Raw genomic sequence first — 57,121 nt, forward strand, 5'->3', positions numbered from 1 at the left:
ATCCAGCTATGTCATTGAATATCGGGAACCGGGAGAGGGTAACGAGCCAGGAAAACTGGTCGGTGCCTGCCTCACGGACGTGCAGGGCGACGGGCTGTCGATGATCTACAGCTTCTACGACCCGGATATTGAGGTACGATCGGGTCTTGGGAACTACATCATTCTCGATCACATCCGCCGCGCTGCAGAAGAAGGCCTCCCGTATGTCTACCTCGGCTACTGGGTCGAGGGGTCTGCACGCATGCAGTACAAGATCCGCTACCGCCCGCTCGAACGGCTCGGCCCCAGGGGATGGCGCCGTCTCGGAACCGAAGAGCAGGACCGCCTTATCCGCGATGCCGTGCGCTCCGACAGCGCGACCAGCGCCGCCGGGGCCGGCGACAAGGCGCTCGCCGTCAGCCGTTAAATCGCTGCTCAGCACTCGCGGCGCCTGCCTTTCGGCAGTCGCTGTCGTCCTTGCCAGCCAGTCCGCCATCGCGCACGCGCAGGATCGTGATGCGAATGCAGAGCTCGAGGCACTGATCCCGGACGAAGCGATCGACGATCCCGAGACATGGGCGGCCGATGGCGTCCCTCCAGAGGAACCTTCGCCAATCGACGGACCCGACCCGTTTGCGGGCGAGACGATAGATCTGGAACCCGAAAGCCCCGTGGCAGAATTGCCGGGGCTGACCATCGAATGGCCCGATCCGCTCGAGCTGCCGGACGTCGAGCAGATCGAAGATGATGGCTCGGCCGAGTTTTCCGAAGAGAACCCGCTCGAGGCTGGCCCGCTCCTGATCGACCCGGTCGTAGTGAACATGACCGAGCAACTGTCGCTGGCATTCCCGTCGGACCCCGAGGCTTTCCCTCAGGTCGACCTGTTCGTCAGCCAGTTCGAGCTACTCTCTTCGATCGAGGCTTATGACGATACGGAGACCAATGTCGGACAGCTGGGCGCGCGTGCGCGCGAGGACGAGGAAATCCTCAACCGCCTGCTACGCGCCTTTGGATATTACGATGGCGAGATCATCCGCGAGGTCGGGCCGAACCTGATCGAAGGGTCCGACGAGCGCCCGCAGGTACGGTTCAACATCCTGCCGGGAGAACGTTTCCGGTTCGGCGAAATCGACCTTGGCGAACTGGATCAGGCCCCCGATTCGCAGACCCTGCGGCAGGCATTCGAACTGTTCCCTGGCGACTTCGTCGATAGTTACGACATCCTGCGAGAGCGCGGCGATCTCGACTATGCTCTCGGTAATAACGGCTTCGCCTTCGCGGAGATGGACGGGCCGGAACTGCTGATCGATCATGCCCGCACCGAAGGCGACCTGACGATGATCGTGCGGCCCGAGGGGCAGTACAATTTCGGTCGCGTTATTTCGGACAGCCCCGATTTCCTGTCGAGCAAGCATCTGGAAACGATTGCGCGGTTCGAACCGGGCGATCTGTACCAGCGCGACCTGGAGCTCGACCTGCGGCGCGCCATCATCGCGACGGGTCTGGTGTCCTCGGTTACGATCACGCCGGTCGAGGCGGAGCCACCCGCCAATGGCGAACCGGGCGTGGTCGATATGGAAATCGGCCTCACCGAAGCCGAATTGCGCACGATTGCGGGCGCGATCGGCTATGGCACGGAAGAAGGATTCCGCGTGGCTGGCAGCTGGGAGCATCGCAACCTGTTCCCGCCCGAAGGCGCGTTCAAGGTGCGCGGCGTTATCGGCACCGAAGAGCAGCTGATCGGCGTCACCTTCCGCAAGAGCAATTTCGGTGCGCGCGACCGAGTCCTAACGCTCGATGCCTTTGCCAGTTCGCTCGACAACACGGCCTTCGCCGCCAACACGGCTGGTTTTATCGCATCGTACGAGCAGCTTTCGACCCTGCTGTTCCAGAAACCCTTCAGCTGGAGCGTCGGGCTGGAACTGGTCGCATCGGATGAACGGCTGGCGTTCGATATCGACAACAGCCTGGTCAACAGCGCCACGCCGCCACCCCGACAGACCTATTTCGTCGCCGCGCTGCCGACCTATGGCCAGATCGATACGAGCGATGACCTGCTCAACCCGACCGAGGGCTTCCGTGTTTCGCTGCGGACCTCGCCGGAAGTCTCGCACACGCAGGGCATGGAAAGCTTCTACCTGCGAAATCAGGCGGACGCGTCCTACTACCAGCAGATCGGCGATGACGGACCGGTGCTCGCCGGCCGCGTAGCGATTGGATCGATCACCGGAGCGCCGCTGGCAAGCATCGCTCCGTCGCGCCGGTTCTTCGCAGGCGGGGGCGGATCGGTGCGCGGTTACGGCTATCGCGCCATCGGCCCGCGCAATGCCGATGGCGATCCGATCGGTGGACGCTCGCTGGTCGAAGTCTCTGCCGAGGCTCGCATCCCGACCCCGCTCTTCGACGGTGCCGTGCAGGTCGTACCCTTCGTAGATGCCGGTTCAGTCGGGGTGGAGGAGTATCCGGACTTCAGCGATATTCGCGTCGGCGCTGGCGTTGGCGTGCGATACCTGACCGGGTTCGGTCCGCTGCGGCTGGATGTCGCGTTCCCGATCAACCCGCGTCCGACGGACAGCTTCGTCGCCGTTTACGTGTCGCTGGGCCAGGCATTCTGATGTCCGACAAACAGCCCCGCACGGACCCGCCCAAGCAGCCGCCGAGGCCACCGGTTGAGCCTTCGCCGCCTCCGGCTGCGTCCGATTCCGGACCATCGCAGGTGGAGCCGAAGCAGGAGCCCGAAGCGGTACTTCAGCCGCGCAGCAAAAGCGCGGGCGGCAGGATCGCCAAATGGGCCATCGGCCTTCTTTCTGCACTGGTCCTGCTGGTGGCCGCATTCGTCGTCACGCTCAATACGCCGGTTGGCAAGCGCTGGATCGTAGATCAGGTCGCAAACCTTGAGCCTGCAACGGGCCTGCGCATCACCATCGGGCGGATCGAGGGCAATATCTACGGCGGCGCAGTGCTCCACGACGTGTCGCTGGCCGATCCCAAGGGCGTATTCCTCACCGTGCCGCGGTCCGAGGTGGAGTGGCGCCCGCTCGCGTGGCTGACCGATGGCCTCGATATCCGCTCGCTCAAGGCGGAACGCGGTAATCTCAGGCGCTTGCCGGAGCTTAATCCCGGCGATCCGGATGCGCCGATGCTGCCCGGTTTCAATATCCAGCTCGGGCGGGTCGAACTGGTCGACTGGACTCTCGAGCCCGGAATTGCGGGGGACCAGCGCCGCAGGGTCAACCTGGTCGGCAGCGCAGATATTCGCGATGGCAAGGCCATGGTGAAAGCCAATGGCCGGTTCGGAGAGGGCGACCGGCTGGTTGTGGACCTGACCGCCGAACCCGATGGCGATATCTTCGACGCCGACCTGAGGATCGATGCACCCGATGGCGGCGTCATCACCAGCATGGCCGGGATCGAAGGCGATTATGTCGCGCGGCTCGACGGCGATGGCACGTGGTCCAAATGGGCAGGCGACCTGTCGCTCAATCGCGATGGCGAACAGATCGGTCGTTTCCGGTTGACCGCACAGGACGGCACCTATGGTGTCAAGGGGCGCGCCGATACCTCGCCCTTCCTGACCGGGATTCCCCAGCGCGCCTTGGGTGCGGACACGCGGATCAAGGCGACCGGTACCTTCGTCGACCGCGTGATCGACGGCAAATTCGAAGTGCTTGGGCAGGGACTGGGCCTAGTGGCGGAAGGCGCTGCAGATCTGGCCGATAACCGTGCCGACGCGGTGCGTTTCACCGCCGATCTTCGCGATCCGCAGCTGTTCGGCGAGAGCTTCCGCTTCGAAGGCGCGGAGGCGAGCGGAACGCTGGATGGTTCGTTCCGCGACCTGTCTATCCCGTTCCGGCTGACCGCAGACCGGTTTGAAGCGGGTACGACCTCGATCAGCGGCATCGCCCAGCAGGGCACCGCGACTTACGATGGCAGCCGGTGGATCATCCCGGTCGATGCGACGGTCGGGCGGATCGAAACCGGTAATGCGATGGCCGACCCCCGCCTCGTCGATGGCACTGCAACAGGCCAGCTGGTGTTCACGGGGCGGGAGCTGATTTCCGATGCCATCCGGATCAACTTCCCCGATGCGAGCGCGCAACTTGCCCTGCGCGGAGATATCGGCGCCAATCGCTGGCAGGTGCGCGGCCCGGCGGCAGTCAACGGTCTGCTGTTCGAACAGGTCGGGCGGGTCAACGCGGGCGGCACTATCGATTTCGTCTATGACGGCGCGTGGCGGCTGACTGCCGACGTGCGCGGGCAAATCCCGCGCGTCACCAATGATACGCTTGCCAATCTTGCGGGTCCGCTGATCGATTTCTCCGGCGGGGTGTCGCTCGCGCAGAATGCGCCCATCGACTTCCGCCAGGTTCGGCTCGATTCACGCAAGCTCAACCTTCTGATCGACGGGCAGGTCGCTCCGGGCACCACGCGCGTGGCCGGTCGCGGGCGTCAGGCCGATTACGGCCCCTTCACGGTCGAAGCCTCGCTGACCGACAGGGGGCCCGAAGCCGTACTGGTCTTCGCCTCCCCCTTGCCTGCGGCAGGGCTGCGCGATGTGCGTGTGGCGATCAGCCCGATCGGCGAGGGCTTTGCGATAGAGACAGAAGGCGATTCGATGCTCGGCCGTTTCGATGGCGAACTCGGGCTGTTCTCGCCCGCCGGTGGCCCGACGCGGCTGTCGATTCAGACGCTGACCGTCTCGGATACCGAGGTGACCGGCGACATCACGCTGGGCGACGGTGCTGCGAGTGGCGACCTGGCGCTGACCGGCGGTGGCCTCGACGGGACGATCAGCCTCACACCGCGCGATGGCGGGCAGGGCTTCGACGTCAATATCGCCGCGCGCAACGCCACCTTCAGCGGGGCGACCGGATTGCAGATCGCGATTGCCGATATAGAGGCCAGCGGCTTGATCGCGGGCGGCAACACTACGATTCGCGGTCAAGCGGACGGGCAGGGCATTCGGTACGGCACGCTGTTCATTGGTCGGATGACCGCCGACGCGGAGCTGTTTAACGGGCGCGGTACCGTGAACGCGGCAATCGCCGGGCGGCGGGGGCGTGGCTTCGCGCTCCAGCTGGCAGCCGATGTCGCGCCGGATCGGATCGCCGTGGCAGCGCGTGGCAATCTCGCCGGGCGCGAGCTGACCATGCCCCGCCGTGCCGTGCTCACGACAATCGAGGGTGGCGGCTGGGCGCTGCACCGCTCGCAGATCACCTATGGCGATGGATTTATAATCGCAGAGGGGCAGTTCGGCGGCGGCGCAACACGCCTTGCGCTGGATGTCGACGACATTCCGCTATCCGTGGGCGATATCGTGCTGGGCGATGCCGGACTGGGCGGGACGATCTCGGGCAATATAACCTATGCCGCACCCGAAGGAGGCGTGCCGACCGGCGAAGCGCGGGTGAAGGTCGACAGGTTCACCCGCTCCGGCCTGATCCTTGCCTCGCGGCCTGTAGACCTGTCCCTGATTGCGCGGCTCGATGCCAACAGCCTCCAGGCGCGGGCGATTTTGGCCGACAATGGCTCGCAGGGAGGCCGAATCCAGGCGCTGATTTCGGACCTGCCGCGCACCGGCAATATCGTCGAACGTTTGCAGCAGGGCGACCTGTTCGCCCAGCTGCGTTATCGCGGGCCGGCGCAGTCGCTGTGGCGTCTCGCGGCAATCGACCTGTTCGATTTCTCAGGCCCGGTCGCTATTGCCGCCGATGTGCGCGGGTCGCTCGCGCGGCCCAGCGTGCGCGGTTCGCTATCGAGCGACGAGCTGAGGGTGCAGAGCCAGATTTCCGGGACCGATATCCGGGACGCGAGCGTGCGCGGCGATTTTGCGGGGTCGCGCCTCAGGATCAACAGCTTCCGCGGCACGGCGCCCAATGGCGGCGTGGTCAACGGCAGCGGTGTAGTAGACCTCAAGAACCTCGGGTCGGGACGTGGGCCGGAGATCGATCTGCGGGCAGGTGCGCGCAATGCGCAGCTGGTCAACGCGCGGGGACTCACCGCTACGGTCACCGGACCGCTGCGGATCGTATCAAACGGATCGGGTGGCACGATCGCGGGGCGCCTGCTGGTCGAGCGTGCAAGCTGGCGCCTTGGTGTGGCAGCACAGACGACCAAGATCCCCAATATCCCGACACGCGAGATCAACCTGCCGCGCGATCGCTACCTGCCGACCGCGCCGGGTGCCCCATGGCGCTTCCTGATAGACGCGCGTGCCCCCAGCCGGGTCGATGTCGACGGGATGGGCCTCGACAGCGAATGGAGCGCGGACGTGCGCGTGCGGGGCACGACCGAGGAAATGCGGATCGGGGGCGAGGCTAACATTGTTCGCGGCGATTACACTTTCGCTGGCGCTCGTTTCGAGGTGACACGCGGACGGATCGAGTTCGACCAGACGCGCGCGATCGACCCGCGGCTGGATATCCAGGCGGAAACCGACGCGAATGGCATCGATGTCACCGTGAACATCAACGGCAATGCGATGGAACCGGAGATCAACTTCAGCTCGAACCCGGCCTTGCCCGACGAAGAAATCCTCTCGCGCCTGTTGTTCGGCGGATCGATCACCAGCCTCTCGGCAACCGACGCGTTGCAACTGGGTGCCGCAGTAGCCTCCCTGCGCGGTGGTGGCGGGCTCGATCCGATCAACCAGCTGCGCAGTGCCATCGGCCTGGATCGCCTGCGGATCGTATCCGCCGACCCGATCCTGGATCGCGGGACATCGATTGCGCTGGGCAAGAATATCGGACGCCGGTTCTATATCGAACTGATCACCGACGGGCAGGGCTATAGCGCGACCGATGCCGAGTTCCGCATCACCAGTTGGCTATCGCTGCTGGCGACAGTCTCTACCATCGGGCGAAACAGCGTCTCAATCGAGGCAAGCCGCGATTACTGATGCTGCGAATGGCGATGAGGCAGGGCAAAGCAGCCGTTGCATGCACGCAACATAGGAGGGGTGGCGCGGCGGTTCATCCTGTATATCGGTGGACGGGGGCAGAGGCAGGCACCATCTCCCCGCCCAACAAACAGAAATACGGTATCTGACGAACCCATGACTTCGACAACCGAGCCGCTGCTGGTGTGCGATTTGACCCAGAGCTATTCGCCGCGCGGCGGCGGGGGGATCAGCACCTATCTGAAGGAAAAGCGCCGGTATGTGCAGGATTGCACGGACCATCGCCTGCTTCAGATCGTGCCGGGGCCAGAGACCAAGGTGGTCGAGGATGGGCGCCTGATCTGGTGCGAGATTGCTGCCGGCGGGATCGAGAACAGCCCGAATTACCGTTTCATCACCAAGACCGGGCCGGTGCGCGAGGTGCTGGAGAAATACCAGCCCGACATCATCGAATCACTGTGCCCCTGGGTATTGCCGTGGACTGCGATCAATCACCGTCGCCGCCATCCGGGCACCGCGCTGGTCGCTGGATATCGCACCGATTTCCCCGAAGCGCAGGTGTATCGTGTGGCGAGCAAGCTGATGGGTGAGCAGCTGGGGCGTTTCTGGCGCTGGCAGAGCTGCTGTTATGGAGAAATTACCTATCGCGAGTTCGACCGGGTCTATGTGCTTGGCGAGGATTCCATCCCCACGCTCAGCCGGATGAAGGTGCATGATCCCGACCGGCTGAAGCTGGGCGTGCATGGCGACATCTTCCATCCGGGCAAGGCCGATCCCGGCTTTCGCGAGGAGATGGGGCTGGGCCATACCAAGGGTCCGCTGCTGATCTATGCCGGGCGGATCGACTACGAAAAGGGCGCGGACCAGCTGATCGCGATGTTCCGCAAGCTGCCACGCGAGCTCGATGCCGCGCTGGTGATGCTGGGCGATGGCAAGCTGACCGAGGAACTGAAGGTGGAGGCCGAGGGTCTGCCGGTCGCGTTCCCGGGCTTCATGACCGACCGTGCCGGGATGGCGCGTGCGCTCGCATCCTCGGATATCTACGTTTCGGCCATGCCGAGCGAGACGTTCGGCATCTCGATCATCGAAGCGCAGGCCTGCGGACTGCCGGTGATCGGGGTGGATAGCGGTGCCATGCCGAGCCGCGTTTCGCCGGAGAACGGCGTGCTGGTTCCCGTTGGAGACATCGACGCGATGGCGCAGGCGGTGCTCGATATCTGGCCAGACAAGGTCGAGCCAATGGGGCGCGAGGCACGCGACCTGATCGAGCGCGAATATAGCTGGGACCGGACATTCGATCACCTGTTCACGGAAATCTACCCCAAGGCGCTCGCCGCTGCCGAAGCGCGGGTGAAACGCGGCCCGATAGGGTTCAGGCCGGTTTACAAGTTTTTCAACGGCACGGCTTGAAGGCTGGCGTATAAAGAGCGGATTACTTGGGGGTTTAAGTGTCGAAATAGCGACCAGATGTGTTATGATTCAGCTCTAGTCTCTCGTCTTCTTGGTTTTGATCGGTGACATCTATGAGATCAGTAGCATTAAGGGTCGCATTGCCAAGATTAGGTGCGTTTGAAGAGAATGTGAAATTTCGACAATCGGCCCTCAAGCTTTATAGGGCGCGCCATCATGCACATGAGGTCAGCGTCGCTTGGGAAGGGATAGTTGAGCAGCATTTCCAAGCCGCAACCGGCAAAGCAGTTGATTTGCCTTATGCTGTCGATCAGTTTCTTCTCCAACCCCCGATTCCCATCAACATTCCACTCGCAATCGGCGATTGTATCAGAAATCTCAGGTCGGCCCTCGATTACCTAGTCTCCGAGATGGCGCGAGCCGCTGGTTTGTCGGACAATAATACCATTTTCCCTTTCACTTCCGACCTGCCGAACCTGAAATCCAGTTTCAAGGAACCTAGGGCCGGAGACAAACACCGCAAACCCAAGCGAGCCGGTGCGCTCTACGATCTCAGCAGGAAGTATCCCGGCCTTGAGGAACTTATCCTTGAGAGAATCCAACCTTATAGTGCAACAAACGGAGCGCACGCGATTGGCGACACCCTCTGGCGAGTCATAACCTCCGACAACGTCGATAAGCACAGACTGATGACGCCAGTTGTTAGCCGAAACAAGGCGGACAACATCATCACAATCGGCGGAGGTAGGATCAGTGGGGGCGGGACCCTCGTTGGTAACGTATTCTCTTTCCCGCCTGGCACCAAGATCGATGAGAAGTCTGACTTCAGCGTCGACATATCATTCGAAGAGCCAGCGAACCTTGCGGGAAAGCCGGTAACGCGTACCCTTATCGAGGGATGCGAAGCAGTCGCTAAGGTTATTGAGATTTTTCGGGACGAGATTGCGCTCCCCAGTTGATGCGTCAGCTTCTGCCAGCCTCAAACTATCTAGCGATGGCCTGCCGATTGATCCTTTGGCGGCTCACCTAGTCCATCTTAATCTAAGAATTGTAAAGAGTTCTTGACTGACAAGAGCTCTTTACTGTAAAGACCTCTTGTCAGGCCGCGGAGAGTCGTTGGCCGGCAGGAGGAAACGGACTTTGAAGAACCGCGTAAAGCACTATCGCGAAGGCGCAGGCTGGAGCCAGGGCGAATTGGCCCGGCGGCTCGGTGTCTCGCGCCAGACGATCAACGCGGTCGAAACCGACAAATACGATCCGTCCCTCCCGCTGGCGCTGCGCATGGCGAAGTTGTTCGCCGTGTCCGTCCCTGACCTGTTTATCGACGATTGGGAGCCGACCGAATGACCACCGAAACCATCAAGAAGCCGCTCTGGCGCCGCCTCATCCTGCCGCTGATCGGCGGGGGTATTGCAGGATTCCTGGTCGCGTTCGGCTTTCTCAACCTGAGCGAAATGGCCAATGGCGCCGATCTGGGGGACTCGCGCGAAATTGGCGGGCTCGTGGGCGCTCTTTACGCGTTCACAGGGCTTTCTGTGCTGGTCGGTGTGCTGAGCCCGGGGTTTGGCGCAAAGTTCCTGAATGTCGAGGATGCGGACGAACTGCGCGAGCAGCGCAAGATGCTGTCCTACAGCGGCGTCGCGATGATCCTGCTGGGGGGCGCGCTCATGCTGCTGGCGCTGTCGGGCGAGGGCGCATTCCTGCCTGCGCAGACCGGCCTGATCGGCGCGATCGCTCTGATCGTGGTTGCCACCGTCCTCAGCATCGTTTCGCATCGCCATACGGACGAGTTGCAACGCGCGTTGAGCAATGATGCGGTGTCCTCCGCATTCTATATCGTCTTCGTGATCGGGGGCGGCTGGGCGATGCTGGCGCATCTGGACTATGTGGCCGGGCCTGCTCCGCTCGACTGGTTGAGCATGTTCGCCGCGAGCTTGCTGGTTGGCGCATTCTGGCAGACCGCCCGCCGTGGCTTGTTGATGCGGGGGCCGAACTGACGCTATACCTTAACCCGATACGCAAAAGGGCCGCCGGATGCGCTCCGACGGCCCTTTTCCATGTTCTGTGAAGCAGGCGCTTATGCGCTGTAGTACATGTCGAACTCGACCGGGTTGGGGGTCGTTTCCATGCGGAGGACCTCTTCCCACTTCAGCTCGGCATAGGCGTCGATCTGGTCCTTGGTGAAGACATCGCCTTTCAGCAGGAACTCGTGGTCTTCTTCCAGTGCCATCAGCGCTTCGCGAAGCGAACCGCACACGGTGGGCACTTCGGCCAGTTCGGCGGGCGGAAGATCGTACAGGTTCTTGTCCATCGCTTCGCCCGGGTGGATCTTGTTGGTGATCCCGTCGAGGCCGGCCATCAGCAGCGCCGAGTATGCGAGGTAGGGGTTGGCCATCGCATCGGGGAAACGGAATTCCACGCGCTTCGCCTTCTCGCCCGCACCATAGGGGATGCGGCAGGAGGCGGAGCGGTTGCGCGCCGAGTAGGCGAGCAGCACCGGCGCCTCGAAGCCCGGAACCAGCCGCTTGTAGCTGTTGGTGGTCGGGTTGGTGAAGGCGTTCAGCGCGCGAGCGTGCTTGATGACGCCGCCGATGTAGAACAGGCAATTGTCGGACAGGCCGGCATAGCCGGTGCCGGCAAAGGTCGGCTTGCCATCGGCCCAGATCGACATGTGGGTGTGCATGCCCGAGCCGTTATCTTCCTTGATCGGCTTGGGCATGAAGGTTGCCGTCTTGCCGTAGAGGTGGGCGACCTGGTGCACGACGTACTTGTAGATTTGCATCTGGTCGGCGGTTTCGACCAGGGTCGAGAAGGTCAGGCCCAGCTCGTGCTGCGCAGCGGCCACTTCGTGGTGGTGCTTGTCGCAGTTAAGGCCCATCTCGATCATCGTCGAGACCATCTCGCCACGAATATCGACCGCGGAGTCGACCGGTGCGACAGGGAAATAGCCACCCTTGGCGCGCGGACGGTGGGCCATGTTGCCCGATTCATATTCCTTGCCCGAATTGGTCGGCAGCTCGACATCGTCGATCGCGAAGCCCGAACCGGCATAGCCGTCCTCGAAACGCACATCGTCGAACATGAAGAACTCGGCTTCGGGGCCGACGTAGACGGTGTCGCCGATGCCGGTGCTCTTCAGGTAGTTCTCGGCGCGCTTGGCGGTGGAGCGCGGATCGCGCGCATACCAGTCACCCGTATTGGGCTCCACGATATCGCAGAAGATGATCATCATCGGCGTTGCGCTGAACGGATCGATATAGGTCCGCGACAGGTCGGGCCGCAGGATCATGTCTGATTCGTTGATGACCTTCCACCCAGCGATCGACGAACCGTCGAACATCAGGCCGTCTTCCAGCTCGTCTTCGCCCAGCAGCCCCGCCACCATGGTCAGGTGCTGCCACTTGCCCTTGGGATCGGTAAATCGCAGGTCGACCCACTCGATATCCTGTTCCTTGATCTGCTTCAGAACGTCTTTTGCACTGGACATGATATTCCTTTCGGATTGTGGGTGGCGGCTGCCGTTAGCTTGCGGAAATTAAAGGGCGTCGTCGTCGCGCTCACCCGTACGGATGCGCAGCGCGGAATCGATTGTGGAGACGAAGATCTTGCCGTCGCCGATGCGACCGGTCTGGGCGGTGCCGGCGATCGCCTCGACCACACGCTCGGCCAGCGTGTCGGGCACGACGACCTCCAGCTTCACCTTGGGGAGGAAATCGACCACATATTCGGCGCCGCGATAGAGCTCTGTATGGCCCTTCTGTCGCCCGAAGCCTTTCGCTTCGGTCACCGTGATCCCCGATACGCCGACTTCGTGCAGCGCTTCCTTCACCTCGTCGAGCTTGAAGGGTTTGATGATCGCTTCGATCTTTTTCACCGCGACTGGTGTCCTCCGAACGCCTTGGCCGACGCGAGTCGGCAAATTGTCATATGGAGCCTAGTGCAATGTTGCACTGCGATAAAGGGGCAAGTTTTTTGCGCCGGAAAGTCGGTTTTCGTGCCGATTATGACTGGCGCAGACGCAACGAGGAAGTTTCCGGAAAGCCTGCCATCAGGTTGAGGTTCTGGATCGCGGCCCCGCTGGCGCCTTTGCCGAGATTGTCTAGCACCGCGACGAGCCGCGCATTCCCGCCGCCTTCGTTGCCAAAAACGTAGATCTCCATGCCATCCCACGGCGCCTTGCTGCGGTGCAGCAGAAGCTCGCCAGGGTCTGCATCGGGCATCACCCGCACCACGTCGGACGACTGGTAGAATGCATCCAGCGCATCCCTCAGCGCATCGGCATTCGGGTCGGTCGCCATCGCCCCCAGGTGCAGAGGCACTTCGACGATCATCCCGCGAAAAGCCGGCACGACCGACGGAGCGAACAATACGCCGTGCTTCAGCCCGGCATGCTGCTGCATTTCGGGCAGGTGCTTGTGATTGAGCGAAAGCCCATAGGCGCGAAAGGCAATATCGGGTTCGGCATCGAACCGCTCGATCAGCGCCTTGCCGCCGCCCGAATAGCCGCTCACCGCGTTGCAGGTGAACGGCCAGTCGGCAGGCAGTAGCCCTGCGCGCACTAACGGTGCGACCAGGCCGAGAAAGCCGGTGGGGTAGCAGCCCGGATTGCTCACGCGGTTGGCGCTCGCGATCGCCTCGTGCCCGGTTGTCTCGGGGAAACCATAAGTCCAGCCATCGACCACGCGATGCGCCGAAGAGGCATCAACGATCCGTGTCTTGCTGGCCGGATCGACCAGCGCCACGGCCTCGCGCGCAGCATCGTCGGGCAGGCACAGCACCGCGAATGGCGTGCCGTTCAGCGCTTCGCGCCGCGCATTCACATCCTTGCGGAGTGTTTCGCCAAGTACGACAGGTTCGAAATGAGGGTGCGCTTCCAGCCGCGCGACGATTTCCAGACCGGTAGTGCCCGCCGCGCCATCGACGAAGACCTTGGTAGCCATCAGGTAAAGGCGGTCCGCTTGACGTAGCCGGAAGGACCCTCCGGCCCGAGGCAGCCCCACACCCATGAGGTCGTGACATCGAGCGCCTGGAAGGCGGCGCCCGCTTCCAGCGTTTCGATCACGTCATCCTCGCTCTTGGTCGAACGGATCAGGGGCGCCGGATCGCTGCCGATATGCATGATGGTCGGCTCTGCGTAATTGGCGACGAGAAACTGCTTGGCGAGCGCAATGTGCGCCAGATCGCGGCGCAGGGGCAGCGTGCCCTTGTCGGGCCACTGGACTGGGCCGGAAAGGCAGAAAGGACCCTCTAAAGGGGCGGTCGGTTTGGGTTCGGTCACGAATGCAGATCGGTTTTCATGTTCGTTGTCCGCGCGCTTAGCCCGTGGTTGCGCGGCAAACAACCTCCGCGCCCGCGCATGCATAAGCTGCAAGTGGTTTATACCCCATAACGCGCTCGCAACATGTGCCAGCTCGCTCGCAGGCCATAGGCCTCGCCACCTTTCGGACGACCCGGCTTGGGTGTGGGGCGCCATGCATAGGTATCGAAATGGGCCCAATCGATATCGGGCCCAACAAACTTGTCGAGGAACAGGCCCGCCACGCTCGCCCCGGCGAACCCGTTCTTCGGGGCATTGATGCAATCGGCCAGCGGGGAATCGAGCCATTCGGCGTAGCCTTCGGGCAAAGGCAGCCGCCACGGCTCGTCATCATGCGCCTTGCCTGCCGCGATCAGGGCATCGGCCGTATCGTCGCGCCGCGTCATCAGTGCCGGGTATTCGGGGCCCAGCGCCACGCGCGCCGCACCCGTCAGGGTGGCGAAATCGATCATCAGGTCGGGCGATTCCTCGCTCGCCCGGTCAAGCGCATCGGCCAGGATCAGGCGGCCTTCCGCATCGGTATTCGTGATTTCGACCGTTATTCCCTTGCGGCTCTTCACGATATCGCCGGGGCGCAAGGCATTGCCCGAAATCGCATTCTCGACCGAGGGTACCAGCAGGTGCATGCGGACGGGCAGGTTGTGCTGCATCACCAGTCTGGCGAGAGCGATTGCATGCGCTGCGCCGCCCATGTCCTTCTTCATCAGCGCCATGCCTGCGCTCGATTTGATGTCGAGGCCGCCGGAATCGAAGGTCACGCCCTTGCCGACGATGGCCAGCACCGGGTTGTCCGCCTTGCCCCAGGTGAGGTGCATGATGCGCGGCGCGTGGTGGCGTGCCGCAGCACGGCCAACGGCGTGCACGAGCGGATAGTTCTGTTCCAGCTGGTCGCCGCGCGTCACCTCCAGCTTCGCTTCGTGCGCCTTGGCCAGAGCCTCTATTTCCGCTTCGATTCCGGCGGGTCCCATATGCTCGGGCGGGGCGTCGACCAGCCGCCGGACCATATTGACCGCCTCTGCCTCGGCGATCGCAGGCTCGATTGCCTTGGCATCCTTGGTCAGGAGCACGCGCGGGCCTGGCACCTCCGCATCGCTGCGATAGGCGATGTTCTTGTACTGCGCGGTCTGCCAGCCATGCAGGGCGGGGCCGGGCTCCCGGCCTACGAGGCGATAGGTTCCCTCGGGCAGGATTTCAGCCAGCCGCGCCATGCACCAGCTCGACAGGTCATCGGGGTTCGCCACCCCGCCAACCGCGAACCAGGCGGCGCCTTCGCCCGGCTTGGCTGGCACGATGGCGGTTTCGTATCCCTTGCCCGTGAACCTCTGCGCATCCAGCGTGGCGCGCTGCGTATCGCTCAACTGCTTGGCCCAATCGGCAAAGCCCGCTTCGTTTACGAGATGGAGATTGATCGCGTCCTGGCCACGATCTGCCTGTATTAATGCTGTATCGCTCATTATATTGTGCATGGCGATGTAGGCGCGTCGGCTCAACCGGATTCGCGCCAAAGCGAGGGATTTGATCGGAAATGGCAGCACGTTTTGCCACGATTTTGATTGCGATCTGTGCAGGTCTTGCCGCGTGCACCTCGCCCGAAGAGCTTGAAAAGCAAGCGGGTGTGGAGAGTAATGGCTCCGAGCAGGCAGGGGCCGCGGAAGACGCGCTTCCCGATCCCGACGGCGCCGCGCGCGACATTACCGAGCAGACCGATCTTTACGCGTTCTCCTTCTCTTATCCCGAAACGCTGGGCTCCGTCCCGGCGCTGAAGGAACGGCTGGACGAGCAGGCCAATCGCGAGGAGTCGGATCTGCAACGCGCCGCGCGCGAAGCGAGCGAGGATGCCCGCGAAGAGGGTTTCCCCTACAACCGCTACATGGTCACCATCGAGTGGAAGCTGGCCGGGAAAACCGAAAACTGGCTGAGCCTGGTCGAGAACGGATCGACCTATTTCGGCGGGGCCCACGGCAATTACGGGCTCAGCAGTGTCTTGTGGAACAGCGGATCGCAGCGACTGCTCGAACCGATCATGTTGTTTGAATCGCAAGAGGCGCTCGCGGAGGCATTGGGTACGCGCTATTGCGATGCCCTCAATGTCCAGCGCATGGCCCGCCGCGGCGGTGAGGTGACCGACGAGGACGATATGTTCGGTCGCTGTCCGGCGCTGGAGGAGCTGGAACTGGTCCTCCTGTCCAATGGCGAGCGGTTCGATCGCATCATGCTCTATGCTGCGCCCTATGTGGCGGGCCCCTATGCCGAAGGCGATTACGAGGTCGAACTGGGCATCGACGACGCGCTGAGAGAAGCGATCAAGCCGCGTTATCGCGAGGATTTTATCTCCTGATCTCGCTTTTTGGCCGGTTGATGCGTATCTGGGGCGCATGACCGAATATCAGACCATCACTGCCGATACCGACGTCTACCGCGACGGGACCATCAAGCTGCACGGCCCCGACGGGTTCGAAGGCATGCGCAAGGCCGGTCGGCTGGCGGCGCAAATCCTCGACGCGATGCCCGAACTGGTGAAGCCGGGTGTCACGACCGCGAGCATCGATGATGCGGTGCGCGGCATGATGCTGGATGGCGGTGCGGTGCCCGCGACACTGGGCTATCGCGGTTACACGCATAGCTGCTGCATCTCGATCAACCATGTCATCTGCCACGGCATCCCGAGCGAGAAGACGCTGAAGGATGGCGACATCGTCAATATCGACGTGACCCCACTGCTCGACGGCTGGCATGGCGATACGTCGCGCATGTTCTTCGCCGGCGATCCGCCCCTGAAGGCGAGGAAGCTGGTCGAGGTAACGCACGAGGCGCTGATGATCGGGATCGAGGCTGCCGGGAAACCAGGCGCGCGGCTGGGCGATATTGGCGCCGCGATCGAGGCGCATGCGCGCCAGCATCGCTACGGCGTGGTGCGCGAGTTCTGCGGGCACGGGCTGGGGCGACTGTTCCACGACGCGCCCGAAGTGGTGCATGCCGCGCAGGCGGGCACCGGGCCGGAACTGAAGCCGGGCATGTTCTTCACCATCGAGCCGATGCTGAATGCGGGCAAGCCGTGGGCGAAGGTGCTGGCGGACGGATGGACCGCGGTGAGCCGCGATAAGTCCCTGTCGGCGCAGTTCGAACACTCGCTCGGCATCACCGAAGACGGGGTCGAGATCTTCACCCTCAGCCCCACGGGCCGCGACAAGCCGCCTTATTCCTAGTCCCGCGCAGCCCGGATCGCCGCAGCGGAGGCGAAGGGGGCGATTGCACATACGACGAGACTGAACGCGGCGGCGAACAGCGCGCCGGAGATGTCGTCGCGCGCGAGGTGACCCGCGCCGAAGATCACCAGCGGCACGGCCATCGGCGCGAGCAGCAGTCCGGCCAGCGCAGTGCCTCCCCGCAGGCTTGCCAGCAGCGCGGCGACAACCAGCCCGATGGCCGCGAGCCCCGGCGTCCCCGCCAGCAGGCTGACGAACAGCCGCCAGAAGGTCTCGCCGGTGAGCGAGAGCAGCGCGGCGGCGGGCAGGGTGGCGATCAGCATCAGCGGTGCAAAGCTGAGCCAGTGGGCGAACAGCCTTGCGGTCATCGCGACCTCTTCGCTGATCCCGCGCAAGGCAAGCTGGTCGAACACGCCTGCCTCGCGGTCGGCGGCGACCAGCCGGTCGAGCGGGAGGATGCTCGCGAGCAGTGCCGCGACCCACAGCACCCCGCCACCGGTTCGGGCGAGCAGGCTCGGCTCCGGGCCCACCGCGAAGGGAAAAAGGATCGCGACCAGCAGGAAAAAGATCAGCGGCAGGAACGCCGAACCGCGAGCGCCTCCCGGCAGCAGGATCGCGAGATCGCGGCGCAGGAGGATCGCGAAAGCCCTCATGCGGCGTACTCCGCCAGATCGAGTACCTGTGCAGGCAGGTCCACCGACTGGTGCGAGACGAACACGCACAGGCCACCGGCTGCGCAGTGCTCCGCTATCAGGTGCGCCAGCAGCGATTGTGAAGCCGCATCGAGGCCGGCGAACGCCTCGTCCAGCAGCCAGATAGGGCGGTCCCGCAACAGCAAGCGGGCGATCACGGCGCGTTGTTTCTGCCCGGTCGAAAGATACCCGGTCGGGATGTCGGCAAGCGGGGCGATACCCAGTGTATCCAGCGGGTCGTGTACGTTGGCACTGCCATCGAGCCGCGCCCAGAAGCCCAGCGCATCTTCCAGCGTGCGCTCGGTATCGAGTGCGTGCCTGCCGTCGACCAGCCCGACTTCGCCGGTTCGCTCCACCGATCCTGCAAAGGGTTGCGACAACCCCGCGAGGATCCGCAGAAGGCTCGTCTTGCCGACACCATTCGGCCCGCGAACCTGCAGCATGTCCCCCGGGCCGAGATCGAGGTTCAGCTTGGCGAAGAGCAGCCGTTCGCCCTTGCGGCAGGCGAGGTCGATCGCGGAAAGGCGGGCTTGCATGGGGCAGCGGGTTAGGCGAGAGCCCGCCTCACGGCAATATCACCCGAGATGGAGAGACATGCGATGGCGGTCGAGAAACTGAGCGATGCGGAACGCGAAACCTGGTTGGGCGCGCTCGACGGATGGGCAATGGCGAGCGAACGCGATGCGATCGAGCGGACGTTCAGGTTCAAGGACTTCAGCGAGGCGTGGGCCTTCATGAGCCGCGTTGCCTTGCTGGCGGACGCGCAGGATCACCACCCCGAATGGTCCAACGTCTACAATACGGTCGAAATCACGCTCACCACGCATGATGCCGACGGACTTTCGATGCGCGACGTGGAAATGGCGAAGGCCATCAACGCGCTTTAATCTCTGGAGTCAGACCTCCCGCCCCGCCTCCCCACCCGGCCACCAAGGGTCCACCCACGATATGGTGGCCGGGTGGGGAGGCGGGGCGGGTGACGCTCGGGTTCGCCTTGGCGATCCCGAAACTGATTTAGTCGACGCCCAGCGCGGCACGTTTACGTGCCTGCTTGCGCATCTGTCCCGGCATCCAGCGGGAGGCAAAGGCCACGCGCTTGGCTGTCTTGCCCACGGTCGTGTGCAGCTTGTCGCCGTGCACGGCCTCCCACGCGGCCTCGCCGACTTCGTTCACCGGCGTGATCTCCAGCCCGGCAGCCATCACCTGCTCCTTGATCGAGGCATTGCTGCGGTCGTTGGGATTGTGCTGGATCAGCGGCGTGTCGATGAAGCTGGGCATGATCGAGCGCACGTTGATGCCGTGCTGGGACCATTCGGCATCGAGGCTTTCGGTTAGCGCGCGCACGCCGAACTTCGTCGCGGAATATACGCTGGCGCCCGACGTGCCATAAATCCCTGCGGCGCTGGCGGTGTTGAGCAGGCACGATCCCGGCGCAGTTTGTTTGAGATGCGGCAGCGCGGCCTGCGCGCCGAACAGCACACCTTTGAGATTGATGTCGAGGCAGCGCTCTATCTCGGCCACGCTGTTCTGGTCGATCGTACCGCCCAGCGGGATGCCCGCATTATTTGCGATCACGTCGATCCGGCCGCCCGCTGCTCTAGAGAATGCTTCCAGCGAGGCGTCCCACGCATCGCGGTCGCGTACATCGAACTTATAGCCGAAGCTGTTGCCGAGCCCGATCAGGTGCTGGGTTTCGACCATGCCCTTTTCATCGACATCGCCGATCCCGACGAACCAGCCGCCATCGGCAAAGCGCTGGGCAATGGCGCGCCCGATACCCGATGCACCACCCGTCACGAAAATCGCTTTTTTCATTTGCTCGGTCTCATCCAAAAAAGAAGCCGCACCCGCGTAATGCGAGTGCGGCTCCGTGTCACCTGATGGCGAACAGGTGTCAGTCGATTGCGGCGGCCAGTCCCTGGACGAAATCCGCACCTTCGACGATTTCGGCGGTGGATTGCTCCACCGTGTCGCGGATCGGTTCCGCGCGTCCGCCAAGACAGGTCGCGAGGAAATTCTCGGTCACCGCGTTGAAGGCAATGTTGTTGGCGGGTTTGGCAAAGCCGTGCCCTTCGTCCGGGTAGAGGACATAGGTCACCGGGATGCCCTTTTCCGTCATAGCGGCTACGATCTGGTCGCTTTCCGCCTGGTTCACGCGCGGATCGTTGGCGCCCTGGCCGATCAGCAGCGGCCGCACGATCTGGTCGGCCTTGTAGAGCGGAGAGGCGTCCATCAGCAGCTGCTTGCCTTCGGGCGTGTTGGGATTGCCCATCCGCTCGTGAAACTGCGCCACCACCGGCGCCCAATAGGGCGGAATGGTGGAGAGCAGCGTTTCGAGGTTGGACGGGCCGACGATGTCGACTCCGCAGGCGAAGGTTTCGGGCGTGTAGGTCAGGCCCACCAGCGTGGCATAGCCGCCGTAGGAACCGCCCATGATCGCAACCTTGTCTTCGATCGCGATGCCTTCATCGACAGCCCACTTCGTGGCGTCGATCAGGTCGTCGTGCATCGTTTTCGACCATTGCAGGTTGGATGCGTTGATGAAGTCCTTCCCGAAGCCGGTCGAGCCGCGGAAATTGACGCTCATCACCGCATAGCCACGGTTGGCGAGCCACTGGTGATAGCTGTTGTAGCCGTATCCGTCGCGCGCCCACGGGCCGCCGTGGACCAGCAGCACCATCGGCACTGCTTCGTCCGGCTTGCCGTCACCATCGCTGTCGCTGCCGGGCGGCAGGGTGAGGTAGGAGGGCAGGGTGAGCCCATCGCGCGATTTCAGTTCCAGCGTATGCATCGGCTGGAGCGGAGCGCCCACCAGTTCGGGTCGGGTCACGTACAGCTCGGTCAGTGTGCTCGCTTCGCGATCGAACAGGAAGCTCTTGGCGGGTGCGACGACGGGATCGTTGCCCACGATCCATTTGGTGTCGTCTTCGGTGCGCGAGGAAATGCCGAACTCGCCTTCGAGGTTCGCTTCCAGGAAGTCGAGCGATGCCTTGATCTCCGGATCGAGCGCGGTCCACTCGTTCTTGAGGTAGTTCACCGAATAGGCCTCTACCTCGCCGGTTTCAGCATCGCGGATCGTGCCGCCGATATCGGCCTTGTCGTTTTCGGCGATCACTGTCGTTTCGCCCGTTTCGAAATCCATCGCGGTCAGCGCGGCGGTGTTGCGACCGCGGCTGTCGACCCAGTACAGCGTCTTGCCATCGGTGGTGAACCCGCCGGGATTGGTCGTCAGCGAATCTTCCAGCCCGGTCTGGCCGAACGGCTCTGCCGCAACTTCGTTGTCGATCACCTTGTAGAAGTTCATCCCGCCTTCGGCATTGGGCTGAAGCGCGAGGCGCACGTCGAGATTGTCGTCCGCAACGAAACCGGCATAGCCGTTGTTCTCGATGAGGAGCGTCAGTTCGCCCGTGTTCAGATCGAGCATGTGCACGTCGTGGAACTGCGGATTGCGATTGTTGAGGCCGACCAGGATCTTGTCCTTGATCTTGTCCGAGCCGCCCACGAGCATCACGCGGGTATTCTCGAAATCGGTCAGCGTGGTTTCGACGCCTGTCTCGACATTGACGCCGTAGAGCAGGAAGTTCTCGTCGCCGCCCTTGTCCTGGATGTAGAGCAGGCTCTGGCTGTCGGGCGCCCAGAAATACTGCCGGATCGGGCGGTCGGTCGCCTTGGTCATCACCTTCGCGGCATCGAGATTGTCGGCCGGGGCCATCCACACGTTGAGCACGTCGTTCGATGGCGCGAGCCAGCTGATCCACTTGCCATCGGGGCTGATCTGTCCTGCCGCCTTGGTCGGATTGCCGAACAGCGCTTCGCGCTCGATCAGCGGGGCGGCTTGGGTGGTTTCGGTCATGCTTGCACTTTCGTTCATGGCATTGGCGCCCGCGACACCTGGCAACGCCAGCGCAAGGGCGGCGAGGGTGCTGGTGGCGAGCAAGGTTCGTTTGATGGTCATCTTCAGATCTCCCGGTTGCGTGATGGCTGGAAAGTGAACTTTACTCACTGGCAAGTCAACTTTCCATCGACAGACGGCTTACATGGCGGGATTATTGTAACAGTGCCATGTCAGGATGGCCACCGAACCGCGGTGAGGTCGCCAAGGCTCGGCCAGGGCGCGCGTAGCCTTCTCGTCGGGTCGCTCGTCCAGGCCCAGGATTTTCCCGATGCCCGCCATCACGGCAAGATCGCCTGCCGGCCAGATGTCGGGGCGCCCCTCTGCGAACAGCAGGTAAATCTCTGCCGACCAGCGCCCGATGCCCTTGATCCGGGTCAACTCCGCGATTGCGTCTTCATCGTCCGCAGGCAGGCTTTCGAGGTCCAGCTCGCCCGCGCATACCAGTTCGCACAAGGACCGCGCATAGCCCTGCTTCTGGCGCGAGAGACCGCATGCACGCAGAGAATCGAAATCGCTGGCGATCAGCTTGTCCGGCGCCATCTCCGCGCCGAGATGATCCTCCAGCTTGTTCCATACCGATGCCGCGGCCGCCACGCTGACCTGCTGGCCCACGATGGTGCGCAGCAGGGTCTGGTACCCGGTCGGGCGTATGCGTTCTTCCGGGTATCCCGCCAGTTCGATCGCTCTCGCAATCGCAGGCTCGTCTGCCGCAACGATATCGAGGCTTGTCCTGATCTGCTCGTTACTCAAGCCCACTGGAAGCCTCCCCGATCACGTCCTTCTCTTGCAATGCCGAAACGCAGCTTTTAGCTGCCGCGTCAATGGCGAGGGCGCAACGCGCCTCTCGTGGAGGGAAAAGGACATTCAATGCCCAAGCTAACCGTAGTCGACCGCAGCGGAACCGAACGCATGATCGAGGTCGAAGATGGCCTGACCGTGATGGAGGCGATCCGCGACAATGGCTTCGACGAGCTGCTGGCGCTGTGCGGCGGCTGCTGTTCGTGCGCGACCTGCCATGTCCACGTCGACCCTGCGTTTACGGACAAGCTGCCCGCGATGAGCGAGGACGAGGACGACCTGCTGGAAAGCAGCGACCACCGCGTCGAAACCTCGCGCCTGTCGTGCCAGATCGAATTCACCCCCGATCTCGATGGGCTGAAGGTGGCGATCGCTCCCGAAGATTAGGTTGCTGTTGCGATAGATTTATCGCGGTTGCTGCGGCGCGCTGTCGCACGCTAAATGGGAGGGATGACAGCACCTGCCCTCCTGCCGCGCCCGCTCGATCTCATCGGCAACACCCCGCTCGTGCGGCTGGCCGGGCCGAGCGAGGCGGCAGGCTGCGACATCTACGGCAAATGCGAATTCGCCAACCCGGGCGGGTCGGTGAAAGACCGCGCGGCCCTGTGGATCATCCGCGACGCCGAAGCACGCGGCATCCTGAAGCCCGGCGGTACGGTGGTAGAAGGCACGGCAGGCAATACCGGGATCGGCATTGCGCTGGTCGCCAATGCGCTCGGCTACAAGACGATCATCGTCATGCCCGACAACCAGTCGCGTGAGAAGATGGACACGCTGCGTGCGCTGGGTGCTGAGCTGGTGCTGGTCCCGCCCACGAAGTTCGCCAACCCGGGCCACTTCGTGCACACCTCGCGCCGCCTTGCGGAAGAAACCGAGGGTGCGATCTGGGCCAACCAGTTCGACAATTGCGCCAACCGCAAGGCGCATATCGAAAGCACCGCTCCCGAAATCTGGCAGCAAATGGAAGGTCGCGTCGATGGCTTTACCTGCGCCGCGGGGACCGGCGGAACGATCGCGGGCGTGGCCCTGGGCCTCAAGGAGCGGAGCGAGGATGTATGCATTGCGCTTACCGATCCGCACGGGGCGGCGCTGTACAATTACTTTGCGCACGGCGAACTGTCTTCGGAAGGATCCTCGGTTGCCGAGGGGATCGGACAGGGGCGGATCACCGGCAATCTCGATGGGGCGCCGATCGATACGCAATTCCGCATCTCCGACGAGGAGGGGCTGCAATGGGTCGCCCGGCTCCTGAAGGAAGAGGGGCTGTGCCTCGGCCTGTCGTCGGGCATCAATGTTGCAGGGGCGGTGGCGCTTGGCCAGCAGCTGGTTGCGCAAGGGCGCGAGGCACCCCGCGTTGCGACGATCCTGTGCGACACGGGCTTCCGCTACCTCTCTACCATCTACAACGCGGACTGGCTGCGCGAGAAGGACCTGCCCGTGTTCGACTGGCTGGCGGATTGACGCAACTGGATGGCACTCTAGTGTGCCTGACATGGCCATCCTGCCCGACCCAGATCGCGAAGGACCGCGGGATTCCCTTCCGGAGATCATGACTCCGGACGTGATGCAGCGTCTCAAAACCGGCGTGGGTGGCCTGCTGGCCGTGATCGTCACAGTCGGCATTGCCCATATCATCACCGCCAGTGCGCTGCAGACAGAGGAAACGGTGGTCTCGCAGGCAGCTGCTCCGGTAGAGCCCGATGCCGCCGCCAAGACGGGCGATCCCCTGACCGAAGCGGGCGTCGTCCCCGATCTTCCCGAACAGGCGGAAGAAGAACCGGTACCCGAGGGACCGGTCCTGCCGGAAACGGGCGAGGGCACGCCCGTTGAATAAGATCGTGGTGGGCGCCGCGCTCGCCGGGTTGCTGGCCATCGGCGCACTGGCTCTTGCGCTGGGCGGACCTGCGGGCACTGCCGAAGAACCGCATGACCAGCGCTTCGGCCTGATGACATCGCTGCCGATCTATCGTGCGCCTCAGGCAAGTGTAGCGGACATGCTGGATCAGGCAGGGGACGAAGCGCACTGGCTGCGCTCGGCAGTTGAGGCGCATAACACGCTCGAGCCGCTGGACCTGCTGGATGCGAAGAGCCTTGCTGGCATCGATACGCTCCTGCTCGTTCAGCCGCGCGCCTTGACGCCTGCGGAATATGTCGCGCTGGACGATTGGGTGCGCGGTGGCGGCAAAGTCTTGCTGGTGGCCGATCCCATGCTGACCAGCGAGCCACATTTCGCCCTTGGCGACCCGCGCAATCCCCAAGCCGTCTCGTTGAGCGGTCCGATCCTCGCCCGGTGGGGGCTCGAACTGGTCGCAGATGAGGGCGAGGGGCATGGTCACGATCACGGGATCGATGGGGACGAGGCCGGTCATGCAGCCGATCATGAGGTCGAGCTGGACGGGCATACCCTGCCCGTGACCTATGGCGGGACGTTCGAGAAACGGCCGCCAGCCGGCGGAGATCCTGCGGATTGCAGCCTCCGCAATGCCGGGCTGATCGCGGTCTGCCAGATCGTGGAAGGCCGAGCCGTGGTGGTCGCCGACGCGACTGTGTTCGAACGCAATTCCGGGTCGGGCGATGCGGCAGGCGTGCTCTGGGTCTTGTTGGGGATGATGCGGGACGCACCCGGCGAATAACGCCATCCGGCCTGTAAAATTACGCTTTTCCTTAGATTCCGGTGTGTGTATTGGCTTGGTGACGTCGTTTCCGTTGCCAAATATGGCCACCTATTAACCACGGGAATGCGTGGAAAAGCGTCGATCTTGTGGGTAACTCACCCAAAATTCCTAAATTTCCCCTTTAATCCCCATTCGTCCCGTTCTAAGACGAGTTTCGTAACGGACAGGATTCGACTCGCGCGTGGGATGCCACGCGATCCGGGGCGCATGCGCACCTCGGCACGGGAGGGATCTGTCCATGGGGAAATCGCTCATTCGGGGAAGAGCGGGGCGTGTCGGAGACGTTTCAGGGATATAGCGGACAGGCCTTTTCGCTTCGCAGCGAAAAAGGGCGGTTCACGCTGCCTCCTGCGTTTCGCAACGCCGTGAAGCTCTCCACCGAGGACCGCAGGCTGTGCCTCACGCTGCATGACAAGTGGAATTGCCTGGTCGGCTTCGGCACCAAGCGGGTCGATGATTTCGAGGCGATCCTCGATAAGGAAGAGGAATCGGCCTACAAGTTCGGGCGCGATTTCGACCGCGATACCCGTGCAACCCAGCTCAACAGCTTCGAGACAATGCCGTTCGACGACAGCGGGCGGTTCATCCTGCCCGAGTTTCTGCGCGATATCGGCGGGATCGACGACGCGCTGTTCTTCCAGGGCGGTGGTCGCTTCTTCACCGTCTGGAACCCTGCGCGGCTTTACGAGATGGGCCCGGAAATGGCGATGCCCAAGGCCGCCTGCCGCGCGCTGGAAAAGGATGCGCGCGAGAAGGGGAGGAAGAAGTGACCGCTTCCGACGCATCCCCGCACATCCCCGTTCTTCTCGACGAGGTGATTGCAGCGCTGGCTCCGCAGCCGGGCGAGCTGTTCGTCGATGGTACGTTCGGGGCGGGCGGCTATACGAAAGCGCTGCTGGACACGGGCGCAATGGTGCACGCGTTCGATCGCGACCCGACTGCTCTCGAAATGGCTGCGGGCTGGTCGGAGCTTGCGGAGAACCCGCCGCGCCTCGTCCTGCATCGCCGCCCCTTTGCCGACATGGCCGACGCGCTTGCGGAGCAGGGCATCGCGCAGGTGCAGGGCGTGGTGCTCGATATCGGGGTCTCCTCGATGCAGCTCGACCAGGCGGAGCGTGGATTTTCCTTCGCCTCCGACGGCCCGCTGGACATGCGCATGGACCCGGACCTGCCCAGCGCCGCCAATTTCCTCAATTCTGCCGACGAAGGCGAGATTGCGGACGTGATCTACGAATATGGCGAAGAGCGTCAGTCGCGCCGCATCGCGCGTGCGATTGTCGCGGCGCGTCCGCTCGAAACCACGGGGCAACTCGCGCGGCTGGTGCGCAAGGCGACCGGCCACAAGCCGCATGACAAAAAAGACCCCGCGACGCGCACCTTCCAGGCAATCCGCATCCATGTGAACGGAGAGCTGGACCAGCTGCGCCGCGCACTCGCCGCAGCCGAAAAACTGCTGGCACCGGGCGGGCGGCTGGTGGTCGTCTCTTTCCACTCTCTCGAAGACCGTATCGTGAAGCGTTTCTTGCGTGACGCTTCCGGTCAGGTCGGCGGCGGCTCCCGCCATCTTCCCCTCACGGAACTGCCGCCGACCACGTTCGACAAACCGTCCCGCGCCGTGCGCGCGGGCGATGCGGAGTTGCAGCGTAACCCCCGCGCGCGCTCCGCCATCCTCAGGGCGGCAACCCGCAATAGCGCGCCGGCGAGAAAGGAACTGGTCGATGGTTAGAGGCAGTCGTCTGCGGCAGATCGGCTGGGCCATCTGCATCGGCGCCGTTTTTGGCGGCTTCATGATGCTGACCTTCCGCGTCGACGCCGTGAAGAGCGAGGTCGTGCGCGCCGAGCGCACGATCGTGGAACTGGAGCGCGAGAAGCTGGCGCTTGAAACCGAGTTCGAAACGCGCGCCAACCAGCAGCAGCTGGCCGACTGGAACGCGATCGAGTTCGGTTACCAGCCGCCGCGCGCGGACCAGTTTCTCGAAAGCGAGCGGCAGCTGGCAAGCTTCAGTGCGCCGCGCGCGCCCGGATCGCCCGAACCCATCCGTTTCGCACGCGAGATGGAGGCGAGCGACTATCCCGCGCTGGTTTCTCCGCTGGCGGAAAAAACGGACGGAGACCCGGCCGAGGAAGAGCAGGGCGCCGAACCAATTCTCGCGCTGGCGAGCCTCGACTAATGGCCAGCGTTCCCATTGATTCCATGGTGGCGGCGGCGCCCCTGCGTGTCGCCAACAAGCGGCTGGAATCGCTGCTAGTGGCGCGGATGCGTGCGCTTTTGCTGATGCCCGCCTTCGGGCTGATCGCGGTGGTCGCATTGCTGCGCATCGCATCGTTCGGCGTGCTCGGCGCACCGGAAACCACTATGTCGATGGAGCAGCGGCTACTCCCTCCGCGTGGGGAGATTACCGATCGCAACGGACTGCCGCTGGCACGCAATTACGATGCGTTCGCCCTGTGGTTCAATCCCAAGGCGATGAAGGACGGCGGCAGCCCGCTGGTCCAGTCGCCAGAGGAAGTCGCGAGCGAGCTTGCAGCAATCTTCCCCGAACTGGACCGCGCGGACGTCGCCGCGCGGCTGGCCAGCGGCAAGCCGCAATATCTGCGCCGCCGCCTGCTTCCTGAAGAGGCGAACCGGGTGTTCGACATCGGTGAGCCTGCGCTGGAGCTTCCGGCGGAAAAGGACCGCTTCTATCCGCAAGGTTCGATGGCCGCGCACGTGCTTGGCTATGTGAAGGATGGCAAGGGCCATCTCGGCATGGAATCGGTCCTCGATGCCGAACTCACCGATGCGATGTCGCGCGGGGAGCCGACCGCCATCGCGCTGGACCTGCGGGTGCAGGGCGCGCTGGAAGACGAACTGCGCAAGGGCATGCTGTCGGTCAACGCGCGCGGCGCGGCGGGCGTGGTGCTGGATGTCGATACGGGCGAAGTCATTGCGCTGGCATCGCTGCCTGCGTTCGATCCCAACGATGTGCAGGCATCCGACCTGGTCGGGACGGAGGAGCAGAAGCGGCGGGGCGACCCCTCCAACTCCTACAACAGCGTGACCCACCAGGTTTACGAGCTGGGCTCGACCTTCAAGCCGCTGACCGTCGCTGCTGCGATCGATGCCGGGATCGTCCGCGATCTGGGCCTGCGTTACGATGCAAACCCGGTGAAAGTCGCCGGGCGCACCCTTTCGGACAGTCACCCGCTCGGAGATACGCTCAACGTGCCCGAAGCGCTGATTCACTCGTCCAACACCGTCACCGCGCGTATAGCCGACAAGCTCGGTGGCGACCGGCTGCGCGATACCATGCGCGATCTCGGGCTGGCTGAGCGGCCCTATATCGAAATCCCCTCCAAGGGGGCGCCGATCTGGCCGGGCGAGAAATGGTCGCGCATCACGACTATGACGGTCAGCTATGGCCACGGTATCGCGGTGACCCCGCTGCACCTCGCGTCGGCCTATGCCGCGATGGTCAATGGCGGAGTCTGGCGGCCTGCCACTCTGAAGAAGGTAGAGCCCGGCGCGGCCCCTGCCGGTCGGCGCGTGTTCAAGGAAGATACCAGCGCGCGTATGCGGCAGCTCCTGCGCATGATCGCGGTGTACGGCACCGGTAAGAGCGCCGATGCGCCCGGTTATCGCGTGGGCGGCAAGACCGGTTCGGCAGAAAAGCCCTCTCGCTCCGGCTATCGCGAGAAGTTGCTTGTCTCCACCTTTGCGGCTGCCTTCCCGATGGACGATCCGCGCTATGTCGTGGTCGCCATGCTGGATGAGCCGAAGGGCACCACCGCAAGCTCGTTCCAGCGGACCGCCGCGTGGAATGCCGCACCGATCGTGGGCAAGCTGGTGCCGCGGATCGGCCCGATGCTCGACGTGCGGCCCGACCTCAGCCGCGATATCGACATTTCGGACCTGCGCCCCCTGATCCGGAGCGATATAAAGTGAAGCTGAACGTGCTCCTCGAAAAGGCCGGGCGCGCGCAGCTGAATGCTGGCGACGCGGTGGTGACAGGGTTTGCCATCGACCATCGCAAGGTCGCGCCGGGCACGATCTTCGGCGCGTTTGAAGGTGCCGTGGTGAATGGCGAGGATTTTATCGAGGCCGCGATCACCGCCGGTGCGGTTGCGGTCGTCGCGCGACCAGGGGCTTTGGTGGAAGGCGCGCTGCACATCGCAGACGACGTGCCGCGCCGTGCCTTTGCGCATATTTCCGCACAGTACTTCACTCCCGTGCCCGAGACGATCGTTGCGGTCACCGGGACCAACGGCAAGACCTCCACTGTCGAAATGACCCGCCAGCTGTGGCGCATGCTGGGCGAGCGTGCGGCGAGTATCGGGACGCTGGGTGTGACCACGCCCGATGAAAGCGTTTCGACCGGGCTGACCACGCCCGATATCGTGACCTTCCATTCTAACCTTTCCGGTCTTGCGCGCGAGGGCGTGACGCATGTCGCGTTCGAGGCGTCGAGCCACGGGCTGGACCAGTACCGCAATGCCGGCGTGCCGGTGCGCGCGGGCGCTTTCACCAATTTCAGCCGCGACCACCTCGATTACCACGAGACGATGGAAGCCTATTTCGAGGCCAAGATGCGGCTGTTCGATGAAGTGGTCGTCGAAGGCGGAACCGCAGTAATCTGGGCCGATGGCAGCGAGTGGTCCGCCAAGGCGCGCAAGCGGGCGCAGAAGCGCGGTTTGAACATCTTCACGGTCGGTCCGAAGGGCGAGGATATCACCCTGATCGACCAAGAGCCGACGCAACTGGGCCAGGGGCTGGAGATTGCCCGCAATGGAGAACGGCGCACGATCCGCCTGCCGCTGATCGGCGCGTACCAGGCTGCCAATGCTCTGACCGCCGCATCGTTGGCGCTGGTTACCGGCGCGGAAGAAACCCGGCTTTGGGACGCGGTCGGACGTCTGCAACCGGTGCGCGGGCGCTTGGAGCGTGCGGTCATCACCCAGTCGGGTGCGCCGGTCTATGTCGACTACGCACATACGCCCGATGCACTGGAAGCCGCGATTGCCGCCCTACGTCCGCATGTCGATTCCGCGAAGGGTCGCCTGATCGTCGTGTTCGGTGCAGGCGGGGACCGCGATACCGGCAAACGTGCCCCGATGGGCAAGGTCGCCAGCGAGGCCGCCGATCTCGTCGTCGTCACGGACGATAATCCTCGCGGGGAAGACCCCGCAGCAATCCGCAGCGCCATCCTTTCGGGCATCGAGAGCGATGCACTGGAAATCGGCGACCGGCGTACCGGCATCGCCACCGCGATTACGCAGGCCGAGGGCGGCGATATCGTGCTGATCGCGGGCAAGGGACACGAACAGGGCCAGATCATCGGTTCGGGAGAGACAATGCGAATTCACCCCTTCGACGATGTGACCGTGGCGCGCGAGTGCGCAGCGGCGGGAGCTTCGGCATGAGCGCGGCTGCACTTGCCCATCCGCGCCTGCGTGCATGGCCAGTTACATCGCGTGACAGGCTTGCGTTGGCGCTGTGGAACGCGGCCGAGATCGCCGCGGCCACCGGCGGCATCGCATCGGGCGAATTCCAGTGCTCCGGCGTGGAGATGGACAGCCGCGATGTGCGTGTCGGCGACCTGTTTATTGCGCTGAAGGGAGAGGCGATGGACGGCCACCGCTTCCTCGACAAGGCATTTGCCGCAGGCGCTTCTGCCGCCATCGTCGATCGTCCGGTCGACTGGCCGCACGTGCTGGTGCAGGATACGACCGCTGCGCTCCATGCACTCGCCGCCGCCGCGCGTGAACGTTCGCCCGCTAAGCGCATCGCGGTGACGGGGTCTGTCGGCAAGACGGGCGTCAAGGAAGCGATTTTTTCCGCGCTGGACCGCGCCAGCCGGGGACAGGCGCACCGCTCGGTCCGCAGCTATAACAACCACGTCGGTGTGCCGCTCAGCCTGTCACGGATGGGTGCGCGCGCACAGTATGGCGTGTTCGAAATGGGCATGAACCACGCGGGCGAAATCGCGCCTCTGGCCGAGCATGTGTGCCCCGATGTCGCCGTCATCACCACAATCGCGCCTGCACATATCGAAAACCTGGGTACGGTGGATGCCATTGCGGACGAGAAGGCCCAGATCTTCACCGGCCTGCGTCCGGGCGGGGCAGCAGTGATCCCGGCCGATAGCCCGCAGTTCGATCGGTTGCGCGTGCATGCCGAGGCCGCTGGGGCGGACATCTACTCCTTCGGTCGCTCGAAGAATGCGCGCGTCCGGCTGCTCGATGCGATCCCTGCTGCCAATGGCGGGGCTTCGCTCGTCACCGCGCAGATCGACGATACGCGGCTGTGCTATTCGGTGGCCGAGCCGGGCGAGCACTGGATCGACAATTCGCTGGCCGTCATGGCGACCGTCTATGCGGTCGGTGGCGATCTTGGCGCGGCGGGTGTCGCGCTGGGCGAGATGGGCGGCCTGAAAGGGCGCGGCGCGCGCCACGCGATTTCCGCTGCCGGAGGCCGTGCGACCCTGATCGACGAAAGCTACAACGCCAATCCCGCCTCCATGCGTGCGACACTCGCGCAGTTGGGCCAGACCCCGGCCAGCCGCCGGATCGCAGTGCTCGGTGCGATGGGTGAGCTGGGTGAATTCAGCGCGCGCTTTCACGAGCAGTTGCTCGATCCCATCGAAGCCGCGCATGTCGATTTCGCCGTGCTGGTAGGCGAAGCGATGGAACCGCTGGTGCGCAAAATGGGGACGAGCCACACCAACGGGCTTGGCAATGCGCCGGGCTTCGCCCATTGCGCAGGGCCTGCCGAAGCGATTGCCGCGCTTGAAGAATTCGGCCTCAACGCCGGAGACGCGATCCTCGTGAAGGGATCCAATTCCGTCGGGTTGGGCCGCCTTGTCGATCACTTCGTCAGCCGAGGCTAAGCAAGGGATCGAGGACGGCCTAGAATGTTCTATCTAATCGCGGAGTGGCTTGAATTCGAAGGGATTTTCAATCTCTTCCGCTACCAGACCTTTCGTGCGGGTGCCGCCATCCTCACCGCGCTTTTCTTCGGGTTGCTGATCGGGCCCAAGCTGATCGACATGCTGCGCGTGCGGCAGGGCAAGGGCCAGCCGATCCGTGAGGACGGGCCGCAAACGCACCTCGCCAAGCGCGGCACACCCACGATGGGCGGGCTGATGATCCTGATCGCGATGGTGCTGGCGCTGCTGCTGTGGATGGACCTCTCCAACCCGTTCGTCTGGGCCTGCCTCGCGGTGACCATCGGGTTCGGCGCGATCGGCTTCATGGACGACTACGACAAGGTCACGAAAAATAGCCACGCAGGGGTCTCGGGCAAGGTCCGCCTTGCGCTGGAATTCATCGTTGCGGGCATCGCGGCCTATATCATCGTCAGCCAGATCAACACGTGGCTCTACGTGCCCTTCGTCAGCGACCAGGCGATCCCTCTGGGGCCGTTCTACTACGTGTTTGCCGCCATCGTGATCGTGGGCGCGGGCAATGCGGTGAACCTGACCGACGGGCTGGACGGGCTGGCAATCATGCCGGTGATCATCGCGGCGGGCACCTTCGCCATCATCGCCTATCTTGCAGGCCGCGCGGACTTCTCCGAATATCTCGGCATTCCTTATGTCGAGGGTGCGGGCGAGCTGGCGATCTTCTGTGCCTGCATCATGGGGGCCGGCCTCGCCTTCCTGTGGTTCAACGCGCCACCTGCCGCGGTGTTCATGGGCGATACCGGATCGCTGGCGCTGGGCGGAGCGCTCGGCGCCATTGCCGTTGCCAGCCACCACGAGATCGTGCTCGCCATTGTCGGCGGGCTGTTCGTGTTCGAGGCGCTCTCGGTCATCATCCAGGTCTTCTGGTTCAAGCGCACGGGCAAGCGCATCTTCCGCATGGCGCCCGTCCACCATCATTTCGAGCAGCTCGGCTGGAGCGAGACGAAGGTCGTGATCCGGTTCTGGATCATCGCCATCGTGCTCGCGCTGATCGGGCTTTCCACCCTGAAGCTGCGGTGATTGTCTCGCCCGCCTGGAAGGGCCGCAAATTTGCGGTCCTCGGCCTCGCGAGGTCGGGGCGGGCCACGGTCGAGGCGCTGCTGGCGGCTGGCGCGGACGTCACCGCGTGGGATGCCTCGAAAGAGAAACGCATTGAGGTGGCTGAACCCCATATGCCTTTCTGCGATCCGGATGACACACTCGCTCTTTTAGAGGATTGGGGCGCATCCTTGATCTTCAGAGATCCGGTGGAGACCGACCTGACCGGGTTTGCCGGTGTAGTCGTGTCTCCCGGCGTCCCGCTCAACACGCATCCGATCAAGCCGCATGCCGACAAGTACGGCGTACCGGTGATCGGCGATATCGAACTGTTCGCACAGGCGCGCGAGCACCTGCCGCCGCACAAGGTGGTAGGCATTACCGGCACCAACGGCAAAAGCACCACCACCGCTCTGGTGCATCATATCCTGCAAACGGCAGGCGTGCCGACCACGATGGGCGGCAATATCGGCCTGCCGATCCTGGAGCAGGAGCCTTTGCCGGAAGGCGGGGTCTATGTGCTGGAGCTGTCGAGCTACCAGATCGATCTGACGTTCAGCCTCGATTGCGATGTTGCGGTGCTGCTGAATGTGACGCCCGATCACCTGGATCGGTACGAGAGCTTCGAGGCATATCGTGATGCCAAGCTTCGCCTGTTCGAGATGCAGTCGGTCGATAGCAAGTCTGTCGTTGAGGCAGGCAGCGATCTGTATGAGCAAGTCTCCGAGAAAAGAGGCGGCGTCGCTCCTCAAAGTTATTTGAACGTAGAGGGGGCGGGACACGTCCTCGCCGACTTCCCCGACTGGCCCACACTTCAGGGGCCGCACAACCAAGCAAATGCTGAAGCTGCCGTGGTGACGTGTCTGCTTTTGGGTCTGGATATCGAGCAAATCCGGCCCGGCCCCAAGTCATTCCCCGGTCTCCCTCACCGCATGGAGCGGGTCGGCGAGCATGGCGGGGTGCTCTACGTCAACGACAGCAAGGCGACCAACACCGCCGCTGCGGCGCCCGCGCTCGCCGCGTTCGAGAACATCCACTGGATCGGCGGCGGGCAGGCCAAGGAACCGGGGCTGGGCGAAACCGAACAGCACCTCTCCCACGTCACCGCCGCCTACACCATCGGCGAGGCGGGTGATGCCTTTGCCGAGGCGCTGGAGCCGCATTGCGCAGTGAACCGTTGCGGCACGCTCGACAAGGCGGTGGACCTTGCATCGCAGGTCGCGAAACCCGGCGAGACCGTGCTGCTCAGCCCCGCCTGCGCCAGCTTCGACCAGTTCCGCGATTTCGAAGACCGCGGCGACACCTTCCGCCAGCTCGTCCGCCAGCTTGCCGATAGCGAGGCCACTGCATGAACACTGCCACCGCCATCGCAGCCGACCTGCCCAAGCGCACCCAGCGCGAGACGATCCGCGCACGGGTGAAAATCTGGTGGCGGGAACTCGACCACACGCTGCTCGGCCTCATCATCCTGCTGATGGCGGTCGGCTGCGCGGCCATCGCCGCCGCATCTCCGGCAGGTGCAGACCGCCTGTCGAGCGACGAAGTGACGCTCAACCCGCTGCACTTCCTGTTCCTGCACCTGCGCTGGCTCGGGCTAGGCTTCGTCACGATGCTCGCCCTTTCCATGCTCAGCCGCGATTCCGCGCGGCGTTTCGCCATCCTGCTGTCCGCCGCGATGATCGGCGCGCTGCTGCTCGTGCCCTTCATCGGCACGGAGGTGAACGGTGCGCGCCGCTGGCTCAACCTCGGTTTCTCCTTCCAGCCGTCCGAGTTCCTCAAGCCCGGTTTCGCGATCACGCTGGCGTGGATCATGAGCTGGCGCCTGAAAGACCCGAACATGCCGGTCTTTGGCCTGGTGACCGGCGCGCTCGCAGTGGTGGTCACACTGCTGATGGCGCAGCCTAACCTCGGCGCAGCGATCCTGTTCACCGGCGTGTGGTTCGTCCTCGTGCTGCTGGGCGGGGTATCCTTCCGCCACATTGCAGGCCTGTTTGCAGGGGGCCTCGTGGGCCTCAGCCTTGCCTATGCATTCTACGACAACGCGCGGCACCGCATCGATTCCTGGCTGTTCGGCGGCACCGATTTCGACCAGGTCGACCTTGCCCAGCGCACCCTGCTCGCCGGTGGCTGGGATGGGGTGGGGTTCTGGGTCGGCACCAAGAAGTTCCGCCTGCCCGAAGCGCAGACCGACTATATCTTCTCCGTCGTGGGTGAGGAATTCGGCCTGCTCGCCTGTGGCGGGATCGTTCTGCTGTTCTTCGCTATCGTGCTGCGCGTGCTGGTCCGCATTTCCAGCGAGGAGAATTTCTTCGCCCTGCTCGCCGCCGCAGGCCTTACCGCGCAACTGGGCGGACAGGCCTTTATCAACATCCTCGTCAACCTGTCGCTTTTCCCGTCGAAAGGCATGACCCTGCCGCTGGTCAGCTATGGCGGCTCGTCCACGATCGCGGTATGCATGGGCTTTGGCCTGCTGCTCGCGCTGACGCGCCGCAACCCGTTCCTGACACGGGAAACCGCAGGCCTTCGCACGTTATTGTCGGAGAAGGACGGGGGCCTGTTCGGCAAGGAAAGGGACAGATGAGCGGGGCCAATCGACATTACGTTCTCGCCGCAGGCGGCACCGGCGGGCACATGCTGCCCGCCTTCGCGCTGGCGCACGAGCTTGAGCGGCGCGGGCACCATGTCGCGCTGATCACGGACGAACGCGGGGCGAATATTCCCGGCAAGCCCGATTTCATGCCTGCGCACATCATGCCGGTGGGGCGCTTCGGAAAGAACCCGATCCGCTGGTTCGGCGGTGCGGCCAAGGTGATGGAAGGGCGCAAGATGGCGCGCCGCCTGTTCGAGAATTTCGAACCGAGCGCGGTGGTCGGCTTCGGGGGCTACCCAACGCTCCCCGCCTTGCTGGCCGCACGCAGCGCCAAAATCCCGAGCGTGATCCACGAACAGAATGCCGTGCTGGGCCGGGTCAATCGCCTGCTCGCACCGCGCGCGACTGCGATTGCGACTGCTTACCCGCAGGTGCTGCGCCTCAAGTCGAAGTGGTCGCCCAAGGTGCACCTCGTCGGCAATCCGGTGCGCGCGGAAGTTCTCTCCCTGCGCGACGAGCCTTTCCCGACCTTTACCGAGGACAGCCTGCTCAAAGTGCTGGTGACCGGCGGCAGCCAGGGCGCGAGTATCCTTGCGCAGGTCGTGCCCGATGGTCTCGCCATGCTGCCTCCCGCGCTGCGCCAGCGCTTGCAGGTGGTCCAGCAGTGCCGCCCGGAAGATGTCGGCGCGGTGCGCGAACGCTATCGCAACCACGACATCCCGGCGGAGCTCGCCACCTATTTCGAGAACATGGCCGAGCGGCTGGCCGATGCGCACCTGTTCATCGGGCGCGCCGGTGCCTCGACCATTGCCGAACTGACCGCCGTGGGTCGCCCCGCGATCCTCGTGCCACTGCCCATCGCGACCGACGATCACCAGGCGGCCAACACACGCGAGATCGTGGAAGCGGGCGGTGCGCGGATGATCCGGCAGAGCTCTTTCACGCCCAAGGAGCTGGCGCGCCAGATCCAGGTACTCAGCCAGCGCTCGGGCACGCTCGGCAATGCGGCGCACAAGGCGTGGAATTGCGGCCGGCCCGATGCGGTGAAAGACCTTGCCGACCTCGTCGAAAGCTTCGGCGGGGCGGAGATGATGGATGTCATCCGCGTGGGCCGGAATAATGCGCGCGGTGCTTCGCAGGGCGTTGCCGTGGGGCAGGGCGCGGCGCGCGACATCGCGGAGGAGCGCGCATCGTGAAGGGCGTCGCCACCGATATCGGGATCATCCACTTCGTCGGCATCGGCGGGATCGGCATGTCCGGCATTGCCGAGGTGATGCACAATCTCGGCTACCAGGTGCAGGGCTCCGATATCTCCGAAAGTCACACGGTCGAGCGGTTGCGCAAGCGCGGAATGAAGGTCGCCATCGGCCATGCGCGAGAGAACGTGGATGGCGTGGCCGTGGTGGTGACATCGACCGCCGTGAAACGGACCAACCCGGAGGTCGAAGCTGCGCTGGAAAACCGCATCCCGGTGGTGCGCCGCGCGGAAATGCTGGCCGAGCTGATGCGCCTCAAGTCGACCATCGCGGTTGCGGGCACCCATGGCAAGACGACCACGACCAGCATGATCGCCGGACTGCTCGATTGCGGCCAGATCGACCCCACGGTCATTAATGGCGGGGTGATCGAACAGTTCGGCTCCAACGCGCGGCTGGGGGACAGCGACTGGATGGTCGTGGAAGCCGACGAGAGCGATGGCAGTTTCCTGCGTCTGGACGGGACCATTGCGGTGGTCACCAATATCGATCCCGAACATCTCGACCACTATGGCGATTTCGACGGGGTGAAGCGTGCGTTCGTGGAGTTCATCCACAACGTGCCGTTCTACGGCGCGGCGATTCTCTGCGTCGATCACCCGGAGGTGCAGGCGGTGATCGGGCAGGTGCGCGACCGGCGGGTCATCACCTATGGCTTCTCGCTCCAGGCGGATATTTGTGCGGTCAATGTCCAGCCAGAAGCGGGCGGCAACCGGTTCGACGTGGTGGTCCGCCAGCGCGGTGAGGAAGATCGCCGAATAGAGAACGTGTTCCTGCCTATGCCGGGCAAGCACAATGTTCAGAATGCCTTGGCAGCCATCGCGGTCAGCCTGGAAATGAACTGCTCGGACGACGTGATCCGCGAAGGGTTCGCGCGGTTCGGCGGCGTGCGGCGGCGCTTCACCAAGGTCGGGACGGTCGCGCTCGACGGAGGAAACGCGACCGTGATCGACGATTACGCGCATCATCCGGTCGAGATCCGGGCGGTGCTGTCTGCGGCGCGCGAGAGTGCGGATGCGCACGAGAACAAGGCGCGGGTCATCGCGGTGATGCAGCCGCACCGTTACACACGCCTCGCGGAGCTGATGGGCGAGTTCCAGAACTGCTTCAACGACGCCGATCAGGTCTATGTTACCCCGGTCTACGAGGCGGGCGAAGACCCCATCGAGGGTGTCGATGCATCCGCGCTGGCCGAAGGGATCAAGTCGCTCGGCCACCGTCACGCGCAAACCGTTGCGGACCGGGATCATCTGGTGCGCAGTCTCGCTCCCGAGCTGGAAGCGGGTGACCTCGTGCTGTGCCTCGGCGCGGGCGACATCACCAAGTGGGCGGCGAAGCTGCCGGACGAATTGCAGGCCGAATGGCGCAAGGTGGCGGCGTGAGCGAGGCTCTCACTCTGCCAAAGGTGCGCGGCAAGCTGACGCAGGATGCGCCGCTCGCCAAGCTTGTCTGGTTCAAGGCGGGCGGGGCAGCCGACTGGCTGTTTGAACCCGCCGATGTGGACGACCTGTGTGCGTTTGTGCGCGATCTAGACCCCGCTGTGCCCGTCATGGCGCTGGGGCTCGGGTCGAACCTGATCGTGCGCGATGGCGGGGTGCCAGGCGTGGTCGTCCGGCTGGGTAAGCCTTTCGCGAAAATCGCGGTGGAACAGGACCATACGCTGCGCTGCGGGGCTGGCGCACACGGCGTGCTGATCGCCTCGACTGCGCGGGATAATGGCATCGCGGGGCTCGAATTCCTGCGCGGTATTCCCGGCACGCTGGGCGGCTTCGTGCGCATGAACGGCGGTGCCTACGGGCGCGAGACGGCCGATGTGCTCGTCGAGTGCGACGTCGTGCTGCGCGACGGATCGCTGGCGACGCTGCCTCTTGCGGATTTGGGATATACCTACCGCCATTCGGAATTGCCCGAGGGGGCGGTGGTGGTCGGCGCGCGGCTCAGGGGCGAACCCGGCGACCCTGCTGAGATCGGCGCGGAGATGGAGCGGATCGCACAGGCGCGCGAGGATTCGCAGCCGGTGCGGACCAGGACAGGCGGCTCGACCTTCAAGAACCCGTCGGGCGAGAAGGCGTGGCAGCTGGTCGACGCGGCGGGCTGTCGCGGCATGATGCGCGGCGGTGCGCAGGTTTCCGAGAAGCACACCAACTTCCTCATCAACACCGGCGACGCGACGAGCGCCGATATCGAGCAGCTGGGCGAGGATGTCCGCGCGAAAGTGCGCGAGAATTCGGGAATCGAACTGGAATGGGAAATCCAGCGAGTGGGGCGGCGATGAGCAACGCAGCAATCCTCTCACGCAAACTCCATGTCGCCGTCCTGATGGGCGGCTGGGCGAACGAGCGGCCCGTCTCGCTGATGAGCGGGGAGGGCGTTGCCAAGGCGCTCGAAGCGCGCGGCCACACAGTCACCCGGATCGATATGGACCGGCAGGTCGCGGCACGTATCGCCGAAGCCGCGCCGGATATCGTTTTCAACGCGCTCCACGGCGTTCCGGGCGAGGATGGCACGGTTCAGGGCATGCTCGACCTGATGGGTGTGCCCTACACCCACAGCGGGCTCGCGACGTCGGTGATCGCGATCGACAAGGAGCTGACCAAGCAGGCGCTGGTCCCGCGCGGCATCCCGATGCCCGGCGGGCGCATCGTCAAGACCGACGACCTTTATCAAGGCGACCCTCTGCCGCGCCCCTATGTGCTGAAGCCGGTCAACGAAGGCTCGTCCGTAGGCGTCGCTATCGTCACCCAAGAAGGCAACTACGGCAATCCGATCGCGCGCGATGCCAAGGGGCCGTGGCAGGAGTTCGCCGAGCTGCTTGCGGAGCCCTATATCCGCGGTCGCGAGCTGACCACGGCAGTCGTCGGCGGGAAGGCGCTCACGGTGACCGAACTGGTCCCCAAGTCCGGCTTTTACGATTTCGACGCCAAGTATACCGACGGGATGACCGAGCATGTCTGCCCTGCCGATATCCCGGAAGAGATCGCCGACACCTGCATGCGACTTGCGCTGGACGCGCATCGCATACTCGGTTGCAAGGGTACCAGCCGCACCGATTTCCGCTGGGACGACGAGCAGGGCGTAGACGGGCTGTTCGTTCTGGAAACAAACACCCAGCCGGGGATGACGCCGCTCAGCCTCGTACCCGAACAGGCGAAATACTGCGGGATGAGCTACGAAGATCTGGTCGAAACGATCATCGCGGACGCGCTGAACACCGGCGCTTCGGGCGCAACAGGAGGAGACGATGGCTCGCAAGGTCAAGCGTAAGGCAACCGGCGTTCGCCGCGCGGCCAATTCGCGCTCGCGCGCATCGAAGGCGCGGGCAGCCCGGCGGCAGAGCCAGGGTGTCGTCAATTCCGCGCTGACAGCCCTGCCGATCAGCCAGAAGCAGTTGCAGGGTGGGTTCCTGGTTATGATCCTTACCGGTGCCGCCATCGGTGCCTGGTACGTCGCCAGCGCCGCCGGTGTCCCCGCGCTGTTGCATCAGCAGATGGCGTCGAGCGCAGGTGCTGCGGGCTTCCAGATGCGCAATATCGACCTGACCGGGGTCGAGCGGATGAACCGCCTGAAGGTCTATGAAGAGGTGATGGAACATCGCGGCACGCCGATGCCACTGCTCGACCTCGCCGCGATCCGTGCCGACCTCAAGCAAATGCCATGGATTGCCGAAGCGCGCGTATCGCGCCAGCTGCCGGACAGGCTGGTGATCGATATCGAGGAACGCACGCCGCACGCAGTGCTGGTCAAGCCGGACCGGCTGGTGCTGATCGACCGTCATGGCGTGGAACTGGACCCGATTTCGGAAGACGACGCACGCGGCATGCTACGCATCTCCGGGGCCGGGGCCAAGAAGCAGATCGACTCGCTCGACCGCATCCTTGCCGCTGCACCCGCGCTCCAGCCGCAGATCGTCAGCGCGCATCGTATTGGCGAGCGTCGTTGGAACATTGTCTTCAAGACCGGTCAGATCCTCGCGCTGCCGCAGGGTGAGGAAGATGCATCGGAAGCGTTCATCGATTTTGCCAAGCTCGACGGGCTCTATCGCCTGCTGGGCGGCAAGGCGACCGTGATCGATCTGCGTGTGCCCGACCGATATGTGCTGCGGGAGCCGGGCAGGGCGGATCGCCTCGCCGGAAACCAGGAGAGTTCGCAGTAATGGGTACGGCACGCCTTTCCCGCGTATTCGGCGCGGTCAATCTTGGTTCCTTCCGCGTATCGGCCATGATCATGGGCCTGACCGAGGGAGGCGAGCTTGTCGTGCTCGGATCCTCGCACCGCGCCAGCGCTGGCGTTAGGCGCGGCTATGTGACTGACAGCCAAGCCGCAACCCATGCGATCCGCGAAGCGATCGAGCGGGCGGAGAAGGATGCGGGAACAGGCATCGAAAGCGTGTGGGTCGGATGCGCGGGCGCAGGGCTGGCAAGCCGCATCTCGCGCGTAGAAATCCCCATCAACGGCCGCCGGATCGAAGAGGAAGACGTCGATCACCTGCTGGTGACAGCGCGCGATACGCTGCAGCCTGACGGGCGGATGGTGCTGCACGCGCAGCCTGCGCATTACTCGGTCGACGGGCCGCATGGCGTGGCCAACCCGGTAGGCCTCTACGCCGAACAGCTGGGCGTGGATGTGCACGTGCTGCTGGCGGACGGGGCGCCGATCCGTAACATCATCACTGCCGTGCAAAGCGCGCACCTGACCGTGGAGGGCGTGGTCGCCGCGCCGATTGCCTCCGCGCATGCCGCGCTCACGCCCGAAGAACGCGAGCTGGGCACTGCTTTGATCGAGATCGGCGGCGACGTGACCAATGTAGCGGTGCTGCAAAACGGCATGGTCCAGGCGATGCGCGCGATCCCGCTGGGGTCTGGCGATATCACCGATGCGATCGCCAGCACCTTCGGCATCCGGCGCCAGCATGCGCAGCGCCTCAAATGCGTGTCCGGTTCGGCACTCGCCAGCCCGTCCGATCATCGCGAGCAGGTGCCGGTCGATCCCGATGGTGATCCGCGCGCAGGATCGATCAATCGTGCCGATCTGGTGGCGGTCATCACGGAACAGCTGGGTCGCCTCACCGACGAAATCGGCAAGTCTCTGAAGGCGATGGACTTTTCCGGCGCCAAGGGCGGGCCTGCCGTGCTGACGGGGGGCGGAGCCGAACTGGCAGGAAGCGCGGAATTCGTGCAGAATGCGTTGGGCCGGCCGGTGCGGATCGGGAAGCCGCAGACTTTGCGGGGGTTGCCCCCGGCGCACGCGACGCCCGGATTTTCGACCCTGGTTGGGCTGTGCCTCTATGCCGCCAAGGACCCGGTCGATATCCGCACGGTGAAGGCAAAGTACCAGTCGCAGACCCGCATCAGCGGATTTGGCCTCGTCAATAGGGTGTGGCGCGCGGGCAGGGACTATTTCTAGCTTGCGGCAACGCTTGACCAGTGCTGCGAGTTATGTGGAAAAGACCGGGGATATCCATTAAATAACCCGGTGATTTCTGTCACACGAGAGCATTGAGAAATTGGCAACAGACCCGCCGGTTTCACGGAGTGAAGACGCAATGAGCATCAATATCGGCCCCGACCCTTCCGACGATCTGCGCCCCCGGATCACGGTCATCGGTGTGGGCGGTGCAGGCGGCAACGCCATCGCCAACATGATGGAAGCCGATATCGAAGGTGTCGACTTCATCGTCGCGAACACCGATGCGCAGTCGCTCAGCTCGTCTCCGGCGGAAAACCGCATCCAGCTCGGCCCGGAAAGTACTGGCGGGCTCGGCGCGGGCGCGCGGCCCGAACTGGGCAAGGCCGCTGCGGAAGAGACGGTCGATGCTATCGAAGAGGCGCTGGACGGGGTCAACATGTGCTTCATCGCCGCCGGGATGGGCGGCGGCACGGGGACGGGCGCCGCGCCGGTGATCGCCGAAGCTGCGCGCCGCAAGGGCGTGCTGACCGTGGGCGTGGTGACCAAGCCGTTCCTGTTCGAGGGCACGCGCCGGATGCGCGCCGCCGAAGCGGGCATCGAGGAGTTGCAGCGGCACGTCGATACCCTGATCGTCATCCCCAACCAGAACCTGTTCCTGATCGCCAACCGCGACACGACCTTCAAGGAAGCGTTCCGTCTGGCGGACGAAGTTCTCCAGCAGGGCGTGCGTTCGATCACCGACCTGATGACCATGCCGGGCCTCATCAACCTCGACTTCGCCGACGTGAAGTCGGTGATGGAGGAAATGGGCAAGGCGATGATGGGCACCGGCGAGGCCGAGGGCGAAAGCCGCGCCCGCGAGGCTGCAGAACAGGCGATTGCCAACCCGCTGCTTGATGGTGTGAGCATGGCCGGGGCCAAGGGCGTCATCATCTCGATCATCGGCGGCGAGGACATGAAGCTGCTCGAAGTCGACGAGGCCGCGAACCATATCCGCGAGCTCGTCGACGAGAATGCCAACATCATCTGGGGCTCGGCATTCAACCCGAACCTGGAAGGCAAGATTCGCGTGTCCGTTGTCGCGACCGGGATCGACGAGGACGGCCAGGGCCAGCGTCCAATCCCGCGCGCAGCTGCCATGCCGGAACCGCGTCACGAAGAAGTGCGCGCGCCCAAGCGACCGGCGATCGAGTTGCCCGAAGATACCGACGAGACCTCGGCCGATCCGTTCGCTGCCCCGGCGAGCGACAGCCCATCGCAGCCCCAGTCTTTCGGCAGCCCGCAAGCTTTCTCTGCACCGCAAGAATCGGCGACACCGCAGGCTTCTGCGGCCACATACGGCGATGAAGACGACGAGGGCGATGACGAAGACGTCGACGATATCGTCGATCCGCTCGCAGGACTGCGCAATTCTGACGAGGACGATGGTGACGATTTCGCCATGCCGCGCGCAGCCGAACCCAATCCCGATGCACCCTTTGCGCAACCTTCGGCCGACCAGTCACCAACCCCAGCGTCCGGCGGCGACGACTGGGGCGAGGACGACACGCTGGACCTCGGCTCCGTACCGGAGGCTCCGGGTGAGGATACATCCGACGAGCTGCTGCTTGGCGACGAGGCGGATGGGCCTGCGCCGCACACTCCCGCGGAAGAACCTGCTCCCGGCGGTCGTCGTCGTGGTCTGGTGTCCGGTCAGGAAGGCGGCGAGAAGAAACCCGCCCCGCCGCTTCCGCAGAGCGGTGGTGGAGGCACCCTGTTCGAGCGTATGGCCAAACTGTCCCGTTCCGGTGCGCCCGAAGAGGATGATGAGGACGAGGATGACGACGGTTCATCGCTCAACATCCCGCGTTTCCTTGGGCGACAGAACAACCAGTAGGCGCGACGAGCGCCTGTAATGGGCGGCTCAAGGGTCTGTTCAGGACAGGACTGCGAGTTTAGAACCCGCATTATGACGGGTCGCTTCAAGTCTTTGTGTGTCGCCTCTCCGGCGCTGTGTCTTCTGTTTGCAGGCCCTGCTGTGCCGGTTCTGGCGCAATCGGGAGACATGGTCTCGCGCGCGGTTGTCCAGCCGCTGCCGCCCGCCGCATCCGACGATCTCAACGAGGCGCTGATGCGGCTGGCGCGCGATCGGCGCGATGTCGATGCACTGATCTCCGCCGGCCTGGCCTCGCTCCAGCTCGACGATGTCGATGCGGCGATCGGCTTTTTCGGGCGAGCGAAAGAGCTGTCGCCGGAAAATGCGCGGATCGCGGAAGGCATGGGTGCGGCCTATGTGCGCGGAGGGCGCCCGGTCGAGGCGCTGAAATTCTTCGAAGAAGCGGAGTCCGCCGGGATCGCCACGGGCACACTGTGGGCGGATCGCGGGCTCGCCTATGATCTGGTGGGTCAGAACGGCGCTGCGCAGACGGCCTATCGGCGTGCATTGTCATTGAAGGACGACAACAGCGTGCGCCAGCGGCTGGCGCTCAGCTATGCCATCGCGGGGGATCGACAGTCTTTCGAGCAGACTCTCAAACCCCAGCTCGATGCGCAGGACTTCGCGGCCTATCGCACCCGTGCTTTCGGGCTGGCGGTGCTGGGCGATGCGGACGAAGCGATCGAGATTGCGCGTGCGGTGATGCCACGCGACATGGCGGGGCGGATGGAGCCCTACCTGCGCTTCATGCCGCGGCTCACGAAATCGCAGCAGGCAGCCGCCGCCAATCTCGGCATTTATCCGTCGGCCTCGCGCATCGGGCGCGACGATCCGCGGATTGCGAGCGCGGCAGGTTCCCTGTCGGCGCCGGGAACCTCCGACGCTGCGCTCGAACCCCAGGGTGAGGCGCTTGGTACCCGTGTCGCCGTGGCCGAATCACCAGCAAATCCCACGCGAAATCGCCCCTCACGGCGCTCGCAGCAGCGCGACTCGAAGCCGGCGCCCGCACCTGCCCTGAAACCGGGGGAAGTGCGGATCGCGGTAGGAACCCGGATCGATGAAACGCCGGTCGGCCCGCCTGCCAGCGAAGAGCCGGTCCAGCTGGCGGCCTCCGTCGCTGCGGCCGAAGCAGGTCCGCCTGCGCTTGCCATGGGGCAACCCGAATCACGGCAGGCCGCGCCGATTTCGTTCGATCTCGCCAAGACGGAGCCGCGCAAGGTGCCGACCATGTCGGCTCCTGCGCCAACTGCTTTCCAGAAGCCCGAACCGGAGCCTGTGCAGGTAGCGGTCGCCACCACTCAGCCCGAGGCCGAACCCGCAAGTAGGCTTGGCAATCTCGACCTCGCCAGCGCATTCGCCGATTTTGCCGAACCCACCACGGTTGCGGCGGCTGGCGGAGCGGTCGATATCAGCACCATCAAGCCCAAGCGCGAAGTGGAGGAAGCTGCACCCGCCAAGCCACCGTCGCCCAAGCGTATCTGGCTGCAGCTCGGCATTGGCCAGAACCGCAGCCTGCTGCGCAGTGACTGGCGGATCAAGTATCGCAAGTTCGACGTGCTGAAGGGCAAGGGGCCGTTCGTCACACCGCTCAACCAGACGAATCGCCTGCTTGCAGGCCCGTTCGACAGCCAGGCCGATGCGCGTGCGGCGCTGAACGCGCTTGCCAGCGAAGGAATCGACACATTCGTGTGGACCAGCCCGGAGGGGCAGGAGATCGACGACTTGCGCTAGCCCCCAAAGGCGCGCGATCCCCGGAAAAATGCTTTTCCCACAAGGCGTGAACAGCCTTAACGCTTATGCACCACTGGGTGCGCGTGCGGATTTGCCTGTACCACCCATGATCCCCCACAAGGCGTTCGAACAGACGCACGGGATCAGGGATCGCAGATGGAAACCGCATTGAACGACAATATCGGCAGCGAGTACGGCGCCCCGATGGACGTACTGGCCGCGTTGTTCGACGCGCGCGGCTGGGCGCTCGACACCTATGCGGACGAGGAGCTGGGCGGCGAAATACAGGGCGCCTGGGTCAAGTACCAGGTGCGCGCCGTTCTGAAACCCGAAGATGGCGTGCTGCAGTTGATCTGCCTGCCCGATATCCGGGTGGCAAAGGAACAGCTGATGCCCGCCTACGAGCTGCTCAGCCTCGTCAACGAGCAGGTCTGGCTCGGCCATTTCGACATCTGGAGCCAGGGCCGTGTGCTCGTCTATCGCCACGGTGCGCTGCTGGCGGATGACGGGATGCTCAGCCTGTCGCAGGCGCAGGCCCTGATCGAGAATGCGGTGGAGGAATGCGACCGGTTCTACCCGGCATTCCAGTTCGTGCTGTGGGGCAACAAGAGCCCGGCCGACGCGCTGGAGGCGGCGATGATCGACGCGGCGGGCGAAGCCTGACGGGAAGAACCGCAGAAATGCGCCGTTGAACCTGAACACACGTTAAGGCAAAATCGACCGGCGGCCCTTGAATTTCTGCGGATTTGTCGCGATATTCGCCTGTGAACCGGCACAGTTTCGCTGCCGGCAAACGGAGTGGCTTTGAAATGGCTGATTGGGACGACCGCACGCGGCAGAACTACGGCTCGGTGCCGCGCGCCGGGGGTGATGTCGCCTCGCGCACGACCTTCGATGCGGGTCTGCGCAAGTACATGCTCTCGATTTACAACTACATGACCTCGGGCGTGCTGCTGACGGGCATTGTCGCACTGCTGACCGCGCAATCGGGCCTTGCCTATACCTTCGCGTCAGGCCCGCTGATGTGGATCGTGGCCCTGTCGCCGCTGGCCATCGTCTTCGCGATGAGCTTCGGGGCGCAGAAGTTCAGCGCGCTGACCCTGCAGATAATGTTCTGGGGTTTTGCGACGCTGATGGGGCTTTCGCTCTCGACGATTTTCCTCGTCTATACGGGCGGTTCGATCGCAGCGACGTTCTTTGCGACCGCCGGCGCCTTCGCGGGGCTGAGCCTGTTCGGCTACACGACCAAGAAGGATCTCAGCGGTTGGGGCAGCTTCCTGATCATGGGTGTCATCGGCATCCTGATCGCGATGGTCATCAATATCTTCCTGCAGTCCGCAGCGCTCGAACTGGCAGTAAGCATCCTCGGCGTGCTGATCTTCGCTGGCCTCACCGCCTACGACACGCAGCGGCTCAAGAACGACTACCAGCGCCTGCGTGGTACCAGCTGGGAAAGCAAGTCGATCATTCTGGGGGCGCTGAGCCTCTATCTCGACTTCATCAACATGTTCCTCTTCCTGCTGCGCTTCATGGGTGTTGCACGCGATTAACACTGCCGATCAAACGGTCGCAAAATGAGATGCCCGGGGCGAAATCCATCGCCTCGGGCATTTTCTATTCACATTTCATGCGTTAGTGTCGTCCCACGGGATTGATGGCACCGTGCGTTTCCCCCGATACACACGAGATGCCTGCGATGGGAGCCTTTCGATTATGTCCGCCGACTTGAAGTCGCCGCTACGCATTACCGTTCTGTCGGGCGCACTGGGCCTGCTGGCCGCTTGCGCAACGCCGGTCGCGCCTCCACCGCCCCCTCCGCCTCCGCCGCCGCCCCCGCCGCCGATCCCCGCACGCCCGATCCCGCCGCTGGGTGCCAGCGCGTTCATGGTCGTGCCGCAAATCGCCCCCGATGGCGTGCGGCAGACGATCAACGCCTACATCACGCCTGCGCAGACCACATGGAACGTGCGTTCCGCGCTGAACGTCGCGGCGCTCAACTGCCTGTCAGCCGAGCACGCGGGGATTCTGGACAATTACAAGCTGTTCCTGACCAATTTCGACAAGCAGCTCGATAAGGCGAACGACAAGGTCGAGGCCGAATTCCGCGAACGTTACGGCGACCGCAAGACGGGCCGTGCGGAAATGGATTCGTACATGACCAAGGTCTACAACTACTTTACCTTGCCGCCCGCCAAGGCATCGTTCTGCGATGCTGCGCTGGAGCTGAGCAATGAATCGGTGCTCGTCGCGCCCGCCGACCTGGAAAGCTTTTCGGCACGCGCACTAATGCGGTTCGAAGGTGTGTTCGAAGATTTCTTCCGTGCGTTCGAACGCTATCAGACCAACCTGGCGACCTGGGATCGTCTGTATGGCAAGCCTGCCGGGCTCTACCCCAGCTATGGGCCGGCCACGCAGGTGGCAGGCGCTGAGACGACCTCCAGCGAAGACGATGGCGTTGTCCTGCTGAATGCTCCGGTAAGTTCCGGAGCCGGCACGCAGACCGTCACGCTCGATCTGGGGACGCAGCCGGACCCGGTGGCCGTGCCGCAGGAATCGGAAACCATCGACGTGATCCCCAGCACCGCGGTGGGCCCCGACAATGGCGAGCCGAGCGAGGATGCGCCGGTGATCGTGCTGCCCGAAACGGCAGCAAACACGACGCAGGCAGAGGTGCAGGGCCCGCCCGCGTCCGATCCTTCGCCGTAGGAAACACGTCGCGGGCCGAAAGGCCTTGCGTTGTCTGGCGCACCCGCTATTTGGGCGCGCTCTTGCGCAGAGACGCATCGCGTCTATCTACGCAGCCCACACCTGAACGGGGCCGTAGCTCAGTTGGGAGAGCGCGTCGTTCGCAATGACGAGGTCAGCGGTTCGATCCCGCTCGGCTCCACCAGGTGAGGGAACTTCCGGTTCGATGCGCGAAGGCGAATGCCTAGCATTCCCCTCAAATTCAGCTTACCTGCCGCGCAATGCATTTTCTCGATCAAGCCAAGATATTCCTGAAGTCCGGTGCGGGCGGCCCCGGGGCCGTCAGCTTTCGGCGCGAGAAGTATATCGAATATGGCGGGCCCGATGGCGGCAATGGCGGGCGCGGAGGCGATATCGTGTTCGAGGCCGTGGCCGGGCTCAATACGTTGATCGATTTTCGCTACGCGCAGCATTTCAAGGCCGCGCGCGGCGGACACGGTATGGGCCGCGATCGTACGGGCAAGGGCGCCGACGACTTGATCGTGAAGGTGCCGGTGGGCACGCAGGTCCTGTCGGAAGACAAGGAAGAAATCCTCGCGGATTTCACAAAGGTGGGCCAGCGGATCACCTTGCTCGAAGGCGGCATGGGTGGCCGCGGCAATGCCAGCTACAAGTCGAGCACCAACCGCGCCCCGCGCCAGCACCAGCCGGGCGAGCCGGGCGAGGAAATGTGGGTCTGGCTGCGGTTGAAGCTGCTCGCCGACGTAGGCCTTGTCGGCCTGCCCAACGCGGGCAAATCGACATTCATCAACCAGGTTTCCAATGCGCGCGCCAAGGTGGGCGATTATGCCTTCACCACGCTGGTGCCCAAGCTGGGCGTCGTGCGGCACAAGGGCCGCGACTTCGTGCTGGCAGACATTCCGGGCCTTATCGAAGGCGCTGCAGAAGGCGCCGGGATCGGCGATCGCTTCCTGGGCCATATCGAACGTTGCCGCGTGCTGATCCACCTGATCGATATCGCGGGTGACGATCCTGCCGATGCGATGCGCACGGTAGAGTCGGAGCTTGAGGCTTACGGGGCGGGGCTGGAAGACAAGCCGCGCATTGTCGCGCTCAACAAGCTGGACCTTGCCGATGGCGAACTGGCCGATGCTTTCGGTGAAGAGCTGAAGGCGGCCGGAGCGGACGCAGTCTATCCCGTCTCCGGCGCGACCGGGGCGGGGGTTGAGGCGCTGCTCGATGCGGTGCTCGGCTACTTGCCGGAGGTGACCACGCTCGAGAGCGAGAGCGGCGGAGGGGCACCCGAAGAGAGCGATCCCTCAGATAGCGAAGAGGAAGGCGACGGCACATGGTCGCCGATCTGACCATTCGCAGCGGGATTTCGCGCTCATGACCCTCGCGCTGACCGGCGGGACCGGATTTGTCGGGCAGGCGGTGCTGGACCTGCTGGAGGGCTCGGGCGAGCGCGTTCGCGTGCTGGCGCGCAACGTGCCCAAGGACAAGCGCGGCTTCCGCTGGGTCGAAGGCAGCCTGAACGAGCCCTTCGCCCTCGCGCATCTGGTCGCCGACGCGGAATGCGTAATCCACATTGCCGGGCTCACCCGCGCGGTGAACACCGACCATTTCGAGATCGTCAACGTCACCGGCACGCTCAACGTTGTGGAAGCGGCGGTGCGCGCGGGGGCGAAGCGAATGGTCTTCGTCTCCTCGCTGGCCGCGCGCGAACCCGATCTTTCGGCCTACGGGCTGTCTAAGCGTCGCGCCGAGACAATTGTCGCCGCGAGCGGTCTGGACTGGACGATCGTGCGCCCGCCCGGCGTCTACGGACCGCGCGATACGGATTATCTTGAGATGTTTCGTGCGGCGAGAAAGGGCGTGTTGCCGGTGCCGATGGGAGGTCGCAGTTCGCTGATCCATGTGCGCGACCTCGCGCGGCTGCTGCTGGCCCTGCGTGAGGGCGGCGAAGGGATCACGCACGAAATCTTCGAACCCGACGATGCACGCGCTGGCGGCTGGTCGCACGCCGATCTCGCGCGCAGCATCGGCACGGCAGTCGGCCGCAACGTCCGCGTGGTTCCGCTGCCGGGGCTGGCGCTGAAAGCGGCAGCGGCGGCAGACGAAAAAGCGCGGGGACGCAATGCGCGGCTCACGAAAGACCGTGCCGGGTACCTTGCGCATAAGGACTGGACGGTCGCGCCGGAACGCGCCGTGCCGTCCGAAATCTGGCGCCCGCAAATCCTGACGCGCGAAGGCCTGCGCGAAACGGCGCAATGGTATCGCGAAGCCGGAATGCTCTAGTCTTCAGAGCCCTTTGGCGTCCGGCTTTTCGTCGCCCGCTTCTGTTCGAGCGCGGCGATCAGCTGGTCGAGCCCTTCATTGCTGCGCAGGTTGATGTCGCGCTGCGGGAAGGGGATTTCCACGTCGTTGTCGCGGAAGAGGTGCCACAGCCTCTTGAGCACCTCGCTCTTCACATTGCCGATCCCCGCTTCCGGGTCGGTAATCCACACGTGGATGATGAAGTTGACCGAACTGTCGCCATACCCGTCCAGCCAGACGGTCGGCGGGGGCGATTTGAGCACCCGGTCGCACGACATCGCGGCTTCCAGCATCAGCTCCTCCGCCCGGTCGATATCCGAATGATACGACACTCCAACCGGCACCTGCATGCGCACGTTGCGCGATGAGTACGACCAGTTTTCGACCTGATTGATCATCAGGTTCTCGTTCGGAATCAGGTATTCCTTCTGGTCGCGCGTGGTGATGGACACCGCGCGGATACCGATCTTCTGGATTTGCCCGAAAGTCTCGTTGCCAGCCTGGTCGGCCACCGCGATCACGTCGCCCGGCTTGATCGACTTGTCCATCAGCAGGATGATCCCGGCGATCAGGTTTCCGAAGGTCTTTTGCAGGCCAAAGCCGATGGCAAGGCCGAACGCGCCGGAAAACACCGCCAGCGCAGTCAGGTCGATCCCCAGCAGGTCGATCCCGATGAAGAAGGCCATGCCCCATACGACGATGGTGATGATCTTCTCCGCCAGCAGGCGGCGCGTCTGGTCGAGCCGGGTGACGCGCGCCAGCCCCAGATGGGCCAGCTTGCTGCCGAAGAACGCGAATGCGAACACGCCGAACACGACCGCAAGGAACACGATCCCGTCCCACACGGAAATGTCCATCGAGCCGACCTGGATCGCCATGGCGTCCAGCCTTTCGATCACGGATCCGACGGTCTGGCTCTGTTCGCCGACCGCGTCTTTCAGCTCGTCGGCGGCCTTGACGGAATCGGTTGCCGGTTCGGCTGGCGCGGTGGCGGTCGTGGCCAGCTCTTCGCCATCGCCCGGTGCAGGCTGCAGCACAACGGTGTCGCCCGCCTGCAGGACACCCTCGTCGCCTTCGGTCGTGCTGCCGTCTTGCCCCTGCGGGTCGAGCACCGCTTGGGTCGCCGAATTGGGGCCGATGGAAGAACTAGCCATCACGTATGCTTGATCGCCGCGAAGGCGCGGTCAAGGTCGGCGATCAGGTCTTCCGCATCTTCCAGCCCAATGGCGAGGCGGACGCCCAGCCGGTCTTCCTCGCGCCAGCCCTGCCTTGGCCATGCGCTGGCCGACCTGATGCGCGGCGGATCGAAGGGCAGGGCAAGGCTCTCGAACCCGCCCCAGCTATAGCCGATACCGAATAATTGCAGGGCATCGACGAAGGCGGACCGCTGGGCATCGGTGTGGCCTGCGAACACGAAGCTGAACAAGCCGCAGCCGCCGGTGAAATCGCGTGCCCAGTATTCGTGGCCGGGCGAGCCCTCGAGCATAGGATGGAGCACGTGAGCCACCTCCGGCCGGTCACGGAGCCACTGGGCCACCTGCAAGCCGGTCTGTGCGGTACGTGTCAACCGCAGCGGCATTGTACGAAGCCCGCGCGAGACCAGTGCGGCATCGTCGGGCGAGACATGCTGGCCGAGCAGCTGTGCGGTGTGGCGCAACCTTGCGTAGTGCGCCTTGCCTGCGCTCGCAGCGCCCATCAGCACGTCCGAATGGCCGCTTGCATGCTTGGTAAGGCTGGTGATGGTGATGTCGCACCCATGCTCCAGCGCCGCGAACCCAAGCCCGGTGGCCCACGTATTGTCGACAAGCACGGTCGCGCCCTGTTCGCGGGCGATGGCCGCAAGGCGCGGCACGTCGCACACTTCCATGGTGAGGCTTCCGGGCACTTCCAGCATCACCGCCTTTACGCGGTCATCGAAGGCGGCGGAGTAGCTCTCGACATCGTCGGGATCGAAATAGCGCGCTTCGACACCCCAACGCTTCAGCAGGTTCGAGGCGATCGCGCGCGTCGGTTCGTAGACATTGTCCTGCACCAGCAGCGCATCGCCCGGTTCCAGAGCGCTCATCAGCGCGCCTGCGAGCGCGGCGGTACCGCTGGGGTAAAGCATGGTCCCGTGCGCACCGGGTTCCATCTCGGTCAGCGCTTCGGCCAGTGCCCATTGAGTGGGCCCTCCGCGTCGCCCGTAGTGGAACCGCCCGTCCTCATTATGCTTGAGGCATTCCTGACGCTCGCCCTCGGTGTCGTAGAGATGCGTACTGCCGCGCCAGATCGGCGGATTGACCACGCGGCCGGTCCATTCCCGGCGTCGCCCGGCAAGAGCTGCGCGGGTCTGGGGGCCTAGGTTCTCGCCGGAATGCTTGTCGGACTTGCTCAGCGTGACTCTCCTGTATTCTGGCCAGTTTCCTTGGGCGTGTGCGGGTCGGCACCCCATTCAGCCCAGCTTCCATCATACAGCGCGGTGCGCTGTGCACCGATCAGCCGCATCGCAAACAGCAGTACCGAGGCGGACAGCCCGCTACCGCATGTTGCGATGACCGGTCGATCCCGGTCGAGCCCTGCATCGGTGAAAAGGGCGCGCAGATCCTCCGCCTCGCGAAACGTGCCGTCCTCGCGCAGTAAATCGCGGAAAAACAGGTGCCGCGAACCCGGGATGTGGCCGCCGGGCAGACCGTGAACAGTGTCTTCCTGCGCGCCGGTAAAGCGTGCAGCATCGCGCGCATCGACAACCTGCTCGGCATTGATGTCGAGATTGGCCAGCATCGCCGCCTTGTCGCGAATATCGGTGATGCGGACAGTGGTGGGTGGACGCATGACGGGGGTCATGCTGGGCATGCCGCTCTCAACCGCGCGATCCTCCGCTTTCCACTTCTCGAATCCGCCATCGAGCACCGCGATATTGGCGAGGCCCGCAAGGTCCAACAGCACCCATGCGCGCGCAGCGCTGCGCAACATCGAATCGTCGTAAAGGACGATGCGGGTTTGCGGCCCGATCCCACGTTCGCCCAGCCATTGCGCGATCCGTTCGCCGTCGGGGACCTTGCCCGGAAGCGCAGAGTGCGGATCATGCAGGCCGGCCAGATCGAGGAAGCGTGCGCCCGGAATATGCGCCTCCTCGAACTCGGCGCGCGGATCACGCTTTGCCATCGGGAGATGGAGCGAGGCATCGAGCACCGCGAGGTCGGGCGCGTCCAATTCTCCGCCAAGCCATTCTGTCGAAACGAGCATGTCCATTGCCCGATGCGGATAGCCCCCCGCACACCGCCTTGTCGAGTTGTCAGGCGACCGCGCGCGTGGTCAGCTGGGCGTAACTTCGCGGCGGCTCGTCGAGGCGGAACGGGTTGGGGCGCGCACCCTTCTGCAGGTTCTTGGAGCCGATCACGTAGGTGTAGGCCCGCGGCGCCAGATTGGCCGCGCGCACGGTCAGGCGAAGCAGGGGCACGAAGACGGGCACATTGCCCTGCCGCAGTGCACGCACCTCACGCAGAGGCAGGCGCAACTCGCCGCGCATGGTCGATCGCTGACCGGGTTCGAGGCGGGAGAGCGTGTGCAGTTCGGGGAAGCTGTGATCGACATCGGCGATCTGCTGCGCGGCGGGAATTCGGCCATGCGCCGTCGTCACATCGCCATTGACCTGGATCAGCGAGATCGGTTCGCGTCCCTGGTTGAGCATGGTGAGGCGGTATGAAATCGTCGCATTCATCACACTGCGGCTGAGCGTGACGGCATAAGCTTCGATTTCGAGCGAGCCTGCGTCGGGCTGCGTCAGGTAGCTGTGATCTTTGACCTCGCGCAGTGGCGCACCAGACAGGTCGGCGACGTCAGTGGTGCGCTGCCCGGAGCCTGTGCTCCGGCGCCGGAGCATGGCGAATGCCAAGGCGAGCAGTGCGAGGATCGCAGCGGCCAGAGCCGCGATCCATGTCCACGGCAGGCCATCCGTGTCCGACGCAAGAGATGATGATCCCGGCGGTTGCGTCGCTTCGAGGTTTGGTTGCCGCTCTGTTGTGGAAGCAGCTGCCGAGAGAGTTTCTCCTGCGCCGCTTGCAGAGGTTTCATCCACCTGTTCCGACTGGGTGCCGGTGTCGCGAACCGGCTGGGGAACGGAAGGTCGCACCGCCGGCCGTTGCTGTTCGGTCAGGACTTCGCGGGTCGACACCGAACGGTCGCTCGCGGGCAGCGAAGGGCCGCTCGTGCGCGGCGAGGCCGCATCTGTCGATGGCGCAGGGGCGGGCGTACTGCGCGGGTTCGCCTGCGTAGGTGCGGTGCGTTCGGCCGGAGCCGGTGTCGGCGCGGGTGCGCCGATGACGCGGGGCGCAGCGCGGTTTTCACCTTCGGTGTCGGTCGGACCCTGCGCCTGCGGACGTGACGCTTCTTCCGGGTCGGGAGGCAACTGGAAGGTTGTGACGGGCTGTGCGGACAATGCTGTTGTGCCGAGCAAGAGCAGCATACAGGCGGCCACTTGAGGCAAGGGGGGCGTTCGCATTGGTGTGTCTAACGGCGATTATGGGTGGGGGTGTACGATCCAGTCCGGTGTTCGGACAGACTGCCGCTGAATAGTGCGTGAATCGCAAATGCGCAAAGGCTCGCTTGTGCCCCGCGTGCGATGAAGGCACAGACGCGGCATGAGCGACACACCCACTGAAACGTCCGGCCCGCGCTTCCTGGGCCAGTCCAGTCCGCTTCCGGCCTCGCCCGAAGAGGCAGAGCTCGATTACGTGGCCAACCCGCGCACGGGCACTTTGTACATGGTGCGTTTCTCGGCGCCTGAGTTTACTTCCCTGTGCCCCGTCACCGGCCAGCCGGACTTTGCGCACCTGGTGATCGACTATGCGCCCGGTGACACGATCGTGGAATCGAAGAGCCTGAAGCTGTTCCTCGCAAGCTTCCGTAATCATTGCGGTTTCCATGAGGATGTGACGGTCGGCATCGGACAGCGCCTGTGCGACGAGATGAAGCCGCAATGGCTCCGCATCGGTGGCTACTGGTACCCGCGCGGCGGCATCCCGATCGATGTGTTCTGGCAGAGCGGCCCCGTGCCCGATGGGCTGTGGGTGCCCGAACAGGGCGTCCAGAATTATCGCGGGCGCGGGTGAAGCTGACAAATCCAGTCGATCATTCGCTGAACCGCCCCCGGAGACATGAGCGCAGCGAGTTGTCGTGAGAGAAAAAGTGGTGCCGGTTGAGGGACTCGAACCCCCGACCTTCGGTTTACAAAACCGCTGCTCTACCAGCTGAGCTAAACCGGCCTGCCAGCCGCCGCGCGCCTTGCGGCAAAATCTTCCGCGCGGCAAGCCCCGAACGTGCATTCCTGCCATTGATAGACGGATGCAACCCGCCCCGGTTGTCTTTGTCGAAATCGCAGTTTCGTGGTAAGCAGGGCAGGTAAAATAAGGAACGGGAAATGGACCAGAATCTCCGCACGCAACTGCAATATGATGCACAGAAGAAGTCGGTCGCTGCGGCGTATATCCTCTGGTTATTCCTGGGCTCCTTCGGTGCACACCGCTTCTATCTCGGCCATGTCGGCAGCGGCGCAATCCAGTTGACCCTGCTGCTGCTGGGGTGGATTCCGTTCTTCCTCGGCTGGATCGTGCTGGGCGTGTGGTGGCTGGTCGATGCCTTCCTGATCCCCGGCCAGACCGAGCAGCGTAATCTCGAAACGCTCGAACGGCTGGGCGGCGATCTGCCCGCGATACCGGCCTGATCGCTCAGCGCGCCCCGAAGGTCCAGCCTTCGGTGCGTGCAATGTCCCGCGTCAGCCCGCTCGGACTCCACAGGGCGGCGTTCTCTCCCACGTGGCGCAGCCATGCGGCGGTGAGCAGCGCGTCGGAGCTGTGGTCGTCCAGCGGGCCGGTGCCTGCAACGGGCGGCGATCCGAGTGCGGCGAGCGCTTCGTTGAGCAGTGCATAATCCCTGATCTTGCGCCCGCGATGGGCGGGCAGCGCCTCCAGCGACGCGAGCGCGGTGTAGATTTCGACCAGCACCGATCCGGCGCCCGGCAGCGGGTCGACCGGCCACACGGGCAGCGCGCCTTCCAGCCGGTGGAGCAGGCGCATGCCGGTGAGGCTCGATTTGCCGACCTGCGCCGCCCCGACGAGGTTGAAGTTGGAGACCGGACGGCACCCCATTGTGCGCTGGGCCTGCTCGGCGATGCGGAAGCGGCCCTCTCTGCTGGCGGCATCGGGCGCATGGAAGCGGTCGCCTTCCGTGCTTCGCCCATGCCGGAAATAGCGCGCCAGCTCGGGGTGTCGAAGCAGTCCCCCTGCTTCGAGGTGCGGATCGTTTGTGCACAGATTGTCGACCAGCGCCCACAGCGCGCGCGCATCGGGGGGAGAGCCACCCCAGCCGGGGAAGAACGAGCCGCAATCGACGAAGG

Annotated in this window: 53 protein-coding genes and 2 tRNA genes (1 of these 55 cut by a window edge); 39 read left to right on the forward strand and 16 right to left on the reverse strand. The window is 64.2% G+C overall.

Annotated features, from left to right (window positions below; all coding sequences use genetic code 11):
* The 7 genes from ACEQXE_RS10760 to ACEQXE_RS10790 all read left to right on the forward strand — a co-directional run.
* Nucleotides 1–406: GNAT family N-acetyltransferase (locus tag ACEQXE_RS10760; protein ID WP_370179220.1), on the forward strand; the 406-nt coding region annotated here is incomplete at its 5' end.
* A complete protein-coding gene (locus tag ACEQXE_RS10765) occupies nt 336–2,594 on the forward strand; it encodes a BamA/TamA family outer membrane protein (RefSeq protein ID WP_370179222.1) in 2,259 nt (752 codons plus the stop codon). The genes ACEQXE_RS10760 and ACEQXE_RS10765, both read left to right, overlap by 71 nt.
* Entirely contained in the window at nt 2,594–6,877 is a 4,284-nt protein-coding gene (locus ACEQXE_RS10770) for a translocation/assembly module TamB domain-containing protein (RefSeq protein ID WP_370179223.1), read from the forward strand. Before ACEQXE_RS10765 ends, ACEQXE_RS10770 begins: the two co-directional genes overlap by 1 nt.
* Before the next feature lie 156 nt (nt 6,878–7,033).
* Nucleotides 7,034–8,287 (forward strand): glycosyltransferase, encoded by a 1,254-nt coding sequence (locus ACEQXE_RS10775; protein WP_370179225.1) that lies wholly within the window; start codon nt 7,034–7,036, stop codon nt 8,285–8,287.
* A gap of 170 nt (nt 8,288–8,457) precedes the next feature.
* A complete protein-coding gene (locus ACEQXE_RS10780; protein ID WP_370183231.1) occupies nt 8,458–9,246 on the forward strand; it encodes a hypothetical protein in 789 nt (262 codons plus the stop codon).
* Between the two features lie 181 nt (nt 9,247–9,427).
* Nucleotides 9,428–9,634, forward strand: coding sequence for a helix-turn-helix transcriptional regulator (locus ACEQXE_RS10785; protein WP_370179229.1), 207 nt, complete (start codon nt 9,428–9,430; stop codon nt 9,632–9,634).
* Nucleotides 9,631–10,284, forward strand: a complete 654-nt coding sequence (locus ACEQXE_RS10790) for a hypothetical protein (protein ID WP_370179230.1) — start codon at nt 9,631–9,633, stop codon at nt 10,282–10,284. Before ACEQXE_RS10785 ends, ACEQXE_RS10790 begins: the two co-directional genes overlap by 4 nt.
* Nucleotides 10,285–10,364: 80 nt before the next feature.
* Here the strand turns inward: ACEQXE_RS10790 and glnA are convergent, their stop codons facing one another.
* The 5 genes from glnA to ACEQXE_RS10815 form a co-directional block, all read right to left on the reverse strand.
* Entirely contained in the window at nt 10,365–11,774 is a 1,410-nt protein-coding gene (gene glnA / locus ACEQXE_RS10795) for a type I glutamate--ammonia ligase (RefSeq protein WP_370179231.1), read from the reverse strand.
* 48 nt (nt 11,775–11,822) lie between these two features.
* Nucleotides 11,823–12,161, reverse strand: a complete 339-nt coding sequence (locus ACEQXE_RS10800; protein WP_370179232.1) for a P-II family nitrogen regulator — start codon at nt 12,159–12,161, stop codon at nt 11,823–11,825.
* A 127-nt stretch (nt 12,162–12,288) separates the two neighbouring features.
* Nucleotides 12,289–13,227 carry an N-acetyl-gamma-glutamyl-phosphate reductase gene (argC, locus tag ACEQXE_RS10805; protein ID WP_370179234.1) on the reverse strand — a complete coding sequence of 313 codons (939 nt, stop codon included), beginning with the start codon at nt 13,225–13,227 and terminating at the stop codon, nt 12,289–12,291.
* The gene (locus ACEQXE_RS10810; RefSeq protein ID WP_370179236.1) at nt 13,227–13,565 is read right to left on the reverse strand and encodes a hypothetical protein; all 339 of its coding nucleotides are present in this window, start codon (nt 13,563–13,565) and stop codon (nt 13,227–13,229) included. Before ACEQXE_RS10810 ends, argC begins: the two co-directional genes overlap by 1 nt.
* A gap of 98 nt (nt 13,566–13,663) precedes the next feature.
* Nucleotides 13,664–15,058, reverse strand: a complete 1,395-nt coding sequence (locus tag ACEQXE_RS10815) for a M17 family metallopeptidase (protein ID WP_370179237.1) — start codon at nt 15,056–15,058, stop codon at nt 13,664–13,666.
* A gap of 71 nt (nt 15,059–15,129) precedes the next feature.
* Here ACEQXE_RS10815 and ACEQXE_RS10820 point away from each other — a divergent pair, with 71 nt between their 5' ends.
* Together ACEQXE_RS10820 and map are read left to right on the forward strand one after the other, a co-directional pair.
* Nucleotides 15,130–15,942 carry a DUF4163 domain-containing protein gene (locus ACEQXE_RS10820; protein WP_370179239.1) on the forward strand — a complete coding sequence of 271 codons (813 nt, stop codon included), beginning with the start codon at nt 15,130–15,132 and terminating at the stop codon, nt 15,940–15,942.
* Nucleotides 15,943–15,979: 37 nt separating this feature from the next.
* On the forward strand, nt 15,980–16,810 hold the full coding sequence (gene map, locus ACEQXE_RS10825) for a type I methionyl aminopeptidase (RefSeq protein WP_370179241.1): 831 nt from the start codon (nt 15,980–15,982) through the stop codon (nt 16,808–16,810).
* Here the strand turns inward: map and ACEQXE_RS10830 are convergent.
* Both ACEQXE_RS10830 and ccmA read right to left on the reverse strand, forming a co-directional pair.
* Entirely contained in the window at nt 16,807–17,463 is a 657-nt protein-coding gene (locus ACEQXE_RS10830) for a heme exporter protein CcmB (protein ID WP_370179243.1), read from the reverse strand. The genes map and ACEQXE_RS10830 overlap by 4 nt on opposite strands.
* Nucleotides 17,460–18,038, reverse strand: a complete 579-nt coding sequence (ccmA, locus tag ACEQXE_RS10835) for a heme ABC exporter ATP-binding protein CcmA (RefSeq protein ID WP_370179244.1) — start codon at nt 18,036–18,038, stop codon at nt 17,460–17,462. Before ccmA ends, ACEQXE_RS10830 begins: the two co-directional genes overlap by 4 nt.
* 63 nt (nt 18,039–18,101) lie before the next feature.
* Here ccmA and ACEQXE_RS10840 point away from each other — a divergent pair, with 63 nt between their 5' ends.
* Nucleotides 18,102–18,389: a 4a-hydroxytetrahydrobiopterin dehydratase gene (locus ACEQXE_RS10840; protein WP_370179246.1), complete on the forward strand. Its 288-nt coding sequence runs from the start codon at nt 18,102–18,104 to the stop codon at nt 18,387–18,389.
* 127 nt (nt 18,390–18,516) lie between these two features.
* On the opposite strand, the gene ACEQXE_RS10845 is transcribed toward ACEQXE_RS10840, so the two are convergent.
* The 3 genes from ACEQXE_RS10845 to ACEQXE_RS10855 all read right to left on the reverse strand — a co-directional run bounded on the left by ACEQXE_RS10845 (nt 18,517) and on the right by ACEQXE_RS10855 (nt 22,153).
* The gene (locus ACEQXE_RS10845) at nt 18,517–19,317 is read right to left on the reverse strand and encodes an SDR family oxidoreductase (protein WP_370179247.1); all 801 of its coding nucleotides are present in this window, start codon (nt 19,315–19,317) and stop codon (nt 18,517–18,519) included.
* A 79-nt stretch (nt 19,318–19,396) separates the two neighbouring features.
* Nucleotides 19,397–21,457 (reverse strand): alpha/beta fold hydrolase, encoded by a 2,061-nt coding sequence (locus ACEQXE_RS10850; RefSeq protein ID WP_370179248.1) that lies wholly within the window; start codon nt 21,455–21,457, stop codon nt 19,397–19,399.
* A 78-nt stretch (nt 21,458–21,535) separates the two neighbouring features.
* Nucleotides 21,536–22,153: a DNA-3-methyladenine glycosylase gene (locus ACEQXE_RS10855; RefSeq protein WP_370179250.1), complete on the reverse strand. Its 618-nt coding sequence runs from the start codon at nt 22,151–22,153 to the stop codon at nt 21,536–21,538.
* 111 nt (nt 22,154–22,264) lie between these two features.
* On the opposite strand from ACEQXE_RS10855, the gene ACEQXE_RS10860 reads away from it, so the two are divergent.
* The 27 genes from ACEQXE_RS10860 (at nt 22,265) to ACEQXE_RS10990 (ending at nt 50,730) form a co-directional block, all read left to right on the forward strand.
* Nucleotides 22,265–22,582: a 2Fe-2S iron-sulfur cluster-binding protein gene (locus ACEQXE_RS10860; RefSeq protein ID WP_370179251.1), complete on the forward strand. Its 318-nt coding sequence runs from the start codon at nt 22,265–22,267 to the stop codon at nt 22,580–22,582.
* 63 nt (nt 22,583–22,645) lie between these two features.
* The gene (locus tag ACEQXE_RS10865) at nt 22,646–23,656 is read left to right on the forward strand and encodes a cysteine synthase A (protein ID WP_370179252.1); all 1,011 of its coding nucleotides are present in this window, start codon (nt 22,646–22,648) and stop codon (nt 23,654–23,656) included.
* Nucleotides 23,657–23,687: 31 nt separating this feature from the next.
* Nucleotides 23,688–24,029: a hypothetical protein gene (locus ACEQXE_RS10870; protein WP_370179337.1), complete on the forward strand. Its 342-nt coding sequence runs from the start codon at nt 23,688–23,690 to the stop codon at nt 24,027–24,029.
* The gene (locus ACEQXE_RS10875) at nt 24,022–24,828 is read left to right on the forward strand and encodes a DUF4350 domain-containing protein (RefSeq protein WP_370179254.1); all 807 of its coding nucleotides are present in this window, start codon (nt 24,022–24,024) and stop codon (nt 24,826–24,828) included. Before ACEQXE_RS10870 ends, ACEQXE_RS10875 begins: the two co-directional genes overlap by 8 nt.
* A gap of 314 nt (nt 24,829–25,142) precedes the next feature.
* Entirely contained in the window at nt 25,143–25,640 is a 498-nt protein-coding gene (locus ACEQXE_RS10880) for a division/cell wall cluster transcriptional repressor MraZ (protein WP_370179256.1), read from the forward strand.
* Nucleotides 25,637–26,596: a 16S rRNA (cytosine(1402)-N(4))-methyltransferase RsmH gene (gene rsmH / locus ACEQXE_RS10885; protein WP_370179257.1), complete on the forward strand. Its 960-nt coding sequence runs from the start codon at nt 25,637–25,639 to the stop codon at nt 26,594–26,596. The genes ACEQXE_RS10880 and rsmH overlap by 4 nt, the downstream gene beginning before the upstream one ends.
* Nucleotides 26,589–27,041, forward strand: a complete 453-nt coding sequence (locus tag ACEQXE_RS10890; protein ID WP_370179259.1) for a hypothetical protein — start codon at nt 26,589–26,591, stop codon at nt 27,039–27,041. The genes rsmH and ACEQXE_RS10890 overlap by 8 nt, the downstream gene beginning before the upstream one ends.
* Entirely contained in the window at nt 27,041–28,795 is a 1,755-nt protein-coding gene (locus tag ACEQXE_RS10895; protein ID WP_370179261.1) for a peptidoglycan D,D-transpeptidase FtsI family protein, read from the forward strand. Before ACEQXE_RS10890 ends, ACEQXE_RS10895 begins: the two co-directional genes overlap by 1 nt.
* The gene (locus ACEQXE_RS10900; RefSeq protein WP_370179263.1) at nt 28,792–30,270 is read left to right on the forward strand and encodes a UDP-N-acetylmuramoyl-L-alanyl-D-glutamate--2,6-diaminopimelate ligase; all 1,479 of its coding nucleotides are present in this window, start codon (nt 28,792–28,794) and stop codon (nt 30,268–30,270) included. Before ACEQXE_RS10895 ends, ACEQXE_RS10900 begins: the two co-directional genes overlap by 4 nt.
* Nucleotides 30,267–31,736, forward strand: coding sequence for a UDP-N-acetylmuramoyl-tripeptide--D-alanyl-D-alanine ligase (gene murF / locus ACEQXE_RS10905; protein WP_370179264.1), 1,470 nt, complete (start codon nt 30,267–30,269; stop codon nt 31,734–31,736). The genes ACEQXE_RS10900 and murF overlap by 4 nt, the downstream gene beginning before the upstream one ends.
* A gap of 24 nt (nt 31,737–31,760) precedes the next feature.
* Nucleotides 31,761–32,831, forward strand: coding sequence for a phospho-N-acetylmuramoyl-pentapeptide-transferase (gene mraY, locus ACEQXE_RS10910; RefSeq protein WP_370179266.1), 1,071 nt, complete (start codon nt 31,761–31,763; stop codon nt 32,829–32,831).
* Nucleotides 32,828–34,201 carry a UDP-N-acetylmuramoyl-L-alanine--D-glutamate ligase gene (gene murD / locus ACEQXE_RS10915; protein ID WP_370179268.1) on the forward strand — a complete coding sequence of 458 codons (1,374 nt, stop codon included), beginning with the start codon at nt 32,828–32,830 and terminating at the stop codon, nt 34,199–34,201. Before mraY ends, murD begins: the two co-directional genes overlap by 4 nt.
* A complete protein-coding gene (locus ACEQXE_RS10920; protein WP_370179270.1) occupies nt 34,198–35,430 on the forward strand; it encodes an FtsW/RodA/SpoVE family cell cycle protein in 1,233 nt (410 codons plus the stop codon). The genes murD and ACEQXE_RS10920 overlap by 4 nt, the downstream gene beginning before the upstream one ends.
* Nucleotides 35,427–36,635, forward strand: a complete 1,209-nt coding sequence (gene murG, locus ACEQXE_RS10925; protein WP_370179272.1) for an undecaprenyldiphospho-muramoylpentapeptide beta-N-acetylglucosaminyltransferase — start codon at nt 35,427–35,429, stop codon at nt 36,633–36,635. Before ACEQXE_RS10920 ends, murG begins: the two co-directional genes overlap by 4 nt.
* Nucleotides 36,632–38,077: a UDP-N-acetylmuramate--L-alanine ligase gene (gene murC, locus ACEQXE_RS10930; protein ID WP_370179274.1), complete on the forward strand. Its 1,446-nt coding sequence runs from the start codon at nt 36,632–36,634 to the stop codon at nt 38,075–38,077. Before murG ends, murC begins: the two co-directional genes overlap by 4 nt.
* Nucleotides 38,056–38,970: a UDP-N-acetylmuramate dehydrogenase gene (murB, locus tag ACEQXE_RS10935; RefSeq protein WP_370184322.1), complete on the forward strand. Its 915-nt coding sequence runs from the start codon at nt 38,056–38,058 to the stop codon at nt 38,968–38,970. Before murC ends, murB begins: the two co-directional genes overlap by 22 nt.
* Nucleotides 38,967–39,959: a D-alanine--D-alanine ligase gene (locus tag ACEQXE_RS10940; protein ID WP_370179278.1), complete on the forward strand. Its 993-nt coding sequence runs from the start codon at nt 38,967–38,969 to the stop codon at nt 39,957–39,959. Before murB ends, ACEQXE_RS10940 begins: the two co-directional genes overlap by 4 nt.
* Nucleotides 39,937–40,848, forward strand: coding sequence for a cell division protein FtsQ/DivIB (locus ACEQXE_RS10945; protein ID WP_370179279.1), 912 nt, complete (start codon nt 39,937–39,939; stop codon nt 40,846–40,848). The genes ACEQXE_RS10940 and ACEQXE_RS10945 overlap by 23 nt, the downstream gene beginning before the upstream one ends.
* Nucleotides 40,848–42,098, forward strand: a complete 1,251-nt coding sequence (gene ftsA, locus ACEQXE_RS10950; RefSeq protein ID WP_370179281.1) for a cell division protein FtsA — start codon at nt 40,848–40,850, stop codon at nt 42,096–42,098. The genes ACEQXE_RS10945 and ftsA overlap by 1 nt, the downstream gene beginning before the upstream one ends.
* Before the next feature lie 139 nt (nt 42,099–42,237).
* Nucleotides 42,238–43,977 carry a cell division protein FtsZ gene (gene ftsZ, locus ACEQXE_RS10955; RefSeq protein WP_370179283.1) on the forward strand — a complete coding sequence of 580 codons (1,740 nt, stop codon included), beginning with the start codon at nt 42,238–42,240 and terminating at the stop codon, nt 43,975–43,977.
* A gap of 72 nt (nt 43,978–44,049) precedes the next feature.
* The gene (locus ACEQXE_RS10960; protein WP_370179284.1) at nt 44,050–45,747 is read left to right on the forward strand and encodes an SPOR domain-containing protein; all 1,698 of its coding nucleotides are present in this window, start codon (nt 44,050–44,052) and stop codon (nt 45,745–45,747) included.
* Between the two features lie 156 nt (nt 45,748–45,903).
* Nucleotides 45,904–46,410, forward strand: coding sequence for a YbjN domain-containing protein (locus tag ACEQXE_RS10965; RefSeq protein ID WP_370179285.1), 507 nt, complete (start codon nt 45,904–45,906; stop codon nt 46,408–46,410).
* Between the two features lie 146 nt (nt 46,411–46,556).
* Nucleotides 46,557–47,297, forward strand: coding sequence for a Bax inhibitor-1/YccA family protein (locus tag ACEQXE_RS10970; protein WP_370179287.1), 741 nt, complete (start codon nt 46,557–46,559; stop codon nt 47,295–47,297).
* 163 nt (nt 47,298–47,460) lie between these two features.
* Nucleotides 47,461–48,453: a hypothetical protein gene (locus ACEQXE_RS10975; RefSeq protein ID WP_370179290.1), complete on the forward strand. Its 993-nt coding sequence runs from the start codon at nt 47,461–47,463 to the stop codon at nt 48,451–48,453.
* Nucleotides 48,454–48,561: 108 nt separating this feature from the next.
* Nucleotides 48,562–48,637: transfer RNA gene (locus tag ACEQXE_RS10980), tRNA-Ala, on the forward strand.
* Nucleotides 48,638–48,713: 76 nt separating this feature from the next.
* Nucleotides 48,714–49,796, forward strand: coding sequence for a GTPase ObgE (obgE, locus tag ACEQXE_RS10985; protein WP_370179291.1), 1,083 nt, complete (start codon nt 48,714–48,716; stop codon nt 49,794–49,796).
* 25 nt (nt 49,797–49,821) lie between these two features.
* On the forward strand, nt 49,822–50,730 hold the full coding sequence (locus ACEQXE_RS10990; RefSeq protein WP_370179293.1) for an NAD-dependent epimerase/dehydratase family protein: 909 nt from the start codon (nt 49,822–49,824) through the stop codon (nt 50,728–50,730).
* Here the strand turns inward: ACEQXE_RS10990 and ACEQXE_RS10995 are convergent.
* The 4 genes from ACEQXE_RS10995 to ACEQXE_RS11010 are packed head-to-tail and all read right to left on the reverse strand — an operon-like array spanning nt 50,727 to nt 55,192.
* Nucleotides 50,727–51,902, reverse strand: a complete 1,176-nt coding sequence (locus tag ACEQXE_RS10995; protein WP_370179294.1) for a mechanosensitive ion channel family protein — start codon at nt 51,900–51,902, stop codon at nt 50,727–50,729. The genes ACEQXE_RS10990 and ACEQXE_RS10995 overlap by 4 nt on opposite strands.
* Complete coding sequence (gene metC / locus ACEQXE_RS11000) at nt 51,902–53,179, reverse strand: cystathionine beta-lyase (RefSeq protein ID WP_370179296.1); 1,278 nt, start codon at nt 53,177–53,179, stop codon at nt 51,902–51,904. Before metC ends, ACEQXE_RS10995 begins: the two co-directional genes overlap by 1 nt.
* Nucleotides 53,119–53,973: a sulfurtransferase gene (locus tag ACEQXE_RS11005; protein ID WP_370179298.1), complete on the reverse strand. Its 855-nt coding sequence runs from the start codon at nt 53,971–53,973 to the stop codon at nt 53,119–53,121. Before ACEQXE_RS11005 ends, metC begins: the two co-directional genes overlap by 61 nt.
* 49 nt (nt 53,974–54,022) lie before the next feature.
* On the reverse strand, nt 54,023–55,192 hold the full coding sequence (locus ACEQXE_RS11010) for a hypothetical protein (RefSeq protein WP_370179300.1): 1,170 nt from the start codon (nt 55,190–55,192) through the stop codon (nt 54,023–54,025).
* A gap of 175 nt (nt 55,193–55,367) precedes the next feature.
* Here ACEQXE_RS11010 and queF point away from each other — a divergent pair, with 175 nt between their 5' ends.
* On the forward strand, nt 55,368–55,838 hold the full coding sequence (queF, locus tag ACEQXE_RS11015; RefSeq protein ID WP_370179302.1) for a preQ(1) synthase: 471 nt from the start codon (nt 55,368–55,370) through the stop codon (nt 55,836–55,838).
* A gap of 77 nt (nt 55,839–55,915) precedes the next feature.
* Here the strand turns inward: queF and ACEQXE_RS11020 are convergent.
* Nucleotides 55,916–55,991, reverse strand: a tRNA-Thr gene (locus ACEQXE_RS11020).
* A 155-nt stretch (nt 55,992–56,146) separates the two neighbouring features.
* On the opposite strand from ACEQXE_RS11020, the gene ACEQXE_RS11025 reads away from it, so the two are divergent.
* Nucleotides 56,147–56,449: a TM2 domain-containing protein gene (locus tag ACEQXE_RS11025; RefSeq protein ID WP_370179304.1), complete on the forward strand. Its 303-nt coding sequence runs from the start codon at nt 56,147–56,149 to the stop codon at nt 56,447–56,449.
* A gap of 4 nt (nt 56,450–56,453) precedes the next feature.
* Here ACEQXE_RS11025 and ACEQXE_RS11030 read toward each other — a convergent pair whose 3' ends face one another.
* Nucleotides 56,454–57,121, reverse strand: partial view of a hypothetical protein gene (locus ACEQXE_RS11030; protein ID WP_370179305.1) — the 3' portion only. Its footprint extends 214 nt past the window's final position; the window shows 668 of its 882 coding nt (coding positions 215–882); its start codon lies beyond the right edge, outside the window; the stop codon is at nt 56,454–56,456.

Origin of the sequence: Alteriqipengyuania sp., from assembly GCF_964222115.1 — a bacterium.
Taxonomy (GTDB): Bacteria; Pseudomonadota; Alphaproteobacteria; order Sphingomonadales; family Sphingomonadaceae; genus Alteriqipengyuania.

Bases quoted from the DNA above. Each gene is read 5' to 3' on its own strand.
- obgE (WP_370179291.1), top strand. From the start codon at position 48,714: ATGCATTTTCTCGATCAAGCCAAGATATTCCTGAAGTCCGGTGCGGGC.
- glnA (WP_370179231.1), bottom strand. From the start codon at position 11,774: ATGTCCAGTGCAAAAGACGTTCTGAAGCAGATCAAGGAACAGGATATC.
- ACEQXE_RS10975 (WP_370179290.1), top strand. From the start codon at position 47,461: ATGTCCGCCGACTTGAAGTCGCCGCTACGCATTACCGTTCTGTCGGGC.
- ACEQXE_RS10960 (WP_370179284.1), top strand. From the start codon at position 44,050: ATGACGGGTCGCTTCAAGTCTTTGTGTGTCGCCTCTCCGGCGCTGTGT.
- ccmA (WP_370179244.1), bottom strand. From the start codon at position 18,038: ATGCAAGCCCGCCTTTCCGCGATCGACCTCGCCTGCCGCAAGGGCGAA.
- ACEQXE_RS11010 (WP_370179300.1), bottom strand. From the start codon at position 55,192: ATGCTGCTCTTGCTCGGCACAACAGCATTGTCCGCACAGCCCGTCACA.
- murF (WP_370179264.1), top strand. From the start codon at position 30,267: ATGAGCGCGGCTGCACTTGCCCATCCGCGCCTGCGTGCATGGCCAGTT.
- mraY (WP_370179266.1), top strand. From the start codon at position 31,761: ATGTTCTATCTAATCGCGGAGTGGCTTGAATTCGAAGGGATTTTCAAT.
- ACEQXE_RS10830 (WP_370179243.1), bottom strand. From the start codon at position 17,463: ATGAGGGCTTTCGCGATCCTCCTGCGCCGCGATCTCGCGATCCTGCTG.
- argC (WP_370179234.1), bottom strand. From the start codon at position 13,227: ATGGCTACCAAGGTCTTCGTCGATGGCGCGGCGGGCACTACCGGTCTG.
- ACEQXE_RS10840 (WP_370179246.1), top strand. From the start codon at position 18,102: ATGGCGGTCGAGAAACTGAGCGATGCGGAACGCGAAACCTGGTTGGGC.
- map (WP_370179241.1), top strand. From the start codon at position 15,980: ATGACCGAATATCAGACCATCACTGCCGATACCGACGTCTACCGCGAC.
- metC (WP_370179296.1), bottom strand. From the start codon at position 53,179: ATGGGGTGCCGACCCGCACACGCCCAAGGAAACTGGCCAGAATACAGG.
- ACEQXE_RS10765 (WP_370179222.1), top strand. From the start codon at position 336: ATGCCGTGCGCTCCGACAGCGCGACCAGCGCCGCCGGGGCCGGCGACA.
- ACEQXE_RS10775 (WP_370179225.1), top strand. From the start codon at position 7,034: ATGACTTCGACAACCGAGCCGCTGCTGGTGTGCGATTTGACCCAGAGC.
- ACEQXE_RS10820 (WP_370179239.1), top strand. From the start codon at position 15,130: ATGGCAGCACGTTTTGCCACGATTTTGATTGCGATCTGTGCAGGTCTT.
- ftsA (WP_370179281.1), top strand. From the start codon at position 40,848: ATGGGTACGGCACGCCTTTCCCGCGTATTCGGCGCGGTCAATCTTGGT.
- murB (WP_370184322.1), top strand. From the start codon at position 38,056: ATGGCGCAAGGTGGCGGCGTGAGCGAGGCTCTCACTCTGCCAAAGGTG.
- ACEQXE_RS10945 (WP_370179279.1), top strand. From the start codon at position 39,937: ATGGCTCGCAAGGTCAAGCGTAAGGCAACCGGCGTTCGCCGCGCGGCC.
- ACEQXE_RS10970 (WP_370179287.1), top strand. From the start codon at position 46,557: ATGGCTGATTGGGACGACCGCACGCGGCAGAACTACGGCTCGGTGCCG.
- ACEQXE_RS10865 (WP_370179252.1), top strand. From the start codon at position 22,646: ATGACAGCACCTGCCCTCCTGCCGCGCCCGCTCGATCTCATCGGCAAC.
- ACEQXE_RS10790 (WP_370179230.1), top strand. From the start codon at position 9,631: ATGACCACCGAAACCATCAAGAAGCCGCTCTGGCGCCGCCTCATCCTG.
- ACEQXE_RS10850 (WP_370179248.1), bottom strand. From the start codon at position 21,457: ATGACCATCAAACGAACCTTGCTCGCCACCAGCACCCTCGCCGCCCTT.
- ACEQXE_RS11025 (WP_370179304.1), top strand. From the start codon at position 56,147: ATGGACCAGAATCTCCGCACGCAACTGCAATATGATGCACAGAAGAAG.
- murG (WP_370179272.1), top strand. From the start codon at position 35,427: ATGAGCGGGGCCAATCGACATTACGTTCTCGCCGCAGGCGGCACCGGC.
- ACEQXE_RS10895 (WP_370179261.1), top strand. From the start codon at position 27,041: ATGGCCAGCGTTCCCATTGATTCCATGGTGGCGGCGGCGCCCCTGCGT.
- ACEQXE_RS10995 (WP_370179294.1), bottom strand. From the start codon at position 51,902: ATGGCTAGTTCTTCCATCGGCCCCAATTCGGCGACCCAAGCGGTGCTC.
- ACEQXE_RS10920 (WP_370179270.1), top strand. From the start codon at position 34,198: ATGAACACTGCCACCGCCATCGCAGCCGACCTGCCCAAGCGCACCCAG.
- ACEQXE_RS10965 (WP_370179285.1), top strand. From the start codon at position 45,904: ATGGAAACCGCATTGAACGACAATATCGGCAGCGAGTACGGCGCCCCG.
- ACEQXE_RS10860 (WP_370179251.1), top strand. From the start codon at position 22,265: ATGCCCAAGCTAACCGTAGTCGACCGCAGCGGAACCGAACGCATGATC.
- ACEQXE_RS10940 (WP_370179278.1), top strand. From the start codon at position 38,967: ATGAGCAACGCAGCAATCCTCTCACGCAAACTCCATGTCGCCGTCCTG.
- ACEQXE_RS10815 (WP_370179237.1), bottom strand. From the start codon at position 15,058: ATGAGCGATACAGCATTAATACAGGCAGATCGTGGCCAGGACGCGATC.
- ACEQXE_RS10890 (WP_370179259.1), top strand. From the start codon at position 26,589: ATGGTTAGAGGCAGTCGTCTGCGGCAGATCGGCTGGGCCATCTGCATC.
- ACEQXE_RS10990 (WP_370179293.1), top strand. From the start codon at position 49,822: ATGACCCTCGCGCTGACCGGCGGGACCGGATTTGTCGGGCAGGCGGTG.
- ACEQXE_RS11005 (WP_370179298.1), bottom strand. From the start codon at position 53,973: ATGCTCGTTTCGACAGAATGGCTTGGCGGAGAATTGGACGCGCCCGAC.
- ACEQXE_RS10770 (WP_370179223.1), top strand. From the start codon at position 2,594: ATGTCCGACAAACAGCCCCGCACGGACCCGCCCAAGCAGCCGCCGAGG.
- ftsZ (WP_370179283.1), top strand. From the start codon at position 42,238: ATGAGCATCAATATCGGCCCCGACCCTTCCGACGATCTGCGCCCCCGG.
- queF (WP_370179302.1), top strand. From the start codon at position 55,368: ATGAGCGACACACCCACTGAAACGTCCGGCCCGCGCTTCCTGGGCCAG.
- ACEQXE_RS10845 (WP_370179247.1), bottom strand. From the start codon at position 19,317: ATGAAAAAAGCGATTTTCGTGACGGGTGGTGCATCGGGTATCGGGCGC.
- ACEQXE_RS10870 (WP_370179337.1), top strand. From the start codon at position 23,688: ATGGCCATCCTGCCCGACCCAGATCGCGAAGGACCGCGGGATTCCCTT.